General features: G+C 39.3%; 50 protein-coding genes and 1 riboswitch (2 of these 51 cut by a window edge). Of the genes, 24 read left to right on the top strand and 26 right to left on the bottom strand.

Going from position 1 to position 57671, the window contains the following annotated elements; genetic code table 11:
* Positions 1 to 3292, top strand: the 3' portion of a protein-coding gene (locus INQ00_RS08815; protein WP_197546818.1) for an acyl-[ACP]--phospholipid O-acyltransferase. The gene continues 158 nt to the left of window position 1, outside the view; the window shows 3292 of its 3450 coding nt (coding positions 159-3450); its start codon lies off the left edge, out of view; it ends in the stop codon at positions 3290 to 3292.
* Positions 3293 to 3385: 93 nt separating this feature from the next.
* Here the strand turns inward: INQ00_RS08815 and INQ00_RS08810 are convergent, their stop codons facing one another.
* From INQ00_RS08810 to INQ00_RS08795, 4 genes are all read right to left on the bottom strand, one after another.
* Positions 3386 to 4690 carry a sodium ion-translocating decarboxylase subunit beta gene (locus INQ00_RS08810; RefSeq protein WP_197546817.1) on the bottom strand — a complete coding sequence of 435 codons (1305 nt, stop codon included), beginning with the start codon at positions 4688 to 4690 and terminating at the stop codon, positions 3386 to 3388.
* A gap of 10 nt (positions 4691 to 4700) precedes the next feature.
* Positions 4701 to 6491: a sodium-extruding oxaloacetate decarboxylase subunit alpha gene (gene oadA, locus INQ00_RS08805; RefSeq protein ID WP_197546816.1), complete on the bottom strand. Its 1791-nt coding sequence runs from the start codon at positions 6489 to 6491 to the stop codon at positions 4701 to 4703.
* Between the two features lie 15 nt (positions 6492 to 6506).
* Positions 6507 to 6773: an oxaloacetate decarboxylase subunit gamma gene (locus INQ00_RS08800; protein ID WP_054418730.1), complete on the bottom strand. Its 267-nt coding sequence runs from the start codon at positions 6771 to 6773 to the stop codon at positions 6507 to 6509.
* A gap of 267 nt (positions 6774 to 7040) precedes the next feature.
* The gene (locus INQ00_RS08795; protein ID WP_197546815.1) at positions 7041 to 8072 is read right to left on the bottom strand and encodes a branched-chain amino acid aminotransferase; all 1032 of its coding nucleotides are present in this window, start codon (positions 8070 to 8072) and stop codon (positions 7041 to 7043) included.
* A gap of 489 nt (positions 8073 to 8561) precedes the next feature.
* Between INQ00_RS08795 and INQ00_RS08790 the strand changes: the two genes are divergently transcribed.
* A complete protein-coding gene (locus INQ00_RS08790) occupies positions 8562 to 9455 on the top strand; it encodes a transcriptional regulator GcvA (protein ID WP_197546814.1) in 894 nt (297 codons plus the stop codon).
* Positions 9448 to 10536 (top strand): 23S rRNA (cytidine(2498)-2'-O)-methyltransferase RlmM, encoded by a 1089-nt coding sequence (gene rlmM / locus INQ00_RS08785; RefSeq protein ID WP_197546813.1) that lies wholly within the window; start codon positions 9448 to 9450, stop codon positions 10534 to 10536. The genes INQ00_RS08790 and rlmM overlap by 8 nt, the downstream gene beginning before the upstream one ends.
* Before the next feature lie 53 nt (positions 10537 to 10589).
* Here the strand turns inward: rlmM and INQ00_RS08780 are convergent, their stop codons facing one another.
* From INQ00_RS08780 to putP, 4 genes are all read right to left on the bottom strand, one after another.
* Entirely contained in the window at positions 10590 to 10985 is a 396-nt protein-coding gene (locus INQ00_RS08780) for an ankyrin repeat domain-containing protein (RefSeq protein WP_232086600.1), read from the bottom strand.
* A gap of 119 nt (positions 10986 to 11104) precedes the next feature.
* Positions 11105 to 11920 (bottom strand): hypothetical protein, encoded by an 816-nt coding sequence (locus INQ00_RS08775; protein WP_197546812.1) that lies wholly within the window; start codon positions 11918 to 11920, stop codon positions 11105 to 11107.
* 114 nt (positions 11921 to 12034) lie between these two features.
* Complete coding sequence (gene cmoB / locus INQ00_RS08770; protein ID WP_197546811.1) at positions 12035 to 13000, bottom strand: tRNA 5-methoxyuridine(34)/uridine 5-oxyacetic acid(34) synthase CmoB; 966 nt, start codon at positions 12998 to 13000, stop codon at positions 12035 to 12037.
* Positions 13000 to 14514, bottom strand: a complete 1515-nt coding sequence (gene putP / locus INQ00_RS08765; protein WP_197546810.1) for a sodium/proline symporter PutP — start codon at positions 14512 to 14514, stop codon at positions 13000 to 13002. Before putP ends, cmoB begins: the two co-directional genes overlap by 1 nt.
* A 117-nt stretch (positions 14515 to 14631) precedes the next feature.
* On the opposite strand from putP, the gene rng reads away from it, so the two are divergent.
* Positions 14632 to 16107, top strand: coding sequence for a ribonuclease G (rng, locus tag INQ00_RS08760; protein ID WP_197546809.1), 1476 nt, complete (start codon positions 14632 to 14634; stop codon positions 16105 to 16107).
* 43 nt (positions 16108 to 16150) lie between these two features.
* On the opposite strand, the gene INQ00_RS08755 is transcribed toward rng, so the two are convergent.
* Complete coding sequence (locus INQ00_RS08755) at positions 16151 to 17548, bottom strand: MATE family efflux transporter (RefSeq protein WP_197546808.1); 1398 nt, start codon at positions 17546 to 17548, stop codon at positions 16151 to 16153.
* A gap of 46 nt (positions 17549 to 17594) precedes the next feature.
* On the opposite strand from INQ00_RS08755, the gene INQ00_RS08750 reads away from it, so the two are divergent.
* Positions 17595 to 18206 carry a riboflavin synthase subunit alpha gene (locus tag INQ00_RS08750; protein ID WP_197546807.1) on the top strand — a complete coding sequence of 204 codons (612 nt, stop codon included), beginning with the start codon at positions 17595 to 17597 and terminating at the stop codon, positions 18204 to 18206.
* 71 nt (positions 18207 to 18277) lie between these two features.
* Here INQ00_RS08750 and INQ00_RS08745 read toward each other — a convergent pair whose 3' ends face one another.
* A complete protein-coding gene (locus INQ00_RS08745; protein WP_070775497.1) occupies positions 18278 to 18886 on the bottom strand; it encodes a DedA family protein in 609 nt (202 codons plus the stop codon).
* 226 nt (positions 18887 to 19112) lie between these two features.
* Here INQ00_RS08745 and rplY point away from each other — a divergent pair, with 226 nt between their 5' ends.
* From rplY to folC, 4 genes are all read left to right on the top strand, one after another.
* On the top strand, positions 19113 to 19400 hold the full coding sequence (gene rplY / locus INQ00_RS08740; RefSeq protein ID WP_005698823.1) for a 50S ribosomal protein L25: 288 nt from the start codon (positions 19113 to 19115) through the stop codon (positions 19398 to 19400).
* Positions 19401 to 19503: 103 nt separating this feature from the next.
* The gene (gene truA, locus INQ00_RS08735) at positions 19504 to 20298 is read left to right on the top strand and encodes a tRNA pseudouridine(38-40) synthase TruA (protein WP_049356504.1); all 795 of its coding nucleotides are present in this window, start codon (positions 19504 to 19506) and stop codon (positions 20296 to 20298) included.
* A 65-nt stretch (positions 20299 to 20363) separates the two neighbouring features.
* Positions 20364 to 21254, top strand: coding sequence for an acetyl-CoA carboxylase, carboxyltransferase subunit beta (gene accD / locus INQ00_RS08730; protein ID WP_197546806.1), 891 nt, complete (start codon positions 20364 to 20366; stop codon positions 21252 to 21254).
* 4 nt (positions 21255 to 21258) lie between these two features.
* The gene (gene folC, locus INQ00_RS08725; protein WP_197547525.1) at positions 21259 to 22563 is read left to right on the top strand and encodes a bifunctional tetrahydrofolate synthase/dihydrofolate synthase; all 1305 of its coding nucleotides are present in this window, start codon (positions 21259 to 21261) and stop codon (positions 22561 to 22563) included.
* 56 nt (positions 22564 to 22619) lie between these two features.
* Here folC and gltS read toward each other — a convergent pair whose 3' ends face one another.
* The 5 genes from gltS to queC form a co-directional block, all read right to left on the bottom strand.
* Entirely contained in the window at positions 22620 to 23834 is a 1215-nt protein-coding gene (gene gltS / locus INQ00_RS08720) for a sodium/glutamate symporter (protein ID WP_197546805.1), read from the bottom strand.
* 36 nt (positions 23835 to 23870) lie between these two features.
* Positions 23871 to 26126: a DNA topoisomerase IV subunit A gene (gene parC / locus INQ00_RS08715; protein ID WP_197546804.1), complete on the bottom strand. Its 2256-nt coding sequence runs from the start codon at positions 26124 to 26126 to the stop codon at positions 23871 to 23873.
* Between the two features lie 10 nt (positions 26127 to 26136).
* A complete protein-coding gene (gene nirK / locus INQ00_RS08710; protein ID WP_197546803.1) occupies positions 26137 to 27330 on the bottom strand; it encodes a copper-containing nitrite reductase in 1194 nt (397 codons plus the stop codon).
* Between the two features lie 16 nt (positions 27331 to 27346).
* Positions 27347 to 29245 (bottom strand): DNA topoisomerase IV subunit B, encoded by a 1899-nt coding sequence (gene parE, locus INQ00_RS08705; RefSeq protein WP_197546802.1) that lies wholly within the window; start codon positions 29243 to 29245, stop codon positions 27347 to 27349.
* 196 nt (positions 29246 to 29441) lie between these two features.
* Positions 29442 to 30119, bottom strand: a complete 678-nt coding sequence (queC, locus tag INQ00_RS08700) for a 7-cyano-7-deazaguanine synthase QueC (RefSeq protein ID WP_177991377.1) — start codon at positions 30117 to 30119, stop codon at positions 29442 to 29444.
* 1 nt (position 30120) lies between these two features.
* Positions 30121 to 30165, bottom strand: a riboswitch (PreQ1 riboswitch).
* A 123-nt stretch (positions 30166 to 30288) separates the two neighbouring features.
* Between queC and INQ00_RS08695 the strand changes: the two genes are divergently transcribed.
* Positions 30289 to 30432: a hypothetical protein gene (locus INQ00_RS08695; protein WP_197546801.1), complete on the top strand. Its 144-nt coding sequence runs from the start codon at positions 30289 to 30291 to the stop codon at positions 30430 to 30432.
* A 47-nt stretch (positions 30433 to 30479) separates the two neighbouring features.
* On the opposite strand, the gene ribA is transcribed toward INQ00_RS08695, so the two are convergent.
* The gene (ribA, locus tag INQ00_RS08690; RefSeq protein ID WP_197546800.1) at positions 30480 to 31127 is read right to left on the bottom strand and encodes a GTP cyclohydrolase II; all 648 of its coding nucleotides are present in this window, start codon (positions 31125 to 31127) and stop codon (positions 30480 to 30482) included.
* Positions 31128 to 31193: 66 nt separating this feature from the next.
* Here ribA and INQ00_RS08685 point away from each other — a divergent pair, with 66 nt between their 5' ends.
* The 3 genes from INQ00_RS08685 to INQ00_RS08675 all read left to right on the top strand — a co-directional run bounded on the left by INQ00_RS08685 (position 31194) and on the right by INQ00_RS08675 (position 34559).
* Positions 31194 to 31919 (top strand): phosphatase PAP2 family protein, encoded by a 726-nt coding sequence (locus INQ00_RS08685; protein WP_049381514.1) that lies wholly within the window; start codon positions 31194 to 31196, stop codon positions 31917 to 31919.
* Positions 31920 to 32064: 145 nt separating this feature from the next.
* Positions 32065 to 32982, top strand: coding sequence for an N-acetylglucosamine kinase (nagK, locus tag INQ00_RS08680; RefSeq protein ID WP_197546799.1), 918 nt, complete (start codon positions 32065 to 32067; stop codon positions 32980 to 32982).
* A 137-nt stretch (positions 32983 to 33119) separates the two neighbouring features.
* Positions 33120 to 34559 (top strand): alanine/glycine:cation symporter family protein, encoded by a 1440-nt coding sequence (locus INQ00_RS08675; RefSeq protein ID WP_197546798.1) that lies wholly within the window; start codon positions 33120 to 33122, stop codon positions 34557 to 34559.
* A 73-nt stretch (positions 34560 to 34632) separates the two neighbouring features.
* Here INQ00_RS08675 and INQ00_RS08670 read toward each other — a convergent pair whose 3' ends face one another.
* The 3 genes from INQ00_RS08670 to INQ00_RS08660 are packed head-to-tail and all read right to left on the bottom strand — an operon-like array spanning position 34633 to position 37162.
* Positions 34633 to 35823, bottom strand: a complete 1191-nt coding sequence (locus INQ00_RS08670) for a Bcr/CflA family multidrug efflux MFS transporter (RefSeq protein ID WP_197546797.1) — start codon at positions 35821 to 35823, stop codon at positions 34633 to 34635.
* Between the two features lies 1 nt (position 35824).
* On the bottom strand, positions 35825 to 36523 hold the full coding sequence (gene rsuA, locus INQ00_RS08665) for a 16S rRNA pseudouridine(516) synthase RsuA (protein ID WP_197546796.1): 699 nt from the start codon (positions 36521 to 36523) through the stop codon (positions 35825 to 35827).
* A 9-nt stretch (positions 36524 to 36532) separates the two neighbouring features.
* Complete coding sequence (locus INQ00_RS08660; protein ID WP_197546795.1) at positions 36533 to 37162, bottom strand: DUF1919 domain-containing protein; 630 nt, start codon at positions 37160 to 37162, stop codon at positions 36533 to 36535.
* A gap of 200 nt (positions 37163 to 37362) precedes the next feature.
* On the opposite strand from INQ00_RS08660, the gene INQ00_RS08655 reads away from it, so the two are divergent.
* Positions 37363 to 38637: a malic enzyme-like NAD(P)-binding protein gene (locus INQ00_RS08655; RefSeq protein ID WP_197546794.1), complete on the top strand. Its 1275-nt coding sequence runs from the start codon at positions 37363 to 37365 to the stop codon at positions 38635 to 38637.
* A gap of 145 nt (positions 38638 to 38782) precedes the next feature.
* Positions 38783 to 40708: an LTA synthase family protein gene (locus INQ00_RS08650; RefSeq protein WP_197546793.1), complete on the top strand. Its 1926-nt coding sequence runs from the start codon at positions 38783 to 38785 to the stop codon at positions 40706 to 40708.
* 70 nt (positions 40709 to 40778) lie between these two features.
* On the opposite strand, the gene ytfE is transcribed toward INQ00_RS08650, so the two are convergent.
* Positions 40779 to 41453, bottom strand: coding sequence for an iron-sulfur cluster repair protein YtfE (gene ytfE / locus INQ00_RS08645; protein ID WP_197542156.1), 675 nt, complete (start codon positions 41451 to 41453; stop codon positions 40779 to 40781).
* 214 nt (positions 41454 to 41667) lie between these two features.
* Between ytfE and INQ00_RS08640 the strand changes: the two genes are divergently transcribed.
* The gene (locus tag INQ00_RS08640) at positions 41668 to 42519 is read left to right on the top strand and encodes an endonuclease/exonuclease/phosphatase family protein (RefSeq protein ID WP_197546792.1); all 852 of its coding nucleotides are present in this window, start codon (positions 41668 to 41670) and stop codon (positions 42517 to 42519) included.
* Positions 42520 to 42578: 59 nt separating this feature from the next.
* On the opposite strand, the gene INQ00_RS08635 is transcribed toward INQ00_RS08640, so the two are convergent.
* Positions 42579 to 44054 carry a leucyl aminopeptidase gene (locus INQ00_RS08635; protein ID WP_197546791.1) on the bottom strand — a complete coding sequence of 492 codons (1476 nt, stop codon included), beginning with the start codon at positions 44052 to 44054 and terminating at the stop codon, positions 42579 to 42581.
* A gap of 107 nt (positions 44055 to 44161) precedes the next feature.
* Here INQ00_RS08635 and lptF point away from each other — a divergent pair, with 107 nt between their 5' ends.
* Positions 44162 to 45253 carry an LPS export ABC transporter permease LptF gene (gene lptF, locus INQ00_RS08630; protein WP_014065549.1) on the top strand — a complete coding sequence of 364 codons (1092 nt, stop codon included), beginning with the start codon at positions 44162 to 44164 and terminating at the stop codon, positions 45251 to 45253.
* An 11-nt stretch (positions 45254 to 45264) separates the two neighbouring features.
* Positions 45265 to 46338, top strand: coding sequence for an LPS export ABC transporter permease LptG (lptG, locus tag INQ00_RS08625; protein ID WP_197547524.1), 1074 nt, complete (start codon positions 45265 to 45267; stop codon positions 46336 to 46338).
* 92 nt (positions 46339 to 46430) lie between these two features.
* Here the strand turns inward: lptG and fbp are convergent, their stop codons facing one another.
* Positions 46431 to 47435, bottom strand: a complete 1005-nt coding sequence (gene fbp / locus INQ00_RS08620) for a class 1 fructose-bisphosphatase (protein ID WP_054418785.1) — start codon at positions 47433 to 47435, stop codon at positions 46431 to 46433.
* A gap of 212 nt (positions 47436 to 47647) precedes the next feature.
* Here fbp and pxpB point away from each other — a divergent pair, with 212 nt between their 5' ends.
* The 6 genes from pxpB to INQ00_RS08590 all read left to right on the top strand — a co-directional run bounded on the left by pxpB (position 47648) and on the right by INQ00_RS08590 (position 54019).
* Positions 47648 to 48289, top strand: coding sequence for a 5-oxoprolinase subunit PxpB (gene pxpB, locus INQ00_RS08615; protein WP_054418787.1), 642 nt, complete (start codon positions 47648 to 47650; stop codon positions 48287 to 48289).
* A complete protein-coding gene (locus INQ00_RS08610) occupies positions 48286 to 49215 on the top strand; it encodes a 5-oxoprolinase subunit C family protein (RefSeq protein ID WP_054418789.1) in 930 nt (309 codons plus the stop codon). The genes pxpB and INQ00_RS08610 overlap by 4 nt, the downstream gene beginning before the upstream one ends.
* Complete coding sequence (gene pxpA, locus INQ00_RS08605; RefSeq protein ID WP_054418791.1) at positions 49202 to 49939, top strand: 5-oxoprolinase subunit PxpA; 738 nt, start codon at positions 49202 to 49204, stop codon at positions 49937 to 49939. Before INQ00_RS08610 ends, pxpA begins: the two co-directional genes overlap by 14 nt.
* 48 nt (positions 49940 to 49987) lie before the next feature.
* Positions 49988 to 51181, top strand: a complete 1194-nt coding sequence (locus INQ00_RS08600) for an NRAMP family divalent metal transporter (RefSeq protein ID WP_197546790.1) — start codon at positions 49988 to 49990, stop codon at positions 51179 to 51181.
* A 135-nt stretch (positions 51182 to 51316) separates the two neighbouring features.
* Complete coding sequence (locus INQ00_RS08595; RefSeq protein WP_054418794.1) at positions 51317 to 52681, top strand: patatin-like phospholipase family protein; 1365 nt, start codon at positions 51317 to 51319, stop codon at positions 52679 to 52681.
* Between the two features lie 192 nt (positions 52682 to 52873).
* Positions 52874 to 54019: a 5-methyltetrahydropteroyltriglutamate--homocysteine S-methyltransferase gene (locus INQ00_RS08590; protein WP_054418796.1), complete on the top strand. Its 1146-nt coding sequence runs from the start codon at positions 52874 to 52876 to the stop codon at positions 54017 to 54019.
* 138 nt (positions 54020 to 54157) lie between these two features.
* Here INQ00_RS08590 and lysS read toward each other — a convergent pair whose 3' ends face one another.
* The 4 genes from lysS to nrdA form a co-directional block, all read right to left on the bottom strand.
* Positions 54158 to 55666: a lysine--tRNA ligase gene (gene lysS, locus INQ00_RS08585; protein ID WP_054418798.1), complete on the bottom strand. Its 1509-nt coding sequence runs from the start codon at positions 55664 to 55666 to the stop codon at positions 54158 to 54160.
* 283 nt (positions 55667 to 55949) lie between these two features.
* A complete protein-coding gene (nrdB, locus tag INQ00_RS08580) occupies positions 55950 to 57080 on the bottom strand; it encodes a class Ia ribonucleoside-diphosphate reductase subunit beta (protein WP_054418800.1) in 1131 nt (376 codons plus the stop codon).
* 75 nt (positions 57081 to 57155) lie between these two features.
* Complete coding sequence (locus INQ00_RS08575) at positions 57156 to 57344, bottom strand: hypothetical protein (protein ID WP_155512096.1); 189 nt, start codon at positions 57342 to 57344, stop codon at positions 57156 to 57158.
* Between the two features lie 18 nt (positions 57345 to 57362).
* Positions 57363 to 57671, bottom strand: the end of a protein-coding gene (gene nrdA / locus INQ00_RS08570; RefSeq protein WP_178162328.1) for a class 1a ribonucleoside-diphosphate reductase subunit alpha. Its footprint extends 1962 nt past the window's final position; the window shows 309 of its 2271 coding nt (coding positions 1963-2271); the start codon falls outside the window, past its right edge; the stop codon is at positions 57363 to 57365.

Here is a 57671-nt window from a genome sequence, read left to right as displayed (position 1 = left end):
GATTTTATTGCCATTTATTTTCTTATTTTCGCCTTCGGCATTTATTAACGATAAATTTTCTCGCACCAATGTGATTCGCTATAGCAGTTTGGCGGCTGTGGTGATCAGTGCTGGGATTTTATTGAGTTATATGACGGGTATGTTTGCCATTTCCTTTGTACTGACATTGATTTTGGCAGCGCAAAGTGCGGTCTATTCTCCTGCCAAATATAGCATTATTAAATCGATTGTGGGCACTGAAAATATCGGTATGGCAAACGGTGTGATTCAAGCGCTCACCATTGTGGCCATTCTATTTAGTTCTTTTGCATTTTCTTTCTTCTTTGAAGCGCATTATGTGGCATCAGATGATCCGAATGAAGTATTACAAAGTGTTTGGGTGATTGGTGTGGCGTTAGTATTACTGAGTGCACTAGAAGCCTATTTTGCTTTTAAAATCCCATTCTTTAAGCAAGAAGCTGAAAATACAGATGGTCAGTTTGATATGAGAAAATACCTTTCTTTAGGGTATTTAAAAGATAACGTTCGAACATTAAAAGCAGATCAAAATATTTGGTTGAGTGTCATTGGATTAAGCCTATTTTGGGGCGTGTCACAAATTATTGTGGCGGCATTCCCTGCGCATTATAAAGCGATGTTCAATGAAGATAATGCCATTGTTATTCAAGCGATTCTTGCGGTGAGTGGAATAGGGCTTGCGCTTGGTTCATATCTTGCTGGTCGTGCTTCTCGTTTGCATATTGAGTTAGGTATTGTTCCGCTTGGTGCATTGGGTATTTGTGTGTCGTTATTCTTCTTAACCCTAGCCCAAAGCGGGGTGGTATTAGCACTTTGTTCTTTTGTCTTTGGTTTCTCTGGCGGTTTATTGATCGTGCCATTGAATGCGACTATTCAGTATTTCGCACCTGAGAAAATCAGCGGCAAAATCATGGCAGGTAACAACTTTGTACAAAACGTGTTCATGGTGGTCTTTTTGCTATTAAGCATTGTTTTTGTGCAACTTAATGTTTCGACTCAAGGTTTATTCTTAGTGACTTCTGCTACATGTTTTGCGGCAAGTTTATATACCATGTCGAAAGTGCCTCATTTATTTACGCGTTTATTCTTGCTCTTTGCGTTAAAAGCGAATTACCGTTTTCATGTGGATGGCTTAAAAAATCTTCCACAAAGTGGTGGAGTTCTATTATTAGGTAACCATATTAGCTGGATTGACTGGTTGGTGTTACAAGCGGCTAGCCCTCGTGCGATTAAATTTGTGATGTATCGTCCGATTTACAACAAATGGTATCTCACTTGGTTCTTCCGTATTTTCAAAGTGATCCCAATTGGTGGCGGTTCAAGCCGAGAATCTATTGAAACCATTCGTGAATATTTAGCGCGTGGTGAAGTGGTGGCTTTATTCCCAGAGGGTCATATCAGCTATAACGGTCAAATCAATGAGTTCCAAAAAGGCTTTGAGCATGTATTAAAAGATTTAGAGAATGTGACGACTGTTCCTTTCTATTTACGTGGATTATGGGGCAGTAGCTTCTCTCGTGCGGACTCTTTCTATAAGAATTTAACTAAACGTCAAGGTAAACGTGAAATTTTAGTGGCATTTGGTAAACCCATTCATGGCTTTATTGATGCGACAGCGATGAAGCAAAAAGTACTCGAACTTTCTTTCTCTGTATGGGAAAAAGTCATGAGTAAACGTAAACCGCTGATGCATCATTGGTTGAGTTCAGCAAAATCGAATTTATTCAAAGAAGCAACCGTTGATGCACAAGGCGCTAAACTGAATAACCTGAAATTTATTGCTGCGGTGCTAATGTTTGTGAAAACCTTGAAAGTTGCTTTAGGGAATGAAAAAAATGTCGGTGTGTTATTACCAAGTTCATCAATCGGGGCAATTATTAATATGACCCTAATGGTGATGGGCAAAGTACCGGTAAATTTAAACTACACACTAAGCCCAGAAGTGATGGAAAAAGCGTTGAAAAAAGCCAACATTTCGCAAGTCATTACCTCTGAAAAATTCTTGGATAAGTTGAACGCAAAAGGTTTTGACTTTAGCCAAGTGGTGGCTGATAAAGCCCTCTTTATGGAAAATTTAGGGAAATCGATCACTAAAGCGAATAAAGTGCGGTCATTTTTAACTGCGTTTTTGGCGCCACAATGGTGGATTAAATTACGTTACTTTGCAGACGTAAGCTTGGAAGATAATGCAACCATCTTATTCAGTAGTGGTAGTGAAGGTGATCCAAAAGGCATTGAATTAAGCCATAAAAACTTACTGACAAATATTAAACAGATCGGTGAATTATTAAACTTCCACAAAGATGATGTGATTTTGAATTCCTTACCAATTTTCCACTCATTCGGCTTAACAGTGACAACTTTATTGCCATTGTGTGAAGGCATTAAAATGGTAAGTGTAGCGGATCCGACAGATGGGGCGACAGTAGGAAAAATGTGTGCTCGACATCGGGTGAGTATTTTATTTGGTACTTCAACTTTCTTTAGATTGTATGTACGCAATAAGAAATTCCATCCGTTAATGCTACAAAATGTACGTATGGTTATTGCGGGCGCCGAAAAATTGAAAGCGGATGTAAAAGAAGCCTTCAAACTTAAATTTGGCTTGGAAATTTACGAAGGTTATGGCGCAACTGAAACAGCACCGGTAGCTAGTGTCAATATGCCTAATTTACTTGATCCGGAAACCTTACAAGAATTTACCTTCAATCAAGCTGGTACGGTAGGTATGCCATTACCGGGCACCATTATTAAAATTGTGGATCCAGAAAGCTTGCAAGAATTACCAGTCGGCGAAGACGGTTTGATCTTGATTGGCGGTGGACAAGTTATGAAAGGTTATTTGAATGCACCAGAAAAAACAGCAGAAGTGATTGTTGAAATTGACGGTGTACGTTATTACAAAACTGGCGATAAAGGCCATATCGATCATAACGGCTTTATTACCATTGTGGATCGTTATTCTCGATTTGCTAAAGTCGGCGGTGAAATGATCAGTCTAGGTAGCGTGGAAGAGAAACTTTCACAAGTATTTGATGAGGAAAATCAATTTGTAGCCGTTGCCCTGAGCGATGATAAAAAAGGCGAGGGCATTGTACTTTTAATCAAGTCTGCACTTTCTTTAGACGAGATTAATGAACGCATTAAAGGATTAAATGTACCGCCGATTATGCTCCCAAGCCAAATCTTCTTAGTGGATGAAATCCCGATGCTCGGAAGTGGTAAAGTAGATTTCAAAGGTGCGAAGAACTTAGCGATGAGTTTAGTTAAGTAAAGAAAATCGTCATAAATAAAAGAGCGGTCAATTTGACCGCTCTTTTTGTTATTTTAATAAACCTCATTTAGGTGTTTTTCAGCATCTTTCACCTTACATCAATGTACCGACATATTTTAACATGACCCCAGCGGCAATAGCCGAGCCAATTACACCAGCAACGTTCGGCCCCATCGCGTGCATAAGGAGGAAGTTTTGGTTATCCGCTTCCAATCCGATTTTGTTAGAAACACGAGCTGCCATAGGAACGGCAGATACACCAGCAGAACCAATAAGCGGGTTAATTTTGTTTTTGCTGAATTTATTCATCAATTTTGCCATTAATACGCCGCTACCTGTACCGATTCCGAAAGCAATTACACCAAGAATTAAAATGCCTAACGTTTGCGGTTGTAAGAATTTATCGGCGATAAGTTTAGATCCCACAGACAAGCCAAGCACAATGGTTACAATGTTAATCAAGGCATTTTGTGTGGTGTCACTTAAACGTTCTACTACGCCGCTGACGCGCATGAGATTACCGAAACAGAACATCCCGAGTAATGGGGCTGCATCCGGTAGGAGTAAACCAACGAGCAACAGCAAAATCACCGGGAACAAGACTTTTTCACGATTACTCACATGTCGCATCTGTGTCATGCGAATTTTGCGTTCCTCTTCGGTAGTTAACGCTTTCATAATCGGTGGTTGAATCAACGGCACTAACGCCATATAAGAATAAGCCGCCACCGCAATAGCACCAAGCAATTCAGGCGCTAGCTTACTGGTTAGATAAATCGCAGTCGGACCATCCGCACCACCGATAATACCGATAGACGCGGCTTGAGGTAGCGTAAATTCGATAATACCGAAATAATTTAAGGCTAACGCACCGAGCACGGTAGCAAAAATACCGAATTGTGCAGCCGCACCAAGTAGCAATGTTTTTGGATTGGCTAATAACGGACCAAAGTCTGTCATAGCACCCACGCCCATAAAAATAACCAATGGAGCAATGCCGTATCCAATCGCAACTTTATAGAACAAAGCCAAAATACCGGCGCTATAACCCATATCCACAGATAACGCTTCTAATTGATTTATCATGGATATTGGCGCGGAAGTCATCGCTGTTTTAATCGCAGCAAGATCAGGGGAAACTCCCAGCTGTGTAGCGATTACCGCAATTTGCTCTGGTGAGCCGAGATGAAGCAAATTCTCTAATGCTGTCATGGCTAGCCCTGCTTCAGGGATATTTGACAATAATCCTCCGAAACCAATTGGTAGCAACAGCAAAGGTTCAAATTTGCGCGAAATGGCAAGCCACAGCAACAGCAGGCTCACAGCGATCATTACTGCTTGCCCCCATTGCAGATGGAATATGCCCATCCCTTTAATTAACGCAATAATACTCTCCATAAACCATTCCTTATGCTAAGGTCATCACGGTATCACCTACCGCGACAGCATCACCAGCTTTGACGCAAATGCCGCGTACGGTACCAGCCTGTGCAGCTTTCACTTCGGTTTCCATTTTCATGGCTTCGAGAATGAATAATACATCGCCAGCTGCTACGGTTTGACCTTCTGTTGCAACAACTTTCCAAATATTACCCGCCATCGGCGCTGTTACTGGTGTACCACCCGTTGCTGGAGCAGGAGTCGCTTGTGGCGCGGCTTGCTGAGCAGTAGTCGCGACATGAGAGATATCGCCACCTTCGCTTACTTTCACCACAAAAGCTTTACCTTCCAATTCCACGGTATAAACAGCAGAGCCAGAAGCAGTTGGTGCAGCTTTAGAAACTGGTTTATTTTCCACCGCACTTTCATTGCCGGTTGGGGCTGGTTCAAAGGCGGCAGGGTTGTTGCGGTTTTCTAAGAATTTCCATGCGATTTGAGGGAAGAGCGCTACGATTAAAGCATCATCTACGGCGTTGTCTGCCAATTTCACGCCTTTCGCTTTAGCTTGTTCAGCAACTTCAGCTTCAATTTTCGCCATTTCAGGTGCAATGTGATCGGCAGGACGGTCAGTTACTGGCGCAGCACCTTCTAGTACGCGAGCTTGCAACGCACTATCTACCGGTGCAGGCGTTTTACCGTATTCACCTTTTAAAATACCGGCAGTTTCTTTGGCGATAGTTTTGTAGCGTTCGCCAGTAAGTACGTTAATAACAGACTGTGTACCAACAATTTGAGAGGTTGGTGTAACGAGTGGAATATAACCCAAATCTTTGCGCACACGAGGAATTTCTTCTAACACCAAATCTAATTTATCGGACGCATTTTGTTGTTTTAATTGGTTTTCCAAGTTAGTGAGCATGCCGCCTGGCACTTGTGCCACTAAAATACGGCTATCGACACCGCGTAATTGACCTTCAAATTTAGCGTATTTTTTACGTACATTACGGAAATAGGCAGCAATTTTTTCCAAGCGAGGAATATCTAAACCTGTGTCATATTCAGTGCCTTGTAAGGTGGCGACCATGGATTCTGTCGCTGGGTGGCCATAAGTACCTGACATAGAAGAAATCGCCGTATCAATACCATCTACACCAGCTTCAACCGCTTTTAATAACGCCATTTCTGCCATACCAGTGGTAGAGTGGCAGTGTAAATGCAATTCTACGTCGAAACGTTTTTTGATTTCGCGTACTAAGTCTGCCGCTGCCATTGGATTTAAAATACCGGACATGTCTTTGATGACCAAACTGTCGATACCGATTTCAAGTAATTGTTCTGTGGTGTCGAGCCAGGTTTGCATGGTATGAACTGGGCTTGTGGTATAACTTAATGTCCCTTGAGCATGACCACCAAATTTACGTACTGCTTGCAACGCTGCTTTCATATTACGCGGATCATTGAGCGCATCGAATACGCGGAAAACATCCATACCATTCGCTACACAACGTTCTACGAAACGTTCTACCACGTCATCAGCATAGTGACGATAGCCTAATAGGTTCTGACCACGTAATAACATTTGTAATGGGGTTTTTGGACAGGCTTTTTTCAATTCACGCAAACGTACCCATGGATCTTCACCCAAGAAGCGAATACAGCTATCAAATGTTGCACCGCCCCAAGCTTCCAATGACCAATAACCAATATCGTCTAATTCATGGGCAATTGGCAACATATCATCAAGACGCAAGCGAGTTGCGAAAAGTGATTGGTGGGCATCACGAAGCACCAGTTCTGTCATTTTAATTTTTTTAGTCATAGTAAAATCCTTATGTTATTTGAACTGTTGGGTACGGCGATGGTGTGCGATAGCCGCTGCAATCACAGGACGTAAACGCTCAAAATCGTCAGTTGGTGCCGCAGAAAGTGCGGTTGAATTTGGGGAAGTTTTTGGTTCGGGTTGAGGTTCAGGAAAGAATCGATTGATAAGCTTAGACATCACTCCAATTGCCCAAATTAAAATGAGCAAAAAGACCAACACAAAACCCATCCCTGAAAACATCAGATTAATTCCTTCGCCTATAAGCTCTGAGGGAGTCATCATTTTCTTCCTTATTTGTTTGAAAAAATGGACAATTTTATTCTAATCGTTCTGTTTAAATAAAACTGTGATGAAGATCATAATTTGAACGATAGGCACACAAGAAAAGGGGAAAAGTGCGGTCAATTTTGAAGAGTTTTTTGTTGAGTCAAAATATTATTAATAAGGGATATCTCTACGCGTAAAACTAAAAGGACTAAGCTCTGTAGATGACAGAACTCAGTCCTTAAATTACGTGAGTCTCACTTTTTTATAGAAAGGAAGAGATTATTCTACTTTTACAATCCAGCCTTCAGGCGCTTCAACATCACCGAATTGAATACCGGTTAATTCATTGTAAAGTTTACGTGTAACAGGGCCCACTTCAGTTTCTGAATAGAACACGTGGAATTTACCTTTGTGTTGAATACCGCCTACTGGCGTAATCACAGCGGCAGTACCACAAGCTCCCGCTTCTGCAAATTGATCAAGTTGATCGATATACACATCACCTTCGATAGCTTCCATACCTAAACGCTCTTTTGCAATGTAAAGCAAAGAGTATTTGGTGATACTTGGTAAAATGGATTCAGATGCTGGGGTGATAAATTTATTATCTTTGGTGATACCAAAGAAGTTTGCCGCACCTACTTCTTCAATTTTAGTATGTGTTTTTGGATCGAGATAGATCGCATCTGCAAATTTACGCTCTGGTGTGCCAGCTTCTGCCGCTAATTCATGTGGAAGTAAGCTTGCAGCATAGTTACCACCCACTTTTACGCCACCCGTACCCATAGGGGCTGCACGGTCGTAATCAGTAGTAATGAAGTTAGATGGTGCTAAACCACCTTTGAAGTATGCACCCACTGGGCAGCAGAATACAGAGAAAATAAATTCAGGTGCAGTTTTCACACCGATATTTTCACCAGTACCAAATAGGAAAGGACGTAAATATAACGTTGCACCAGAACCGTAAGGGCCTAACCATTCTTGGTTGGCTTTTACCACTTCTTTACAAGCACGGATAAATAATTCGGTTGGTACTTGTGGCATTAATAAGCGATCAGATGTGTGTTGCATGCGTTTTGCATTTTGATCAGGACGGAATAAGTTAATTGAACCGTCTTTACAACGATAGGCTTTTAAGCCTTCAAAGCATTGTTGACCGTAGTGAATTGCAGTTGAGCCTTCGTGGATATGTAACATATTATCAGTGGTCAGTTTACCTTCATCCCATTTTCCATCTTTCCAATGTGCGATGAAACGGTAATCTGTTTTGATATAACTAAATCCAAGGTTGTTCCAGTCTAAGTCTTTCATTTTGCTTCCTTAATACGTTTTTGTATAAATAAATTATGAATGAAAATGCTGATTAATCTACACCATAATGGGGAGCATGAAAACATTTAAGCGTAAAAATATTGTGATTTTTCAAAAATTTTGTGTGGATTTTCAAATTTGTGAACTCGGTTAGGAAATAAAATTTTGCTTATGCTAGAATGACAGGAATAAAAAAACGCCGCTCGAAATGAGCAGCGCTTAACCAGAATGGTTTAATATATACAGGAAGTAAATGAGTAACTTAATTGTTACTCCAGTTCGGAGAACCGAACTATATGCAAACACAACATCATACTTAAGTCTGAAACTCATTAACTTGTAAGGAATTACCAATCATTAAGTATGGGTGTATTGTAGGTAGAAGGTCGTGAAAGGACAAATGATGTTTTTTTATTTGATGCATAAAAAAAACTAATCCGATATAAATCTTAACCATTATAAACTAAAAATTAGCCATTGGGAAGAATTATGTATAAACGTTTGCCTCCCCTTAATTCATTGAAGTCTTTCGAATCTGCTGCACGACATTTGAGCTTCACAAAAGCAGCGGATGAACTTTTTGTGACACAAGCTGCAGTGAGCCATCAAATAAAATTATTAGAAGATTTTTTAGGTGTCGAGCTTTTTATACGTAAAAATCGTTCGCTCGAATTGACGGAATTTGGGAAAGCCTACTTTGTTGATATTAATAAAGTTTTACGAAAATTGAATGAAGCGACTGAACGTTTATTAACGCTTAAAGCTGAACCACATTTGGCAATTAGCGTGCCACAAACCTTTGGTATTCAATGGCTTGTGCCACATTTGAGTGATTTTAATAAGCAACATCCTGAAATTGAAGTACGCTTGAAGGGCGTCGATCAAGATGAAGGTTTATTGAATAAAGAAATTGATATTGCCATTTATTATGGCAAAGGCGATTGGGAAAATTTACAGGTTGATCGTTTAGGTGAAGAAAACCTCGTGATTTTGGCTGCGCCTTCATTGCTTGAGAAAATACCAGTTCGTTGTCCTGATGATTTGAAAAAGCATACGCTGATTCATACGCATACTCGAGATAACTGGCAAGCGATGGCGGATTATCTCAAATTAGATGATTTGAATATTCAGCAAGGCCCGTTATTTAGCCATACCTTTATGGCATTGCAAGCTGCCGTTCATGGGCAGGGTATTGCGCTAGCGAATCGTATTTTGGCTCAGCAAGAAATTGAAAACGGTCATTTGCAAATTGTGTTACCAGCCGAATTGCGGGATCCAAAATCATTCTATGTGGTCAATCATTTAGATCGTTTAGATGATGAACAAATTCAAGCCTTTAGAACATGGATTAAAGATTCAATTAAATTAGGAAAACATGAATAAATTAGCCTTATATTGTCGAATTGGCTTTGAAAAAGAAGTCGCTGCAGAAATTACCGACCGAGCCTCTGAACGTGGTGTATTTGGTTTTGCTCGCGTAGTAGAAAACAGTGGCTATGTCATTTTTGAATGCTATCAACCAGGCGATGCGGATCGTCTAGCGCGAGAAATCCCTTTTAATCGTTTGATTTTTGCGCGTCAAATGATCGTTGTGTCAGATCTCTTAGAGAATCTCGATCCTCAAGATCGTATCTCACCAATTCTTGCTCAATATAAACGCATTGCAGAAGACATTAATCTTAAGCAAGCGGTAGAATTATTTGTTGAAACATCTGATACCAATGAAGCCAAAGAGCTTTCGACATTTTGCCGAAAATTTACCGTGCCGTTACGCCAAGCGTTAAAAAAACAAGGTTGGTTACAAGGTAAGCCGAATGCAAAGCGCGGTCAGATTTTACATTGTTTTTTCACTCAGCCGAATTGCTGCTATGTAGGGTATTCCTATCTTGGCAATAACTCAACCCATTTTATGGGGATACCACGTTTGAAATTCCCAGCGGATGCGCCAAGCCGTTCAACTTTAAAATTGGAAGAAGCGATTTTAACCTTTATTCCTCGAAATGAAGAAAGTAAACGCTTAAATGAAAATATGGTTGGCGTTGATCTCGGTGCATGCCCTGGCGGGTGGACCTATCAATTAGTGAAACGTGGTTTATTTGTATATGCAGTTGATCACGGCAAAATGGCGGCCAGTTTGCATGATACTGGCAGAATTGAGCATTGTCCTGAAGACGGATTTAAATTTCAACCGCCAAAACGTAAGCATATCGATTGGCTTGTGTGTGATATGGTGGAACAACCAAGCCGCATAGCCAATTTAATCGGAAAATGGCTGATTAACGGTTGGTGCCGAGAAACCATTTTCAACTTGAAATTGCCAATGAAAAAACGTTATCAAGAAGTGATGTTGTGCCTTGAAAATCTTGCAGTGATGTTGGCAGAAAAAGAACTGGAATTTGATATTCAGGCGAAGCATTTGTATCACGATCGCGAAGAGATTACGGTACATATTGCCTTAAAATAGAAGAGACAGTCCTAGGTATTTGGGACAGTCTCCGTTTAATATTGAGTTTAATGCTATCTATAATATTTATAACTTTTTAGTAAGCTCATTATTTCCTTAGATCTTTTTTTATCATGATGTTCTTCTGTTGCATAATGGTACGCATCATATCCGAATTCATTTTTTATGTTTGGCTTGGCGCCATTCTCTAAAAGAACTTCAATAATATCAAGATTTCCATAAAAACAGGCATTTTGAATCGGAGTAAAGTTCAGCTCACCTTGTTGATTCACGTTTGCGCCATTTTCTATTAATAAGATAACATCTTTTTTATTTTGAGAGTTAACTGCTAAGTTTAATAATGTTTCCCCCATGCATCCTAAATCATGTACAGAAGTAATAGGCGAGTAACTGAAAAAAGTTGGGTGATCTTGATATTTTAAAAAAAGTTTTGTTAAATCGTCATTCATAATTGTTCTCTAAATTATCTAATCAGGTCAAAGTAGGATAAATCCTGCTTTACTCATCGTTTTAATGTAAATGCTATTCGTAATTTTGATAGTTTGTTGAGGTCACAACTAATTAATGATTATTCAAATTTTTCTAGCATCATTTTTCTTAATTTTGTAAGATTTTTTGATGAATTATTTTTAAGTGCTAGATAAATTTCATTGTCAACTCTATTTTGAGTTAATAGCATGTTTTCAATATAAGGTATAACTTTCACAGAGTTAATTGAAATCAAGAATGCAATTATCTCATTATATATGTAAGAATTTATATTGGTTTGATTTAGTCTGTTAATTAATAATAGCTCAATTGATTTTGATTTATAGTGTTTTTTTTCTCTTAATGAATATAAAATCCATGAAATAACTTTTGATTTTTTGCTATTTAAGTTTTTTATTAGGTGTTTTTTTATATAGTTTCTGTGGGGGAAGTATGCAGAACTAAATGCAACAGCTAAAATGATAGAATATCTGTTTATATCCCAAATTAAGTTAATATCCTTTTCTATTTCGTAAAACGCTTTTTCTCCTAAATTATAATGTCGAAATAGATGCCCCAAGGAAAATATTGCTGATGACTTTACACTTATACTTTTATCATGACAAATAGAATAAACTAATATAGATAAAATCTCATTTAGTTCAACATCATTAAGCTGTACCTGTATTTGCCCCAAGATAAAAACTGCAATTTCTCTGTGTCGGCTATATCGACTGGCTAAAAGAATATCCTTAATTATATCTCTAATTTCATTATACTGAAAAAATTGTAGTTTTCGGGCGGCTTCATATTGAAAAACCGAATTAGAATTTAGTACTTTGTTCAATAACTCTGTCTTTGATAAATTTTTACATGCTAAAAAAGCATCAAAATTTGAAAAATTTTCGCTTACCATGTCATTTCCTAGTACATTTATCTTTATCATTGCTTAGAGTAACAGCCTTAAATAGAAAAGCAAAGAGCGGTCAAAAAAACATAGGATTTTTTGACCGCTCTTTTATTTAAGCAATTATTTATTGGCTAAAATCACTGCGCGAGTTGGGGCTTGATAGCCTTCGATGGTTTTACTGTGATCATTTGGATCTAAGAAATCAATCAAACTTTCATTTTCTAACCAATCAGTTTTACGTTGTTCTTCTAATGTTGTGGTGGCGACATCCACACAACGCACATTAGTAAAGCCGACTTTTTCCAACCAATTGATGAGTGCAGCAACGGAAGGAATAAAATACACATTTTTCATTTTTGCATAGCGATCTGAAGGCACTAATACCGTATTGACATCGCCATCAACCACTAAGGTTTCTAAGACGAGCTCGCCACCTTTTACTAATTGATTTTTTAGTTGAGTGAGATGATCGAGCGGTGATTTACGGTGATAGAGTACGCCCATTGAGAATACGGTATCAAATGCCGCAAGTGGTTGCATTTCTTCAATACCTAACGGGATTAAGTTTGCTCGACGATCGTTATTTAGTAATTTTCGAACCGCTTCAAATTGGCAAAGGAAAAGTTCGGTTGGATCAATACCCACCACCATTTTTGCACCTTCACCAACCATTCGCCACATATGGTAACCGCTACCGCAGCCTACATCTAAAATGGTACGATCCTTTAATGGCGCAAGATGAGGCAAAACACGATCCCATTTGAAATCAGAACGCCATTCGCAATCCACGTGAATATCAAATAAATGATAAGGTCCTTTTCGCCACGGCATCAATTGCTTCAAATGATGGATAATGCGTTGTTTTTCACCCTCTGAAAGTGGGGAAGTGCGGTCAGATTTCACCGTATTTTTTAAATCAATAGTATCTGCCTGCAAATCAGGGAGAAAATCTACGATTTTTGACCATTTTGCATAATCACCATGGGTTTGTTTTTCCCATTCTTTTAACTGCAAAGGCAACGTTTCTAGCCAAGCAGATAAATTGGTAGTGGCAATTTGTTGATAAAAAGGACGAAAATCAATCATTATTTTGCTTCCTTATAGGCTTTTTCGGCTTTCTCAAAGGTTTCTTTAACTTCATTTTCTGGTTCGGCAGAAAGGAGAGAAACCACAATAATTGCAAGGCTAGCAAGCGTAAAACCTGGGAGCATTTCATAGACGTTAAACCACTCACTGGTTTTAGGAATCACATATTTCCAAGAAAATACGACGGTAGCCCCCACAATCATTCCAATTAAAGCTGCAGAAGAAGTCATACGTTTCCAGAATAAGGAGAAAAGCACCACAGGACCAAATGCTGAACCAAATCCTGCCCACGCAAATTCAACGAGTTTTAATACTTTGCTTTTTTCATCTTGAGCAATCCAAATGGCGATAGCGGCAATAACTAAAACCATCGCACGGCCTAACCATACTAATTCTTTTTCTGACGCTTTTGGACGAATAAACCCTTTATAAAAATCTTCAGTGATAGAGCTTGAAGAAATTAATAATTGTGCAGAAAGTGTACTCATCACAGCCGCTAAAATTGCAGACAGTAGAATACCGGCAATCCATGGATTAAAGAGCAATTTAGCCAGTTCAATAAATACTTGTTCTGGTTCATTATTTACTACGCTCGCAACCCCAGGATTCGCAAAGAAATAAGGGATACCGAAGAAGCCAATACCAATCGCACCTGCGAGGCAAATCACCATCCATGTCATACTAATACGGCGTGCTTTGATTAATGATTTTACCGAATAAGCCGCCATAAAGCGAGCAAGAATATGTGGCTGACCGAAATAACCTAAGCCCCAAGCGGCTAAACTTAATAAACCTAATGGTGTGGTCGCCGTGAATAAATCGGTGAAATCTTTATTCGCTGCGATTTCAGCTTGATGGAGTACTTCAGTAAATTGTGATGTATCGCCCAAACTTAAAAAGATGAAGAGTGGCGTTAAAATTAAGGCAAAAATCATCAAAGTAGCTTGAATGGTATCAGTCCAACTCACCGCTAAAAATCCACCGATAAAGGTATAAATAATGGTTGCTAATGCACCGTACCAAATTGCCGTAGAGTATTCGACAGAAAATAGGTTTTGGAATAATTTAGCACCCGCAACCACACCTGAAGCACAATAAATAGTGAAGAATGCCAAGATGATTGTCGCAGACACAATTTTTAAGAGATTGTGTGATGTACCAAAACGATGATGGAAATATTCCGGTAATGTGAGTGCATTGTTGTTAAATTCGGTATAAATCCGTAAACGGCCAGCCACGAGTAACCAGTTAAAATAAGCGCCGAGAATTAAACCAATGGCGATCCAACCTTCTACTAAACCAGATACATATACCGCACCTGGCAAGCCCATTAATAACCAGCCAGACATATCAGATGCACCCGCAGACATGGCGGTTACAAAACTACCGAGTTTACGGCCGCCTAAAATATAATCGGATAGGTTGTTCGTATAATAATAGGCAAGGACACCGATTAAAATCATGCCGAAAATATAAATACTAAAAGTAATAAGTGTTGGGTCTAAACCAAACATTAACTACCCCAAAAAAAGTCATGAAAATTTGAGAAAGGTCACATTTTACCTTATTTGGGTCTATTATTCTATTTTCCTTTTCGATAGACTTATACCATTAAAACTAAGGTCGAAAAAATGAATTCTGTTGAATTATTAATGAATGTTACGCCCAATGAAACCCGCGTTGCGTTGGTGGAAACGGGCGTTTTAAAAGAAGTTCATATTGAACGCCAAGCCAAACGTGGCATCGTGGGGAATATCTATAAAGGGCGAGTAACCCGTGTTTTACCGGGGATGCAGTCCGCATTTGTGGATATCGGTTTAGAAAAAGCTGCATTTTTACATGCTTCCGATATTGTTTCACATACCGAATGTGTGGATGTGAACGAGCAAAAGCAATTCCGAGCAAAAAGCATTTCTGAACTCGTACGCGAAGGGCAAGATATCGTAGTCCAAGTGGTAAAAGATCCTTTGGGCACCAAAGGTGCAAGATTAACCACAGATATTACATTGCCTTCTCGTTATCTCGTCTTTATGCCAGAAAATAGCCATGTTGGTGTATCGCAACGTATTGAAAGCGAAGAAGAACGCGCAAGATTAAAAGCGTTAGTTGAACCTTTTTGTGATGAGTTAGGTGGCTTTATTATTCGAACCGCTACTGAAGGTGCAACGGAAGAAGAGTTACGCCAAGATGCTGAATTTTTAAAACGTTTATGGCGTAAAGTGCTTGAGCGTAAAGGCAAATATCCAACGCGTTCTAAAATTTATGGTGAACCCGCATTGCCACAACGTATTCTGCGTGATTTTATCGGCTCCAATTTAGAGAAAATTCATATCGATTCCAAACTTTGTTTTAACGAAGTGAAAGAATTTACCGATGAATTTATGCCTGAGTTAAGTGAAAAATTAATGCTTTATACGGGCAATCAGCCGATTTTTGATATTTATGGTGTAGAACGAGGCATTCAAAATGCGCTTGAGAAACGCGTGAATTTAAAATCAGGCGGCTATCTCATTATTGAGCAAACCGAAGCCATGACGACCATTGATATTAATACTGGCGCTTTCGTTGGACATCGAAATTTAGATGAAACCATTTTTAACACCAATATTGAAGCAACTAAAGCCATTGCACAGCAGCTACAACTGCGTAATTTAGGCGGTATTATCATTATTGATTTTATTGATATGCAAACCGATGAGCATCGCAATCGCGTGATTGAATCCTTGGAAGAGGCCCTATCGAAAGATCGCGTAAAAACCAATGTAAATGGTTTCACTCAACTTGGTTTAGTGGAAATGACACGTAAGCGCACACGAGAAAGTTTAGAACACGTATTGTGTGATGAATGTCCAACCTGCCAAGGTCGTGGACGCGTGAAAACGGTCGAAACGGTATGTTATGAAATTATGCGTGAGATCATTCGCGTTAACCACTTATTCTCGAGCGAACAATTTGTGGTTTATGCCTCTCCAGCTGTGGCGGATTACTTAATCAAAGAAGAATCGCACGGTTTATTGCCAGAGATCGAAATGTTCATCAGCAAACAGGTTCAAGTCAAAACAGAGCAGTACTACAACCAAGAACAGTTTGATGTGGTGGTGATGTAAAAGATAAAAGTGCGGTCAAATTCGACCGCACTTTTTACCTTAACTATTTCAATCTTTCTAACTGTTGAATAATGGCTTCATCTGGTTGTGATTGGATTTTTCGCATACGCATAAAGAGTAAAGCAGCAGCAATGGTTAAGGCAATGATAAACGCTACCCAGAAACCTTTTGCGCCGATGCTTGGAACAATCCAATCTGTGCGGGAAAGAATATACCCAACGGGGATACCTACGCCCCAATAAGCAAGTAACGTAATATAAAGGATAATTTTAGTGTCTTTATAGCCACGTAAAATACCGCTCACAACGACTTGTACTGAATCTGAAAATTGATAAATCGCTGCCATCGCTAATAAGCTGCCTGAAAGAGCAATAACGGTGGCATTATCACCAACAATTAATGCGGCAATCTCTGCACTAAATACCCAAATCACCAATGCCAATACACTTGCCGCAATCAAGCCAAGAATAATAGCCGCGTGAGCCATGATTTTGGCTTTTTGTGGCGCGTGATTACCAAGCTCTTGCGCTACTAAAATGGTTGCAGACATCGCAATAGACATGGGGAACATAAAGGCTACAGCACTGGTATTTAAGGCAATTTGGTGGCTGGCGACCACATCCGCACCTAATGGGGAAAGTAATAAACTACTTAATGCAAACAGTGACACTTCACTGCACAGCGCAATGGCAATAGGTAAACCAAGTGCGGTCAATTTTTTCAGTGTTTTGATGTTAGGCTTTTCAATAATCTTTTCAAAGACTTTCAAACTACGTTCGTTATAGTTTTTGGCAGAATAGGTAATCATCAAGATTGCCATCGCCCAGTTGACAATAGCTGTTGCTACACCACAACCGACACCGCCCAGTGCAGGTGCACCAAATTTGCCGTAAATAAACATATAATTCAGCGGAATATTCAGCATTAACCCCATGAAGGTAATCACCATGGCCGGTTTGGTCTTAGCAATGCCATCATTCAAACAGCGGAAATTAATCAGCAATAAATAGGCAGGCAAGCCCCACACCATCGCACGCAAATAATTCATCGTCACATCTGCCATGTGGGCATCCATATTCATAAACTGCAATATGAAATCATTATGATAGATGATGAGTGCAAGGGGTATCATCACTAAAAATGAAATCCAAAGGCCTTGTCTCACTTGGTGAGCAATGCGATGGCGTTGTCCTGAACCATTTAAATAGGAAATTGTTGGTGGCAAGGCGAGTAATAATCCTTGCCCGAAAAGTACCAAAGGTAGCCAAATGGAGGCTCCAATACCGACACCGCCTACATCAGCCGAGCTCACACGCCCAGCCATAATCACATCCACGGTGCCCATGCCAGTTTGAGCTAACTGGGCAAGCCCAATTGGTGTCGCAATTCGGATAAGTTTTTGAATATCAATACGGTATTGAGAAAAAAGACGAGAATTCATAAATTATTGCTATAATATTGGAAAAATTTTTAATGAAGGAATAATAATGTTTACAGGTATTGTACAGGGCATCGCCCAAATTCATGCAATTAAAGATAGCGATAATTTTAGAACACAGATCGTAAAATTACCAGCTGAAATGCGAAAAGGTCTAGAAATCGGTGCATCAGTGGCAAATAATGGCGTGTGCTTGACGGTGACTGAAATTCATGACGATCTTGTGAGCTTTGACTTAATGCAAGAAACCTTGCGTATCACCAATCTTGGCAACTTAAACGCAGGGGATTTTGTCAATATCGAACGCGCAATGCAAATGGGCGCAGAAATTGGTGGGCATATTTTATCTGGCCATGTTTATTGTACCGCAAGCGTTTCACAAATTATTGAAAGCGACAATAATCGTCAGGTTTGGTTTAAATTACCTACTAAAGACGTGATGAAATATATTCTTACCAAAGGATTTATCGCGATTGATGGCATCAGCCTTACTATTGGTGAAGTGAAAGACGATGAATTCTGCGTGAATTTAATCCCTGAAACTTTACATAGAACCTTGATCGGCAAACGCCAAATTGGTGATTTAGTGAATATCGAAATCGATCCACAAACTCAAGCGATTGTGGATACAGTGGAACGATATTTAGCAGCTAAAGCTTAGTTGGAATGAAAAAAAAGTGCGGTAGAAAATGATGTTGTTTTTTACCGCACTTTTTATTGGATTGTATGAGATTAGTTAACTTTAGATTTCTTCGCTTTTTTCCATTTCCAGAATAAGAAAACCGCTAATGCACCAACAAGGATGTAAATTACAAGCTGACCTTTTTGAATTTGTTCGTGTAACCAATCTAAGTTTTTAGCGCCTAATTCGCCAAGATAAACCCAAATTGGTACGGAAATAATAGCCGCACAGAAATCAATTAATACAAAGCGTGTGTAACTGACGCGGCGGGTAATACCAGAAACCATATAAATTGGCGCGCGTAATCCTGGAAGGAAACGAGCCACAAATAAAACACGGTTGCCGTATTGGGCAAATTTTTCACGCACCATTTTTAAGCGTTGTAAGGTGAGTACTTTGCGCATTGGGCGGAAACGAAGAATTCGGGTGCCGTAAATGCGACCAAGCCAATACATACAAGAGTCACCAGCAAGCACACCAATCATACTGACTAATAACATTAAATGGGAATTGACACTTTCAGGATAAAGACCAGCAATTACGCCACCGGATACGAGCGTGATATCTTCTGGAATGGGTACACCAAAGCCACAAATAATAAGAACAAATAGCACCGCCCAATAACCGTAATCGGTAAAAAAGCTGATAAGAAATTCCATTTGAAACCCACTTACAATCAGTTAGTTAAAATTAATTAAAAATTGGGGCTTATTTTAATCGCTTTGCCTTGAAAAGCCTAGAAAAAATTTGCTGAGTAAATTTGCATTGTGGGGCTGAATATTTTATAATCCGTCGCTCTCAAAGTTTGTCTTTGAGCAAATTTAGGAAAATTGCTGGGTCGCCTGCAATTTTTTATTTTAAACTTTTAATCAAGAGAACATTAAAATGGCATTTAAATTTAACGCTGAAGTTCGTCAAGCGCAAGGTAAGGGTGCGAGCCGCCGCCTGCGTCACAACGGTCAAATCCCTGCAATCATTTATGGTGGCAGCGAAGCACCTGTTTCAATCATCTTAAATCACGATGAATTAAACAACGCACAAGCTCACGATTCTTTCTATAGCGATGTAATCACTTTAGTGGTTGAAGGTAAAGAAGTTGCAGTGAAAGTTCAAGCAATGCAACGTCACCCATTCAAACCAAAATTGGTTCACATTGACTTCAAACGTGCTTAATTTTTAGCTTGTGATAAGAACACCAATAATGATGAGTTATTGGTGTTTTTTCTTTTCGGGCAAAGTGCGGTCAAATTTGAAATCGTTTTAGGAGTATTTTCCAATGAAGATAGCCTTAGGCATTGAATATAACGGAAAACAGTATTGTGGCTGGCAGCGACAAGAGAAAGTACGCAGTGTGCAAGAAGAATTAGAAAAAGCGTTATCTTTTGTGGCAAATGAAAAAATTGAAGTGTTTTGTGCGGGCAGAACAGACTCTGGAGTACATGGCACAGGACAAGTCGTGCATTTTGAAACCACAGCAGTTCGTCCTGAAAAAGCTTGGGCATTTGGTACCAATGCGAATTTGCCTGATGATATTTCAGTGAGTTGGGCAAAAGTGGTGGATGATGAATTTCATGCTCGTTTCTCGGCAACCGCGCGTCGTTATCGTTATATTTTATATTGTAATAAATTACGTTCAGCCATTTTGCCAGAAGGAATTACCCATTGCCATTTAGATTTGGACGAAAAGAAAATGCACCAAGCGGGGCAGTTTTTATTGGGCGAAAATGATTTTTCCTCTTTCCGCGCAGCACAATGCCAATCGAATACCCCTTGGCGAAATGTGCATCATTTAAATGTGGTGCGAAAAGGGCAGTACATTATTGTGGATATTCAAGCCAATGCTTTTGTGCATCATATGGTACGCAATATTGTGGGAAGCTTGATAGAAGTCGGCGCAGGCAATCAACCTGTTGAGTGGATGAAATGGTTGTTAGAGCAAAAAGATCGTAAATTAGCTGCTCCAACAGCGAAACCTGAAGGCTTATATTTAGTGAATGTCATTTACCCTGAAAAATTTGCGATTCCACAGAAAAATTTAGGGCCGTTGTTTTTAGAAGATAATCTCATCTGACTAGCAAATTTCGCTAAATTATGATTAAATACGCAAACTTTTCTAGTTAATAAAAAAGGTAAAAAATGAGCTGGATTGATAAAATTTTTAGCAAAGGAACCTCTTCCGCTACATCACGTAAAGCAAACGTGCCAGAAGGGGTTTGGACAAAATGTACCTCTTGCGAACAAGTCCTTTACGGCGAAGAAGTAAAACGTAATTTACATGTTTGCCCAAAATGCGGCCATCATATGCGCATTGATGCTCGTGAGCGCCTTTTAGCTTTATTAGATGAGGGTTCAAGCCAAGAATTGTCGGCTGATTTAGAACCAAAAGATATTCTTAAATTTAAAGATTTAAAAAAATATAAAGATCGTATTACTGCTGCACAAAAAGAAACCGGTGAAAAAGATGCGTTAATCACAATGACGGGTACACTTTACAACATGCCTGTAGTTGTTGCCGCATCTAACTTTAGTTTCATGGGCGGTTCAATGGGCTCTGTTGTGGGTTCAAAATTTGTAAAAGCGGCAGAAAAAGCAATGGAGTTAAATTGTCCGTTTGTTTGTTTCTCTGCAAGTGGTGGTGCACGTATGCAAGAAGCACTTTTCTCCTTAATGCAAATGGCAAAAACCAGTGCAGTATTAGCAAAAATGCGTGAAAAAGGCGTACCGTTTATTTCTGTATTAACTGACCCAACATTAGGTGGGGTATCTGCAAGTTTTGCGATGTTAGGTGATGTAAACATTGCTGAGCCAAAAGCATTAATCGGTTTTGCGGGCCCACGTGTTATCGAACAAACCGTACGTGAAAAATTACCAGAAGGCTTCCAACGTAGTGAATTCTTACTCGAGAAAGGGGCGATTGATATGATCGTGAAGCGTTCAGAAATGCGTTCAACCCTTGGAAACCTTTTAAGCAAACTCACCAATCAACCTTCACCTTTTGTTGAAGTAGAAGTTGTTGAACATGAGTAATACAATAAATTTAAAAGCCACTTCGCCACTCGCTGAGTGGCTTTCTTATTTGGAAAACAGTCACTTTAAAGCTATTGATTTAGGGCTAGAACGCATTAAATCCGTGGCAGAAGAATTGGACCTTTTGAATCCCGCACCTTATGTGATCACGGTGGGGGGGACAAATGGCAAAGGCACGACTTGTCGTTTGCTTGAAACTATTTTGTTAAATCACGGTTTGCGTGTGGGTGTGTATTCCTCACCTCATTTATTGCGTTATAACGAACGTGTTCGTATTCAAAATCAAGACTTACCAGATGAAATGCATACCGCTTCTTTTGATTTCATCGAAAAGTATAAAACGCAGTCCCTCACTTATTTTGAATTTAGCACCTTATCAGCTTTGCATTTATTCAAACAAGCGAAGCTTGATGTCGTGATTTTAGAAGTAGGGCTTGGTGGACGCTTAGATGCAACCAATATTGTCGATAATGATCTGGCGGTTATCACCAGTATTGATATTGATCATATAGATTTTCTAGGTTCAACTCGCGAAGAAATTGGCTTTGAAAAAGCGGGGATTTTCCGCGCGAATAAACCGGTTGTAATTGGCGAACCCAATGTTCCGCAACCAATGCTAGAACAAGCGGAGAAATTACATTGCCACGTTTCACGCCGAGATGTCACTTGGTCGTTTAAAGCCAATGAGCAAACTTGGATGTGGCAGAGCAATAAAGTGCGGTTAGAAAATCTGCCGTTTTGCCAAATTCCATTAGCTAATGCGGCAACAGCTTTGGCTGCTGTTGAACAGATGCCTTTTGATATTTCTGTCGATACCATTAAACGTTCATTAATTGAAGTGGAATTAGTGGGTCGTTTCCAACAATTGAAAGGTAATCAATTAGAAAAATTGGCAGAACGCTTGGATGTATCCTATTCACAGTTGCCAAAAGTGATCATCGATGTTGGGCATAATCCTCATGCAGCAAAATATTTAGCCGAGAAATTGGCCGCACTTAAAGCACAAATATCAGGTCGCATTATTGCCGTTTGCGGAATGTTAAAAGATAAAGATGCCGAGTCGGTGTTTACCCAACTTATTTCCGTTATTGACCAATGGCATTGTGTAACATTAGGCGGTTGCCGTGGTCAATCGGGTGATGACTTAAATGCAAAATTAACATCAGTTTACCCATCAGCAAGAAGTGTTTCTGAAGATTCTGTAGTTGAAGGTGTGCAAAGTGCGGTTAAAAATGCAGATAAAAATGACATTGTGCTGGTATTTGGATCTTTCCACACCGTAGGGGAATTTTTAGAATATTTAGCATAATGGGTTTGCAAAGTAAAAAGGCTGACAAAATGTCAGCCTTTCTTTTTCACGTTTTATTAGTGAAGCGCTTCAACAACGTTTAAGAACATTTTTAAGATACCGGCATTTAATAAGTCGATAAAGAATGCCCCTACCATTGGTACGATTAAGAATGCTTTGTGAGATGGTCCGAAACGACTGGTAATCGCTTGCATGTTAGCAACGGCAGTTGGTGTTGCGCCGAGACCGAAACCACAGTGACCCGCACTTAATACAATCGCATCATAATCTTTGCCCATCATGCGGTATGTGACGTAGATAGCGAAGAAAGCCATGAAGACCACTTGAACCGCTAAGATAACTAATACATCTGTTGCAAGACCCGCTAATTCCCAAAGTTTGAGAGACATTAAAGCAATCGCTAAGAAGATAGATAAACCTACGCTACCTAATACATCAATCGCTGAATCAGCCACTTGGAATTTGAATAAGTGAGTTAAGCTGTTACGAATGATTACACCTGTAAACAAACACCATACGAATGTTGGTAATTGAATGTGTGTACCTTTTGTTAAGCCATCTAAATATTGACCGATGAGTAAACATAAAGAAAGCATCGCGATGGTTTCAATGATTGAGCGCGCATTCACTTTACGTTTATAAGTTGGGTGCTCAAATGCTTCTTGTACGTCATCTACTTCATCATTCTCTGGATTCTCACCTTGTTTTTGATGATTTAATAAATAACGAGATACTGGACCACCTAAGATACCACCAAAGACTAAACCGAATGTAGCACACGCCATGGCGATTTCTGTCGCAGCCGGTAGATTAAATTCTTTAGTGAATGTTTCTGCCCATGCCGCACCTGTACCATGACCACCGGTTAGGGTAACTGAACCAGCAAGTAAGCCGTAAGCAGGATCAATGCCTAATAATTGAGTACCTAAAATACCGATGATATTTTGGCAAACAATGAGTATTGCTGCCGCCAATAGGAAGATAACTAATGGTTTTCCGCCTTTAATTAAGCGAGCAAAGTTTGCACTTAAACCGATAGAGGAGAAGAATACCAACATCATAGATGTTTGTAAGCTTTTCTCAAAAGTGAATGAAGTGCCATTTACTTTGTATAAAATGGTTAATGCAATAGCCACAATAAAGCCGCCAACAACAGGTTCAGGGATATTGAATGTTTGTAAAACGCGAATACGTTTTACTAGAAAATAACCAAGTAATAATACAAAGCTTGCTAAAGCAAGAGTTTGATAGGTATCAAAAACAATATTCACGAAATATCCTCCTATTTAGTTTGGTTTCGAGAATTCTTATGAGTTGTGTTCGGGTTCAACTACCACAATATCAACATTGCTATGTAATCCACGTGGTAATTGAGAGCCTTTTCTGCCGCGTTCCGCACGGAATTTTTGCAGATCTTCCGGTTTTAATGTGATTTTTCGTTTGCCGGAATGGAACTCAAGGCTGGCTTGTTCTGAAATTAAGAACAATTTCACCAATAATTCTGACCGCGCTTTTGCATTCGTTGCTGGAATACTGATGATTTTGTTGCCTTTCCCTTTTGATAATACCGGTAAATCCCGTACCGGAAAAATCAGCATTCGACCCGCTGAAGTGAGGGACACAAGAAGTGAGGTCGACTCGGAAAGTGTCTCAGGTTTCAAGACTTTCGCATTTTCTGGCAAAGAAATCAAGGCTTTTCCTGCTTTATTACGTGCAATTAAATCTTCAAATTTGCAAATAAAACCATATCCTGCATCTGATGCCATCAATAATTCTTGTTTTTCAGTTTCCATAATAACCTGTTCAATGGTCGCACCAGCCGGTAATGTAAGTTTACCGGTGAGCGGTTCACCTTGGGAACGCGCAGAAGGCAAGCTTAATGGATCTAAAGCATAGCTACGACCAGTACTATCAATAAAGATCACTGGTTGATTGCTTTTACCGCAAGCGTGAGAGAGATATTTATCGCCTGCTTTGTAGCTTAATCCTTCCGGATCAATGTCATGACCTTTTGCACATCGTACCCAGCCCATTTCAGATAAGATGACCGTAACTGGTTCAGCTGGAGTCATTTCACTTTCAGAAATAGCTTTCGCTTCTTCACGCTCAACTAATTGAGACATTCTAGGGCTGGCGTATTTTTTCGCATCTTCTTGAATTTCTTTTTTAATCAGGGTATTTAAGCGACGTTCAGATCCTAAAATTAACTCTAAATTTGACCGCTCTTCTTCAAGTTTATCTTTTTCAGCTTGTAATTGATGTTCTTCTAATTTAGCTAAATGGCGTAAACGTAAGTTTAAAATGGCTTCTGTCTGTTCATCACTTAAGTTAAAGCGAGCCATTAAAACTTGTTTTGGTTCATCTTCAGTACGAATAATCTCAATCACTTCGTCAATATTGAGGAAGGCAATCATCAAACCATCTAAAATATGTAAACGAGCGAGTACCTTATCTAAACGATGTTGTAAACGACGTGTTACTGTTGTGCGACGGAATGTCAGCCACTCAGTGAGAACTTGAAGTAAGCCTTTTACGGCTGGTTTATGATCAAGCCCGATCATATTCATATTCACACGATAGCTTTTTTCAAGATCAGTCGTCGCAAATAAATGCGCCATCAAGGCATCTGTGTCAACGCGATTTGAACGTGGTACAAGCACGATACGCACAGGATTTTCGTAATCTGCTTCATCACGAATATCTTCCACCATTGGCAATTTTTTCGCGGTCATTTGCTCAGCAATTTGTGCAATGATTTTTGATGGTGAAGATTGATGAGGAAGTGCGCTAATGATGATTTCACCATCTTCTTTATGCCATGTTGCGCGCATCTTAATAGAGCCACGACCGGTTTCATACATTTTGCGAATATCATCTTTAGGGGAAATAATTTCCGCTTCAGTTGGGAAATCAGGGCCTTGAATGATATTGAGCACATCATCTAATCCTGCTTTTGGATTATCTAATAGCATCACAGCTGCATCTGCTACTTCATTAATATTGTGTGGAGGAATATCTGTTGCCATTCCGACGGCAATCCCGGTAGTACCGTTTAACAGAATATGAGGTAAACGCGCAGGTAAATATTGTGGTTCTTCTAAAGTGCCATCAAAGTTTGGTTGGAAATCAACAGTGCCTTGACCTAATTCAGTTAATAGAATTTCAGAAATTTTGGACAGGCGAGATTCTGTATAACGCATTGCCGCGAATGATTTAGGATCATCTGGCGCCCCCCAGTTTCCTTGACCATCTACCAAAGGATAGCGATAAGAAAAGGGTTGTGCCATTAATACCATGGCTTCATAACAAGCGGAGTCACCATGTGGATGGAATTTACCTAACACATCACCGACGGTACGTGCGGATTTTTTAAATTTTGCCGCGGCATTTAAACCCAGTTCAGACATCGCATAGACAATACGACGTTGAACGGGCTTTAAGCCATCGCCAATAAAAGGCAATGCACGATCCATAATGACGTACATTGAATAATTAAGGTAAGCCTTTTCTGTAAAGGTGCGAAGTGGCATCTGCTCGATGCCTTCGTAGTTAATATTGCTCATATTCTTCTATCTATTTTCTTGTTGCACCGGAATTCCCATCGGAATGTTCGTGAGGAGAATGTCCCATATCCATTCCTTTGTGACTGTCAATTTCGTAAGGAACAGGTTGTGGTTTTTGTGGATTGGCTTCTTTAAAGGCTTCGTCTTTTAATTTACCGGAATAAATATTAGGATTTTTTTCGCCTTCTACCACTATTTGTCCCATTGTACCTTTATTTACAGCACGGAAAATGGAGTGATCCATAAAGACATAAGTACCCGGCACATCAATTCGAGTTTCTACCATGGTGGCACTGCCAGATGGAATCAAGGTCGTTTGAACATTGTGATTAACAAGTGTGCCGCCTTCTACATACACATTGTCAAATACCGCACCGATTAAGTGGAAAGAAGAACATAAATTAGGCCCTGCATTTCCTACGAATAGACGAATGGTTTCACCGGTTTTCGCTTTTAAGGCATTTCCATCCATAGTTGCACCGACTTTACCGTTGAAGAGGACGTATTCAGGACGTTCATCAATGGCTTTTTGCATACTGAATGGTTGCAAGCCAGGATCGCCAAATTCACCTTTTGTATAGAATTCACTTTGCATAATGTAAAATTCACGATCCACTTTTGGTAAGCCTTCTTTTGGCTCAACTAAAACTAAACCATACATCCCTTTAGCAAGGTGAATATCAACAGGCTGACTGCCACAATGGTATAAATAAATGCCAGAGCGTAATGCCCTAAATTGGAAGGTTGATGTACGTGTTGGTGGGGTTTCACTTGCGATAGCGCCGCCCATTGGCACAGCGGCAGCATGGAAATCGATACTATGCGGCATCATTGAACTCGCTGAGTTGGAAAGTTGCACTTCCACCATATCGCCTTCACGTACACGAATAAACGGAGCTGGCACGCTGCCGTTTAATGTCCAGAATTTAAATTGCACACCATCCATTAAATCCATAATTTGCTCAAGTGCGGTCAGTTTTACCACAACTTTTGCAGGGTAATTACGTTCAATCGGTTTTGGTACATTTGGCGCAAGCGTCAGTTCAGCTTCAATTTCAGGTAATTTTTCAACCGCAGTAGTTGCCGTATTAGAGGGCTTTTCCTCTGCTTGAGCAGAAGGAACAAGGCTTAAACCTGCACCCAATGTAATTGTTGCTAGGCTTAGTGCACTATTCTTAAAAAAATCTCGACGTTGTTCGTTCATGATTAACCTCAAATAATTAAACAGCTAAATCCACTTGATCGCCATTGGTTTGCAACCAATTTTTGCGATCTTCCGCTCGTTTTTTGGCGAGTAACATATCCATTAATTCTAATGTTTCTGCCCCTTGATCTTCACCTAGCTCATAGGTTAATTGAACTAAACGGCGTGTATTAGGATCCATGGTGGTTTCACGTAATTGTGACGGATCCATTTCACCCAAACCTTTGAAGCGTTGTACGTTTAAGGTACCTTTTTTACCTTTTAAGCGTTCTAAAATCGCTTCTTTTTCGTTTTCATCGAGGGCATAAAACACTTCTTTGCCTAAATCGATACGATAGAGTGGAGGCATTGCTACATAAACATGCCCATCTTGTACCAATTTCGGAAAATGACGTAAAAAGAGGGCACAGAGTAGAGTGGCAATATGCAAACCATCAGAGTCCGCATCGGCTAAAATACAGACTTTACCATAACGAAGTTGAGATAAATCTTCATTATCAGGATCGATACCAAGCGCCACTGCAATATCATGAATTTCCGTTGAGCCAAGTACTTGATCACTAGCCACTTCCCAAGTATTTAAGATTTTTCCACGTAACGGCAGAATTGCTTGATATTCACGGTCACGAGCCTGTTTGGCTGAGCCGCCCGCAGAGTCACCTTCTACTAAGAATAATTCGGTTTTTTCTAAATTTTGTGATGCGCAATCGGCTAATTTACCCGGTAGAGCAGGACCGCTGACTAATTTTTTACGTACGACTTTTTTAGCGGCATTTAAACGACGTTGTGCAGAGCTAATAGCCATTTCAGCTAAGCGATCCGCATCTTGCACGTTTTGATTCAACCATAAACTGAAGGCATCTTTTAAAACACCTGCAACAAAGACCGCACTTTGACGGGAAGATAAGCGTTCTTTCGTTTGGCCGGCAAATTGAGCATCTTGCATTTTCAGTGAAAGAATATAAGCACAGCGATCCCAAATGTCATCTGCTGTTAATTTCACCCCTCGTGGTAATTTATTGCGGAATTCGCAATATTCGGTCATGGCATTGAGCAAGCCTTGGCGAAGACCATTTACGTGTGTTCCGCCTTGAACTGTCGGAATCAAGTTTACATAGCTTTCAGCAATAAGCTCGCCACCTTCAGGTAACCATAATAATGCCCAGCTTACCGCTTCTGTGGAGCCTTTAAATTCACCAACAAAAGGTTTTTCAGGCAAAGTTTCAAAACCATTCACCGCTTCGGTTAAGTAATCGGATAGACCATCTTGATAGCACCACACATCTTCGGTGTTATTCACTTTATCGACAAATTTAATTTCTAAGCCTGAACAAAGTACGGCTTTCGCACGTAATAAGTGGCGTAAACGGCTGACAGAAAAATTCTTGCTATCAAAATATTTTGGATTAGGTTTGAAGCGAACGGTGGTGCCGGTCGTACGTCTGCCACAAGTTCCGATGACTTCTAATTCTTCTACTTTTACGCCATTTTCAAAAGCAATTTTATATACTTCACCGTTACGTTTAACTTGAATATCAACGCGTTCAGAAAGGGCATTCACGACAGAAATCCCCACCCCGTGTAAACCACCAGCAAATTCATAGTTTTTATTTGAGAACTTACCGCCAGCATGAAGTTTGGTTAAGATCACTTCGACACCAGAAACGCCTTCAGTTGGGTGAATATCCACTGGCATTCCGCGACCATTATCAATGACTTCAAGTGATTGATCAGCGTGTAAAATCACTTCAACTTTGGTGGCAAAACCCGCAAGGGCTTCATCCACACTGTTATCAATAACTTCTTGTGCAAGGTGATTCGGACGGGTTGTGTCCGTGTACATACCGGGGCGAATTTGCACCGGTTCGAGATCTTTTAGAACCGTAATTTCTTGAGCAGAATAATTTGTAGTCATTTTTAAAATTAGTTACTTATTTATAAAAAAATTAGCGTGATTTTATCAAAAAATGACGCGTTTATAAAATCAAAGATAAGAAAAGATAAGGATACTATATCAAGTAAAAGTGCGGTCAAAATTTGACGTGAATTTTGACCGCACTTGGGGTTCATTTGAATCTATTTAATCTGTTATGGAGTGAGTTATCGAGATACTAAGCTTTTGCTTTTGTTGCTAAATATTCCTGCAAGCCTTTATCTCTCAATTTGCAGCTCGGGCATTCTCCACAGCCTCCTTCTACACCTTCATAGCAAGTGTGGGTATGCTGACGAACATAATCTAACGCACCTAATTCATCAGCTAATGCCCAAGTTTGTGCTTTGGTGAGATACATTAGCGGTGTTTTTAAATTGAACGGATAATCCATGGCTAAATTAAGGGTGACATTCATGGATTTGATAAACACATCGCGACAATCGGGATAGCCACTGAAATCTGTTTCACATACGCCTGTGATAATGTCATTAATACCTTGGCCTTTTGCATAAATCGCCGCATACAATAAGAATAGCGCATTTCGTCCATCCACAAAGGTATTAGGTAATTCACCGTCTTTTTGCTCAATGTCAGCGTTTGCATCCATTAAGGCATTGTGGGTGATAGATTTGATGACGGACGTATCAATCAACGTTTGTTTTACGCCGAGATCTTTGGCGATCCAACGGGCTTTTTCTAATTCTATAGCGTGACGTTGGCCGTATTGAAAGGTGACGGTTTCGACATTTTCTACGCCATATTCGGCAATAGCTTGAATTAAACAGGTTGTGGAATCTTGTCCACCAGAGAAGATTACGAGGGCTTTACGATTGTGATTAGGATTTGAAATATTCATAGGATACCTAGTTTTTTTATGTAGGAGGTTTGCGAACTACAAGTTAAAAATAAGGCGGTATTGTAGAAGTCAAAGATAAATTTTGCAAGAAAAGGACTAATTTAAGCAGGTAAGGCCAACAAAAGTTATGATACAATTTGGACAAGTTAGTTTTAAAAAGGTAAACACAATGAAAAAATTAATTCTTATTGTTATCAGTGCATTAGTGATTTCAGCTTGCGCAAATAAAGACGTTTATTTTAATGGTTCGGAAGGATCCCATTCAGGCATGAAATTTGATAAAGACACTAGTCATTGGGGCGTTAATCAATAATTGTTTTGGCAAAAGAAAAGCCATACAACAGTTGTATGGCTTTTTTATTAAATCACTTCTTCTTGGCAATGTGGGCAAGTCATTAAATGCTCTTCATTATTATGCACAATATAATGGCCCATTTTTTTTGCTTTGGTATCAAGATATTTCGTATTGTAACGGTTTTCACCTACATTCAATGGCACACGCTCTACGATATTAATGCCCGCTTTTTTTATGGTTTCTACTTTTTGCGGGTTGTTTGTCATTAAGCGAACTTGTTTCACACCTAATAATTCAAACATATCGGCACACACATTAAAGTTACGTTCATCAGCTTTAAAGCCTAATGCAAGGTTGGCCTCAATGGTATCCATGCCTTGATCTTGTAACGAATAAGCTCGAATTTTATTAATTAAACCAATGCCACGACCTTCTTCACGATGATAGATCAACACACCACGACCCGCTTCGCTAATTTGACGTAGCGCAGCCGCCAGTTGGAAACCACAATCACATTTCAAACTGTGTAATGCATCACCTGTTAAGCATTCCGAATGAATACGGGCGAGCACAGGCTCATCTTGGTTTGAAATATCACCCATTACTAATGCGACATGTTCTTTTTTTGTATCGGGAAATTCAAATCCGACCATTTTAAATATGCCATATTCGGTAGGCAAATTGGCTTGAGCAACCAGTTGGATTTTTGACATAACTTATCCTTTTTCAACTTTATTCTGCTAAAATATGAACTTTATTTTTATTATCAAGAGGCAACAATGTTTAAAAGGCTGTCATTATATACGTTATTCCTTTGTCTTGTACCATTTTTTGTTTGGGGTTTTGCTTATCATTGGCATGGAAACAACCAATTAATGGAATGGGATTATTGGCTTTATCTTTTAACCGAAACAGGTAGTGTGCCTTACGCTTTAATTACCTGTGGTGTGTTTGCTTTACTTTTCCGTTTTCTTTTTGAAAATCGTAAACAGTGGATTATGGGAGTGATTGTAATGGGCCTGTCGGTATTATCCACACAAGTGATTAAAACAGGTTTAAAAACGGTTTTTGCCGAGCCACGTCCTTTCACCGTCTATTTAGCAGAAAAAACAGAAAGCACTACGGATGCTTTTTATCATCAAGATCGTTCAGAGCGTGCAAAATTAGTGGATAAATTTTATTCTACACAAGCAGATACCCCAGCTTGGTTAAAAGCGCATTATGAAGATGAAACAGGTTATTCTTTCCCATCAGGACATTCTATTTTTGCAGCCACTTGGCTAATGTTAGCCGTTGGATTTAGCCAATTATTAGGTAATCGTTCTTTTAAGGCGGAATTACTGATTGGTGCCATGACCATTTGGGGCGTATTAATGTTGATTAGCCGCGTACGCCTTGGGATGCATTATCCAATCGATTTATTTGTGGCGATAATTTCAGCATGGATTGTTCATTTAATTATTTTTGGTTTCTTACAGAAGAAAGGCTTGTTTAACAATAAATAGCATCAAAGACCGGTTTTAGTGATAAAGCCGGTCTTTTTTATTGCTTGTAGAAAATATGATTTTTGTCATGGATTTTCATTTTGATTTCAAGGAAAATACAACCTATAAATTTCAATAATTTTGACCGCTCTTTTAAGGAGACAATATGTATTACGGTATTGATATTGGTGGCACAAAGATTGAATTGGCTGCCTTTAATGAAAAATTAGAAAAGCTTTATACCGAGCGTGTGCCAACGCCACAAACGGATTATCAAGATTGGTTGCAAGCGATCAAAACTTTAGTCGAACGTGCAGATGCTCACTTTGGTGAAAAAGGCACGGTAGGCCTTGGGTTGCCAGGTTTTGTTAATTTGACAACAGGGCTTGCTGAAGTGACGAATATTCGTGTCGCAGATAATAAACCCATTTTAACTGATCTTGAGAAAATACTCGGGCGTGAAGTACGAGCTGAAAATGATGCAAATTGTTTCGCGCTTTCTGAAGCTTGGGACGAAGAGAATACCCAATATCCTTCCGTATTAGGGCTGATTTTAGGCACTGGTTTTGGTGGTGGCTTTGTGATTAACGGCAAAATTCACTCAGGACAAGTGGGGATGGCAGGGGAGTTAGGGCATCTTCAATTAAATTATCATGCCTTAAAATTATTGGGTTGGGATAAAGCCCCTATTTATCAATGTGGTTGTGGTAATCACGCTTGTTTGGATACGTATATTTCAGGTCGTGGCTTTGAAATGTTGTACCGTGATTTAAAAGGCGAGGAATTATCAGCGAAAGAAATTATCGATCGTTTTTATGCGAAAGAGGAAAGTGCGGTTGATTTTGTTCGCATTTTTGTAGAGTTAGCGGCTATTTCTATCGGTAACATTATCACTGCATTTGATCCACATATGATTGTTCTTGGTGGTGGTTTATCGAATTTTGATTATCTCTATGAAGCGTTACCAAAAGCATTGCCACCTCATTTAATGCGTAGTGCAAAAGTGCCACCAATCAAAAAAGCAAAACATGGTGATTCTGGTGGAGTGCGTGGTGCTGCAGCATTATTTTTAAAACGTGAATAGATTTAATCTAAAAATACAGCAAAAATCTGAATAAATTTTGTGTTATAGGATAAAAATCCAGTTTCTTTTTAAGAAAACTGGATTTTTTCTTTTATCTCTCTACAATCAAAATATTGATTTTTTTAAGCGAGGTTTTTATGTTGACAGAATTTGGGAACTGGATTGAGCAAGGTTTAACATGGGTTGTTGAACATTTAGATGAGCCATTATGGAATATCACGATTGTTATTTTATTAGGTGTAGGCTTATTTTTTACGATTACAACAGGCTTAGTACAATTGCGTCTTTTCCCTGCAAGTATACGTGAAATGTGGTTTGGACGTGCTACTGAGGGGAATTCTTTAACACCATTCCAGGCATTTGCAACAGGGTTAGCCAGCCGAGTTGGTGTCGGTAATATCAGTGGTGTGGCAACAGCTATTGCGCTTGGTGGTGAAGGTGCCGTATTTTGGATGTGGGTAACGGCATTTATTGGCATGTCGAGTGCTTTTGCAGAATCTACCTTAGCACAAGTATTTAAAATTCAAGATAAAGATGGCTCTTTCCGTGGTGGCCCTGCTTACTACATTACACAAGGTTTAAAATCACGTTGCTTAGCAGTAGCGTTTGCTGTATCACTTATTTTTACCTTTGGTTTTGCATTTAATTCAGTACAAGCAAACTCAATCGTAGAAGCAACTAAAAATGCTTGGAATTGGCAAGGTGAATATGTTGGTCTTGTTTTAGTTATTTTAACTGCCGCGATTATTTTCGGTGGCGTGAAACGTATTGCGACCATTTCTAGTAGCGTAGTACCGATGATGGCACTCTTTTATCTAATTATGGCGGTAATTATCTTAGGCATGCATATTGATATGATCCCAACGGTAATCGCCAATATTTATAAAAGTGCCTTTACTTTCCAATCTGCAGCAGGTGGAATGTTTGGTGCTTTAGTCTCTAAAGCCATGATGATGGGGATAAAACGGGGATTATTCTCTAATGAAGCAGGGATGGGGTCTGCACCAAATGCGGCCGCTGCAGCACATGTAAAACATCCAGTAAGCCAAGGTTTAGTGCAAATGCTTGGTGTGTTTGTGGATACCATGATCGTCTGTACTTGTACGGCAGTGATTATCCTGCTTTCAGATAATTACGGCAGTGAAACACTGAAAAGTATTTCCTTAACGCAAAATGCATTGCGTTATCATGTAGGAGAGTTCGGAGTACACTTCTTAGCTTTCATCTTATTGCTTTTCGCTTATTCCTCTATCATTGGTAACTATGCTTATGCGGAAAGTAACATTCGCTTTATTAAAAATAAACCTTGGTTTGTATGGTTGTTCCGCTTATCGGTATTGTTCTTTGTTTATTTCGGTTCAGTAAAATCAGGCAATGTCGTGTGGAATTTTGCGGATACGGTGATGGCTGTGATGGCAATCATTAACTTAGTCGCGATCGTTTTACTTTCCCCGATTGTGTGGAAGTTAATGAAAGACTATCAACGTCAATTAAAAGAAGGAAAAGAGCCTGAATTTAAAATTGGCCTCTATCCTGAAATTAAAAAACGAGTATTAGATCATCGAATTTGGAAATAAATTTTGATAGGCACAATAAAGGCGGGATATCCCGCCTTTATTGTTTTAAATTGATCTGAAAATTGACCGCACTTTATCGTTCATTTCGATAAGTAAGGAAGTAATAAGAAAGAGCTGAAATAACCACGCAAGCTGTCATTGTATAGAGCATTGGTGCAGCGGTTTCCATTTTAAAGCTCGCTACCAAGGAGCCCATCACTGCGCCGACACCAAAACGTACACTTCCCATTAATGAATTTGCGGTACCCGCCATAGTTGGGAATTTTTCTAGAATAGAGGCGGTAGCATTGGATGAGATTAATGGGTTTTGACCTACAAAAAAGGCCACACCAATTGCCATTGACCAAAAACCAAAATCAAAAAGTGCGGTTAAAAATAGCCAGATTCCTGAAATAAATTGTACGGCAATACCAATTTGTAACATGGTTTCAGCACCTAGCTTCAATACAAATTTCCCATTTAGATAAGAAGCAGCGGTCATAATCGCGATATTGATCATAAAGAAATAGCCAAATTGATCGACTGGAATGCCATAAATACCGATATAAACAATCGAACCAGCTGTGACGAAAGCAAATAAGCCACCAAAACCAAAAGAAGCCGCCGCCATATAACCTAACACTTCTTTTTGTTTAGAAAGTGTCATGAAGTTACGGGCAATGATATTCAGGCGCAGGGGAATACGATTTTCTTTTTTATGGGTCTCGGGAATAATGAAAAAGACAAGCAATGCTGCAAGAAATCCCATGATGCCAATCACATAAAAAATCATATGCCAGTGGAAATATTTCACAATATACCCACCAATTATGGGCGCAACAAGTGGTGCGATCATAAAGACAAGCGTGATGGTGGACATGATTCGAGACAGTTGATCTTTGCTAAATAAATCTCGTAATAAAGCCCCAGAAAGCACAACAGGCGCAGCTCCAAAGAAACCTTGAACGAAACGCAGCGCAGTGAAACTGCCAATAGAATGAATACCCGTTAAAATAATGGCAGTGATGGCACCAATAATCACACCTAATAAAATAATTGGTTTGCGACCAAAACTATCGCCAAAGGGCCCCCAGAATAATTGCCCCGCGGCCATACCATAAGCGAAGAATGTTAGCGTATGCTGTACTTGCTCGGAGTTGATATTTAAGTCTTCGGCAATATTTAAAAAGGACGGAATATACATATCTACGCCCAAAGGAGGTAGCATTGAGAGGATGCCGAGCGTGGCGATAAAAATAAAGGTAGGTTTAATATTTTGGCTCATATTATTTCACTAAATTGTCGATTTCTTCCTGAGTAAGTGGACGAAATTCGCCTTCTTCTAAGCTTTCATCTAATTCAACGTTACCGATTCTCCAACGATGGAGTGCTACGACTTTATTACCCAGCGCGGCAAACATTCGTTTCACCTGGTGATAGCGGCCTTCTGAGATAGTCAGATTCACGTTGTAATCATCTAACACATCAAGTTTTGCTGGCTTAGTTGGTTCTTTTTCGCCACGTAATAGAATGCCTTCTTCACAGGCTGAGGCATAATGGTTCTCAACCGGGTCAGCTAAAGTGACTAAATAGGTTTTCTCACATTGATGCTTTGGTGAGGTAATACGATGTGACCATTGCCCATCATCCGTTAATAGCACGAGCCCTGTTGTATCCACATCTAATCGTCCTGCGCTGTGTAATTTGCCAGAAAGAGGCTGTTCAAAGAATTGATAAATAGTTGGATAGTCACCGTCATCATGAGAGCAAACGTAGCCCTGAGGCTTATGCAACATAAAATATTGACCTTCTTCCACCCAAGTCAATAATTCATCTTCAAAATAAATTTCATCTTCTTGACTGACTTTGGTCGCACCATTTTTCACAATTTCACCGTTAATTTTGACCGCACTTTGGCGAATGACCTTGGTGGCTTGTGAACGGGTTAAACCGGTATTCTCGGCAATAAATTTATCTAGTCGCATCGTAAACTCTTATTTTTGATTGAACCAGCTGACATAATCAAACTGGTCGTAATATTTTTCGCCATTCCAACCGGAAAAGGTAAATAAATCACCCACTTCGTTTTCGTTTTCAAAGCCTTTAATGTAGAAAGCGGATTTTAACTCTGGATAAGGCTTGTGGGTAAAGACCACTTTGTTTGGGTAAGGCAAGTTATCAAAGGCTTGTAAAGCCTCATATTTTGCGCCTTTTCCGCCATCTTTATCCGTCATCATAATAAATAAATTATCGAAATCTAAACGCTGTGAGCGCGCTTCCCATTTCTCTTTGGCTTCTTGTTCAGAATGGTAATGCATAAAGTGCACTTTAAGATCATCTAATAAGCCAACGGGATATGGTTTTTCTGTTTGTATAAATTGAAGAGGTTGTGCTTGATAGAATTCGATATTCTGTAGATAGCGAACAAAATCGCTCGGATCTAAATAGAGATTAACAAATGGGGAGTTAAAAGGCTGATTTAGATCGTGCAAAATAAACGCGCCGACACAGTTGGCAGAAATCACCGACATGCCTTGATTGGTTAAACGTTTTTGATAGGTTTGATTAATCGCTTTCCGTTGTAATTTATTGATGGCGCTTCTAAATTTAGAAAACAAACTCATTATTTATATCCTGTATATTTTTTGCGATATAGTAACGTTTTTGCTTCTGAATGTGAAGAAAAGACAAAGGTGCGGTCGATTTCACTCATATTTTTGTAATAATTTTGTAAAATTTTTGCGATATGTCACAAAATTCTATTTAAAAGAGAGTATAATGGCGCAAATTTTATTTAGCCTAAGTGAAAATGGAGTATTTTTATATGAGCGAACAATTGCGCCAAGCTGCATTAGATTTTCATGAATTCCCAATTCCTGGAAAAATTGCGGTCACCCCAACCAAATCATTAGAAACCCAACATGATTTAGCCCTTGCTTATTCCCCTGGTGTTGCAGAGCCTTGTTTAGAAATTGAAAAAGATCCTTCAGCAGCAAGCCGTTATACCGCTCGTGCTAACTTAGTTGCCGTGATTTCAAATGGTACAGCTGTATTAGGTTTAGGAAATATTGGTGCACTTGCCTCAAAACCTGTTATGGAAGGGAAAGGGGTATTGTTCAAAAAATTTGCCGGTATCAATGTATTCGATATTGAAATCAATGAGCATGATCCCGATAAATTAATCGATATTATTGCTTCATTAGAACCAACGTTTGGTGGCATTAACCTTGAAGATATCAAAGCACCGGAATGTTTCCACATTGAAAAAGCGTTGCGTGAACGTATGGGAATTCCAGTATTCCATGATGACCAACACGGTACAGCCATTATCGTCGGTGCGGCAGCATTAAACGGTTTAGAAATTATTGGTAAAAATATCGCAGATGTACGTTTAGTGGTAAATGGAGCCGGTGCTTCAGCCATTGCGTGTACTAATTTACTTCGTGCATTAGGCTTCAAAAAAGAAAACATCACCATGTGTGACTCTAAAGGCGTGATTTTTAAAGGTCGTGGCGATAACATGGATGAAACCAAAGAATTCTACGCGATTGAAGATAACGGCTGGCGTACATTAGCCGATGCGGTTAACGGTGCAGATGTTTTCTTAGGTTGTTCTAAAGCAGGTGCGTTAAAACCTGAAATGGTGAAAACCATGGCGGAGAATCCATTAATCTTGGCATTGGCAAACCCAACACCTGAAATCACGCCTGATGAAGCCAAGGCTGTTCGTCCAGATGCGATTGTTTGTACAGGTCGTTCAGATTTTCCAAACCAAGTAAATAATGTACTTTGTTTCCCATTCTTATTCCGTGGAGCATTAGACGTAGGTGCAACAGAGATTAATGAAGAAATGAAATTAGCGGCTTCTCATGCGATTGCAGGTTTGGCGAAAGAACCGGTGCCGTTAGAAATTATTGCAAGTTATGGTGCGTTATCCTTTGGTCCTGATTATGTGATTCCAACTCCGTTTGATCCTCGCTTATTGTTTACTGTCTCTTCTGCAGTAGCGAAAAAAGCGATGGAAACAGGCGTTGCAACGCGTCCAATTACAGACTGGGCAGCTTATGAAAAACAATTAAAAGCATTAGTTGCAGCATAATTTTACTTTCTCAAAGTGCGGTCAAAAATGATGATGTTTTAACCGCACTTTGTGTTTTTTTATCTGTCTATGAAAGGAATGGCACGTTAACGTGCTTTAAATTAATCAAAGGGTAGTGATTCCCTTAGGACTTATGAGTGTCAAAATGAAACAAACACGTTCTCCTTTATATCCGATTTTCCTCTTCGTCATCATTAATCTGATTATTTTCACTTTATCTCGTCTTGGGCTTGCGATTTGGCAGGCAGACCGTGTTTCTGCGGTAGAGGGATGGGGGCAATTATTTTTGCAAGGCTTGCGTATGGATATCGTAGCCTTATGCTATTTATTTGGTGTGCCTGCATTATTTACGGTGCTATTTCATCATAGCCGAATTTGGAAAATGATTTTACGTATTTGGCTGACCTTAGGTAGTGTGTTTATTCTATTTATGGAATTGGCTACGCCTGCATTTATCGAAACCTATGACTTCCGTCCAAACCGACTCTTTATTGAATATTTAATTTATCCGAAAGAAGTCTTTTCAATGTTGATGGAAGGCCATTTAACTGCGGTCATTTTTAGCCTTATTTTCACCGTTACGGCTTTCTTCTGTTATTGGAAACTCTCTGGTTATGCGGTCAAAAATTTACGCCCAATGAGCTGGAAATTACGCCCTGTTATAGCATTGCTTGTGATTGCCGTTGCTTTTTTAGGTGCGCGTTCGAGTTTTCAACACCGAGGTGTTAACCCTGCAATGGTGGCTTTTTCTTCCGATGGTTTAGTGAATTCGCTTGTGTTGAACTCTGGCTATTCTGTCCTTTATGCGGCACAGCAATTTAAAGATGAAGGTTCTTCTTCCGCAGTGTACGGCAAAATGGATACTGATGAAATGTTGCGTATTGTCAAAGCCAGCCGTGGCCGTCCTGAAAGTGATTATATTTCAGAGAAGATTCCAACATTAACGAAAAACCAAGCCACTTACCAAGGTAAACCGAAAAATATCGTCATTATTTTGGAAGAAAGTTTTGGGGCGCAATTTGTGGGTACGTTAGGCGGAAAACCACTTTCACCTGAATTTGATAAGTTAGCCAAAGAAGGCTGGTTATTTGAAAATCTCTATGCTACAGGAACGCGTTCTGTTCGTGGTATTGAAGCCACCACAGCGGGCTTTACACCCACTCCAGCACGGGCAGTGGTGAAATTGAATAACAGTCAAAGTGGTTTCTTTACCATAGCCGATTTACTTGCCAAACAAGGTTACAACACTTCCTTTATTTATGGAGGTGAAAAACACTTTGATAATATGGCCAGCTTCTTCTATGGCAATGGTTTCCAAACCATTATCGATCAAAAAGATTACCAAAATCCTAAATTTACTGCGACTTGGGGCGTGAGTGATGAGGATTTATTTGATAAAGCGAACGAAACCTTTACCCAATTACAGAATGAAGGAAAACCATTCTTTAGCTTAGTGTTTAGTTCGAGCAATCACGATCCTTTCGAGTTCCCAGATGGTAAAATTGAGCTTTACGAACAACCAAAAGCAACCCGTAATAACAGCGCAAAATATGCGGATTATGCGATTGGTTATTTCTTCGAATTAGCGAAACAATCTAATTATTGGAAAGATACCGTGTTCTTGGTGATTGCCGACCATGATTCTCGTGCAGCAGGGGCAAGCTTAGTGCCAATTAAGCATTTCCATATTCCTGCGTTAATTTTAGGTGATCATGTTGAGCCACGTCGAGACAGTCGTTTAGTGAGTCAAATTGATATGCCAACGACCTTACTTTCTATTGCGGGTGTAAGTGGTAATTATCCGATGATTGGCTTCGATTTAACGCAAGATGTGAATCCGAATCGTGCCTTTATGCAGTTTGATCAAACTCAAGCCTTAATGAAAGGCAATCATGATGTTGTTATTCAAACACCAAATAGCAAAGCAAAAGGCTATATGTATGATAAAGAAAAAGATACATTGACTGAAAAAGAGGTGCCGGAAGAAATGAAAAAAGAAGCATTGGCACATGCTTTACTTGGCAGCTATTTGTATAAAAACCGTTTATATAAAGGCAGCGAAGAGAAGTAAAGTGCGGTCAATTTTAGGTTAATTTTAAAGGGCGAATGATTTCGCCCTTTTTCTTTATTATGATTTGCTCTTAGTGATTTTCAGCAATAACACGTGGGAATAAAATATTGTTTTCACGGTGAATATGCATCATTAAATCATCTGCAAATTCTTGGATGCCGCTGTAAAGCGCACGCCATGTATTGCAAGCATCAGCAGGAGGCGTCATATTGTTTGTTAATGATTTCAATACATCTAAATGTTCGCCATGTTCTGCGTGTTCCATTTCCATCATACGAATTGGCATTTGTGCCATCATATAATTTCCCGCTTTGATCATAGGGAAAAGCACGTGCTCTTCTTTCATCATATGGTTGCTTAAATCATCATAGACATTGCGTAATTCTGCCGCTACGCCGATAGGGCAATCATCGCGATCACCATGAACGCTTTCTACGCGATCCGCTAACACGATTAATTCTTGAAGTTGTTCGCGGTGGCGTTGATGGTAGCGAACTAAGATATGATCGATAATTTCAGGATAAGTTGCATTAACCCAATATTCTTCCGGGTTTTCTGCTTTGCTGTTTTGAAGCTCGGTTAAGCGCGTTTCAATTTCTGCTAAATTTAATCCTTTTTCTGCCGCTGCGTTTGCAAGTGTATCGGAACCACCACAGCAGAAATCCAAATCATATTCACGAAGTAGAGAAGTTGAGCCGGGTACGCTGACTGCGATTTCACTTAATTTTTTATCTCCAAAAGACATAATGAATCTCCTTATTGATGAGGTAGAGTTAAAAGTTGAGTGAAATACTATGACAATAGCAAAAAAATGCAAAGCCTTTTTTAGAAAAGTATGATTCAAATCAAAGCGACGGCTCAAATTTACCTTGTTATAGTTAGGAGTTGATGTGTTTAAAAAGAGAAAGTTGCATTGTTTGAATAGGCTGTTATTATTCGAGCATTGAAAGGGGATTTAGATGAAACGAATTTATCGATTTTTAGCTGTTGGATTACTATTGCTGATTTTAGGTGGCGGCTATTTTTTTGCGAATTTAACAATTTTTGAACGTACATTTATCCAATTAAATACATCACAAAAAGTGAGTTATATTCCTTTTGAAAACAAGCTAAATATGCAATGTGACAAGGTTAATGGTTTAATGCCTAAATTAACGTCTTCACATTTTCGTTTAGTCAATTGGAATGTGCATAAAGGGCAAGATAAGGGTTGGCAAGAAGATTTAGCGAGATTGTCTAAACAAGCTGATTTTGTGTTATTGCAAGAGGCAACGCAGCATCAAAATTTAAACACATTTTCGACCGCACTTTTTGTGTCCTCTTTTTCTTTTAAAGATCTCTTATCAGGTGTCAAGACATTTACTCAAACACAACCAGAATGGTATTGCGGTGGTGGCGTAGCAGAACCATTAATACAAATTCCCAAAGTGGCAAGTGTGATGAGTTTTCCATTAGAAAAAGGCAATAGTTTGCTACTTATTAATGTACATTTGATTAATTTTGAATGGGGAATTTCGGCTTATCAAACTCAGTTAGAGCAGCTCTTTTCTTTTGTGGAAAATCATCAAGGCCCCATCATTATATCTGGCGATTTTAATGCATGGAATGAGCGTCGTCTGAATTTAGTCAATAATTTGATGCAAAAATATGGACTAGATGCAGTGACGCTATCTCAAGATGAACGATTGAGATTTTTAGGTTATCCACTTGATTATATTTTTACGCGAGGCGTAAAAGTGGTGAGTGCAACATCAGAAGTGGTTAATTCGTCAGATCATAATCCATTACTGGTTGAATTCGAATTGGAATAAAGTGCGGTCAGATTTTGAGAAAATTTTAGGGCTAACGTTATGTTAGCCCTATGTGTTAATTACTTGGTTTGATTAATTAAAAATTGTGTTAATAGAGACACTGGACGACCTGTTGCGCCTTTATTTGCACCTTGAAGCCAAGCTGTCCCGGCGATATCTAAATGTGCCCAAGTGTACTTTTTCGTAAAGTTGGAGAGGAATGCGCCTGCAGTAATTGCGCCGCCCCAACGACCGCCAATATTAGCCAAATCGGCAAAAGGTGATTTTAATTGCTCTTGATATTCTTCACTTAATGGTAAACGCCAAGCTTTGTCAGTAGTTTGCTGTGCGGCTTGTAATAACTGTTCAGCTAAGGCATCATCAGTTGAAACTAAGCCACTGTTATGTTGGCCTAACGCAACCACACAAGCACCTGTTAGGGTGGCGACATCAATCACATATTGCGGTTCAAAGCGTTCTACATAAGTTAACGTATCACAAAGTACTAAACGTCCTTCCGCATCAGTATTTAATACTTCTACGGTTAAACCGTTCATTGTGGTGAGAATATCGCCTGGGCGATAGGCATTGCCATCAGGCAAGTTTTCACAACCCGCTAATACACCGATAACATTTAATGGCAGATTTAATTCTGCAATGGCTTTCATTGTGCCGAAAACAGAGGCGGCACCACACATATCGTATTTCATCTCATCCATTTCTGCGGCTGGTTTCAAAGAAATACCGCCTGCATCAAAGGTTAATCCTTTGCCCACTAATACGATAGGTTTCGCATTTTTATCTGGGGCGTTGTTGAAATGCAAAATAGATAGGTGAGCGGGGTGTTGAGAACCACCAGATACCGCTAAATACGCATTCATACCAAGTTTTGTCATTTCTTCTTCATCAATCACATCTAAGGAAAGTGCGGTTGATGTTTCGGCTAAATTTTTAGCTTGTTCAGCTAAATAAGCCGGTGTACAAATATTAGGTGGCATATTCGCGATATTACGCGCGGCTTTTACACCATTTGCAATGGCTTGCGCTTCTGCGATAGCTCGTTGAGCTTGTGAATCATCGGTATTAAAAACGATTTCTTGAAGTGAGATAGCATCCGCTTTTTTACTTTTAAATTCATCGAATTGATAGAGACTATGTTCGATGGTTTCAACAGTAAAACGTACATTCCAAAATAGATCGCGATCTTTAATTTCCACATCCGTTAAATTATTCACCGCTTGTTGAATATTTAATTCTTTTAATGTTTGGGTTACGCGTTGGATGACTTGTTTAAATTGGCGTTCAGTCGTTTCGCCTTTTTTACCACAACCTGCGACTAACACGCGTTTAGTCGCAAGATTAGGTAATGAATGAAGCAGAGTCGCTTGGCCAATTTTGCCTGAAAGATCTTGGCTTTGAGCTAACTGGCTGAGGTAACCTTGTGTGATTTGATCGATTTCATTGAAACTTTTTGTCAATTCATTGTTCTCATAAATGCCGATAATAAGGCAATCGGTTGATTGAGAAAGTGCGGTTGAGTTTGCTTGATATTTCATGCTATTTCCTTATGTTGCTAATTTGCTATTTAAATCAGTCAAAATAAGGTATCATACGCCATCTAAATTAGCCAGTTTCCCGTGTTTTTTAGTTAGAAAAAAAAAGAATGATATTAACCCGATATTTAACAAAAGAAGTCTTTAAAAGCCAGATTGCGATTTTGTTTATTTTGCTTTTAATTTTCTTCAGCCAACAACTTGTGCGCGTACTTGGTTCAGCGGCAAATGGTAAGGTTCCCGCCGATCTGGTGTTCTCTTTACTTGGTTTAGGGATGCCGACCATGGCGCAATTAATGTTGCCATTATGTTTGTTTATCGCTATTTTGCTGACTTTCGGTCGTCTCTACGCAGAAAGTGAGATTACGGTAATGCGGGCTTGTGGTGTGGGACAACGTATCCTTGTTCGTGTGGCGTTAATTCTTTCTTTGTTCACAGCTGGTTTGGCTGCTTACAATGCATTGTGGCTTTCTCCATGGGCCATTCAAAAGCAAGCGGCGATTGTCGAAGATGCTAAAGCGAACCCAACCATGGGGGCATTGGCTTCTGGTCAATTCATGTCCACAAGCAACAATAATTTCGTCTTATTCATTGATAAGATTAACGGTAATCAAATCAGTGATGTTTATCTTTTCCAAATGAAAGCCAAAGGCCAAACGAAACCATCAGTGGTTACGGCTGAAAAAGGTGAATTAAAAGCGTTACCAAATGGCGACCAAGTGCTGAATTTACAAAATACCTTGCGTGTAGAAGGTACATCTGTGCTTCCTGATTTCCGTATTACACATTTTGATGATTACCAAGCGTATTTAGGCCATCAAGAGACAAACTCGGAAAGTGATGAAGCGGCTGAATTATCTTTTGAGCAATTATTAAAAGATAAAAGTGCAGCAGCAAAAGCAGAGCTGCATTGGCGAATTACCTTAATTTTAGCGGTGCCTTTAATGGCGCTTATTGCTGTACCAATGAGTAAAGTGAATCCTCGTCAAGGTCGTTTCGCGAAAATCTTACCAGCATTATTGCTTTATTTAATTTACTTCTTGTTACAAAGCTCATTTAAATCTGCGGGGGGGGCTGATAAGCTTGATGCAGGTTTGTTGATGCCGTTGGTAAATATCGCCTTTTTAATTTTAGGGATTGTGCTGAATAGTTGGGATAGCACCGCTATGCATAAATTCCGTCGTGTATTCAGAAAAGGGTAATAACAATGTTAATGAATACTCTTGATCGTTATATCGGTAAAAGCATCTTAGAGGCAATTTTTGCCACGTTATTTACGTTGGTTGGTCTTTCGGCAATTATCAAATTTGTAGAGCAATTCCGTAGCGTAGGGAAAGGTTCTTATGATATTTTGCAAGCGGTGGCTTATACAGGATTAACCATTCCTAAAGATGTGGAAACCTTTTTCCCAATGGCGGCCTTGTTAGGTGCCTTAATTGCTTTAGGTAATTTAGCCAGCCGCAGTGAATTAGTGGTAATGCAATCTGCCGGCTTTTCTCGTTTTAAAATTGGCTTAGCCGTCATGAAAACGGCACTTCCACTGGTGCTTTTTACCATGATTATTGGTGAGTGGGGGATTCCACAAACTGAACAGTTTGCCCGAGATATGCGTACTCGTGCACTTTCCGGTGGTTCAATGCTTTCGGTAAAAAATGGTGTATGGGCAAAAGATGGTAATAATTTCGTGTATGTTCGTCGTATTACCGATGATGCACAATTAGAAGATATTTACATCTATACCTTTGATGATCAGCGTAACCTCACGCATTTAAAACATGCGAATCAAGCACAATATTCAGCTGAAAATAATCAATGGCAGTTACGCCAAGTCAATAATTCAGCAGTATCAAAAGAGCAAATTACCACGACAAACCGTTTAACAGAAGATTGGGCGACAAGCTTAACACCAGATAAATTAGGCGCGGTTTCATTACGTCCAACGTCATTATCCATTTCAGGTTTGTATGAATATATTGCATTCTTAAAACAAACAGGACAGGATTCTCGCCGTTTTGAATTAACCTATTGGCGTAAGATTTTTCAGCCCCTTTCTGTAGGTGTGATGATGATGCTTGCGTTATCTTTCATCTTTGGTTCATTACGTAGTGTCACTGCAGGGGCGAGAATCGTAACGGGGATTTGCTTTGGTTTCTTGTTCTATGTCGTCAATGAAATTTTTGGACAAATGAGTGTGGTATTTAATGCGCCAGCTTTTTTAGGTGCACTGATGCCAAGCCTCTTGTTTATGGCGATTATTTGGTGGCTACTGGCGAGAAAACGAGATTAATTAACAAACCATTAATGAAAAAGGCAAACAGATAAGGTTCGCCTTTTTATTTACTAAAAAAGTGCGGTCAAAACTGACCGCACTTTAGGAATTTAATCTTCTTTAAATTCTCTCATCATTTCTTCGGCTTTTTTCACCATTTCTGCGGAACCGATGAAAAGTGGTACACGTTGGTGAAGTTCAGTTGGTTGAATATCTAAAATTCGATTGTAACCATCAGAGGCAATACCCCCCGCTTGTTCTGCTAAGAATGCCATTGGATTGCCTTCATAAAGCAAACGAAGCTTACCATTTGGATAGTTAGTTGCACTTGGGTAAATATAGATACCACCTTTTAATAAGTTACGATGGAAGTCAGCTACTAATGAACCAATATAACGTGATGCATAAGGGCGGTTAGTTGCTTTATCTTCTTCTTGGCAGTATTTAATGTATTTTTTTACCCCTTGTGGGAATTTGAGATATTGTCCTTCATTGATGGAATAGATTTTGCCCTCTTTTGGCATCTTCATATTTTCATGAGAAAGACAGAATGTACCGATAGATGGATCATAAGTGAAACCATTTACACCATGACCAGTGGTATAAACCAACATGGTAGACGAACCATATACGATATAACCCGCAGCCACTTGTTTATTACCTGGTTGCATAAAGTCTTCTAAGGTAACAGGTGAGCCAATAGGGGATACACGACGGTAAATAGAGAAAATCGTACCAACAGAAACGTTCACATCGATATTGGATGAACCATCAAGTGGGTCGGTCAAAATAATATATTTTGCATTACGAGCGCGTTCAGTATCAAAAGCGATAAAACTTTCTTCTTCCTCTGAAGCAAAACCTGCCACTTCTTCACGTGACATAAGGGCTGCATTCATGGTGTTATGGGCGAACAAGTCCAATTTCATTTGGCTTTCACCCTGCACGTTTTCGACACCAGACTGACCAAGAATATTGGTTAAACCTGCTTTGTTGATATCACGATGAATGATTTTTGCTAATAAACGAATAGAAGACAAAATACCACTAAGTTCCCCTTTTGCATTTGGGTACTCCGCTTGGCGTTCAACAATAAATTCACTCAATGTTTTCATGTTTATTCCTTTTTTATAATTGTTAAATAAATAATAGACCCTTTTATTATATGTTATTTGGCACTTTTGATTGAGATCAAAATGTGAAGAATGAGATCTTTGTCACATTTTATTTTTGATACAAAACCTTGACAAAACCTATAAATATCCTTTAAAAGAGAGGTGTAACAAAAAAATAACAAATAACACAACATCAGAATAAAGGGTACCTTATGAATATAACCCCGATCAGCGAGTCGGCGGTGGTTTGCTCTTTACCGCCACCAGCTTCACTTCAACAACAACGCCAACTCTGGGCGTTTGCCAACCAACTACAGTCTGAGAAAGATATTGTAGAAGTTGTCGTGGGAATGAATAATCTCACGGTCTTCACTGATTTTTACGTAGATTTTGAGCCGCTTGTTCAGCGCTTGGAACAACGTTGGGGAGAATTGAAAGTATCCACTTTTCAAGGTCGTCATATCGAAATTCCGGTAATTTATGGCGGCGAATTAGGTCAAGATTTATCTGAAGTGGCCAAATTACATGACACCACACCAGAACGAATTGTTCAAATGCATAGTGAACCGATTTATACGGTATATATGATTGGTTTCCAACCTGGTTTTCCCTATTTAGGTGGTTTACCTGAAAGCCTGCACACGCCACGTCGTGCTGTCCCAAGAACACTTGTTCCTGCCGGTTCTGTTGGTATTGGTGGGGCTCAAACGGGCATTTATCCCTTTTCCTCTCCTGGCGGATGGCAATTAATCGGTCATACTAAGCATGCGCTCTTTGACAAAAATCAAGCACAACCTACTTTATTACAAGCAGGCGATACAGTGAAATTTGTGGTGGAGGGGATTGAATTATGATTCATGTTATTGATGTGCAATCCCGTGCCACAATTCAGGATTTGGGCCGTTTTGGTTTACGTCGATTTGGAATCAGTCATTGTGGGGCAATGGACAAATTAGCATTACGAGCAGGCAATATTCTGCTGGGAAATGCAGAGGGAGCCCCGGCAATCGAAGTCCCTTTAGGTGGTATTACATTGCAATTCCAGCAGGATATGAATTTTTGTGTCACCGGGGCATTTTATGAAATGACCTTAGATGATAAACCGGTTTTTGCCTATTGGCGTTATCAGGCGAGAGCGGGGCAAGTTCTGAAAATGATACGTGCAAAAATTGGTATGTATGGCTATTTATGTGTTCAAGGTGGTTTTATCTTACCCCAAGAATTGAACTCTTGTAGTACAGATCTCCGAGCTCAAATAGGAGGAATAGAAGGACGTGGTTTACAAGTGGGCGATCAACTGCAAACGGTAAATGATCCTATTTTGCGTAGTGAAATTGGGATTGCACCTATTCCACTTAAACATACTATTCATGCGTTACCGTCCTCTGAATATCAGGCATTTAAACGAAAATCCCAATATTATTGGTGGCGAAGTAAATGGACGTTGCAAAGCAACAGTGATCGCATGGGTTATCGTTTTCAAGGGCAAAAATTAGAATTAAAGCAACCGCTGGAAATGCTCTCTCATGCTATTCAATTTGGTAGCGTACAAGTGCCACCAAGTGGTCAACCAATTATTTTAATGGCTGATGCACAAACTACGGGCGGTTATCCCAAAATTGCCAATGTGATCGATGCGGATCTTGGTGCGTTGGCACAGGTACGTTTAGGCTCAACCATTCAATTCGAGGCAGTTAGTTTCGAACAAGCCGCAAAATTGCGTCGTAAAAATGAGATATACCTCGATCAAATTAGGAGAATTGTCGATGAAAAAAATTGATTTAAATGCCGATATTGCTGAAGGTTTTCCTTTTGATGAGTCCTTATTAAAATTGCTTTCTTCTGCCAATATTGCTTGCGGTTTACATGCCGGTGGAGCAAAAGAAATGCAAAGTGCGGTCAGATTTGCGAAAGAAAACCAGGTGCGTATAGGGGCTCATCCAGGCTTCCCTGATCGAGAAAATTTTGGGCGAACTCAGATGGATTTACCTGAACAGGAATTAATTGCGCATTTGCGCTATCAGCTTGGTGCCTTAAAAGCAATTTGTGATGGGGAAGGCACGGAAATTAGTTATGTTAAACCTCACGGTGCTTTATACAATCAAGCTGCTAAAGATGAAAAGTTAGCCCGTTTAGTTGCACAAACTATTTATCAATTTGATCCGAGTTTAAAATTAATGGGATTAGCAGGCAGCTTAATGTTACGCGTAGCTGAGGAAGAAGGTTTACAAACAATTTCTGAAGTTTTTGCGGATCGCCACTATATGCCTGATGGGAGTTTGGTACCTCGTTCGCAACCGAATGCAATGGTGGAGTCTGATGAGGAAGCCATTCAACAAGTGTTACAAATGGTAACAGAAGGTCAAGTCAAAGCCATTGATGGAAGCCTTGTGCCAGTAAAAGCAGAAAGTATCTGTTTACATGGCGATAATCAACATTCTCTACAATTTGCAGCACGCATTGTGGAAGAATTAGAAAAAAATCATATAACAATAACGGCATAAGCCGAATAAACATAACACACAACATCAACTTAACAAGGGAGGTGCTTTATGGCATCAATCAATCACCGCCGAAATGCAGTGCTGGGTGCGGCATTTTTAATGGCGACTTCAGCAATTGGTCCTGGCTTTTTAACTCAAACTGCAACCTTTACAAACACCTTATTAGCCAGTTTTGGCTTTGTGATTTTATTATCGATTTTGTTAGATATTGGTGCTCAGCTTAATATTTGGCGAATTGTGGTGGTATCAGGAAAGCGAGCACAGGATATTTCTAATGCTGTTTTTCCAGGTGCGGGCTATTTTCTTGCGTCACTTATCGTGATGGGAGGGTTGGCTTTTAATATTGGTAATGTAGGGGGGGCAGGCCTAGGGCTTAATTCAATCTTTGGTATCGCCCCAGAAACAGGAGCTGTTATCAGTGGCATCATTGCAATTTTAATTTTTTTACGTAAAGAAGCAGGATTGTTAATGGATCGCTTTGCCCAATTAATGGGTTTTATTATGATTGCACTGACTTTGTATGTTATGTTTAAAACAGAACCGCCAGTGGTAGAAGCAGCATACCGTACCTTTATTCCAGAGCAAGTTGATCCTATCGCAATTGTGACATTAGTTGGAGGAACCGTAGGAGGGTATATTACCTTTGCTGGCGCTCACCGCTTACTAGATGCGGGGATCCAAGGTGAAAAAGCGATGGCTGAAGTGAGTCGTAGCTCTGTATCGGCTATTTTAATCGCCTCTACTATGCGTGTTGTATTATTTCTTGCCGTGCTTGGTGTTGTCGCCAAAGGGATTCCTCTGAATCCTAAAAATCCAGCAGAAACGCCTTTCGAATACGTGGCAGGCCATTTTGGCCAAATCTTATTTGGCGTAGTGATTTGGGCAGCTTCTATCACATCAGTTATTGGTGCCGCTTATACATCGGTATCATTCCTCACGAGCCTTTGTCCGACAATTGAACGAAATAGAAACTGTTGGATTATTGGGTTTATAGTGGTTTCTACAGCAGTTCTTGTCACTGTAGGGAAACCGGCTGCTGTACTGGTTTTTGTGGGAACCCTAAATGGTTTAATTTTACCAATAGCACTAGCCTTGATTTTATTAGCCGCTTATCGAAGCAATATTGTTGGTAGCTATAAACACCCAATTTATTTAGCTTTTGCGGGCTGGTTCGTTGTGATTATCATGGCGATATTAAGTGGAAAAACCATAATTTCTTATGTATCTAGTTTTGTAAGTTAGTTTTTATTTCAAACTAAAGTGCGGTTAGAATTTACTGAGAGTTTTCAGTGTAATATTAAAAAATCAACCGCACTTTTTTTATCCCTAAATCTGTGTAAAATTAAAAGTATTTAATCACAGTAAAGGAATACTGTTATGAAACTTACTCATTTTCCTTTCAAATCAAGTTTACTTGCTTGCAGTATCGCTTTGCTTACTGCTTGCAATTCAATTACTTATCATCCAACTAAAACGATTGAGCAAATAGATCCACAAAAGGGATATCGCTTGGAAAATGCGATGCAGCAGGCATTACAAAAAGAAAATTTGGTGATTATGACTTTTTCAGGTGGTGGCTCTCGCGCGGCATCTTTAGGTTATGGCGTGTTAGAGCAATTCCAAAATGTCTCAGTGCGTCCAACAGAGAAAGGTAGCACCTTATTGCAAAATATTGATATTGTGTATGGGGTGTCTGGCGGCTCAGTATTAGCCGCCTATTTTGCTTTGGAGGGACAGGACATTATCCCTAAATTTAATAATTCTTTTTTGAAAAAGAATTTCCAGAAAAAAGTCATCAATGAAGTATTTTCAGTGAGTAATGTGCCTCGGCTTACTTCTCCACAGTTTGGTCGTAGCGATTTGTTGCAGGAACAGCTCAATCTTGCTTTATATCGTGGGAAAAAATTTGCAGATCTTGAACAACGTAAAGGACCTTTTGCTGTAATTAATGCCACCGACATGGTCGCTGGACAGGAGGTCTCTTTCACTCAAGATTTCTTTGATTGGCTTTGTGTAGATTTAAATGATGTCGAAATTGCAAGAGCTGTGGCAGCATCCAGTGCTGTTCCATTAATTTTTTCACCCATTACACAAAATAATCATGGTGGTGCTTGCCAAGCCGAAAGTAAAAAAGAATTATTGACACAGATGAAAGTAGGGAATCGTTTGTGGCTAAACAATTTTGAAACCATGAAAAAACGTACGGCTTCTTATCAAAATAATGAGGAAAAACCTTATTTACATTTGGTTGACGGTGGTTTAACGGATAATTTGGGCTTGGCAAGCTTGTTGGATATGTCTAATTTACTCACTGTCAAAAAATTGTATGCAGAGCTGAAAAATTACAATTTACGCAATATTGTCGTGGTAAACGTCAATGCGCAAAGTGAGCTATCGAGCCATATTGATAAGTCTGCTGATGTGCCAGGAATCAAAGAAGTGGTGAACACGGTGATAAATGTACCGATTGATAAAACAACGGAATCTACCGTGAAATATTCACAAAAATTTGCTGATCAATGGAATGCTTACGCTAAACATAAAAAAGGTGCAAAAATTAAAGCTTATTTTGTGAATTTAAGTTTGAAAGATTTGCCTGATGGGCAGTTAAAAAATGATGTGCTGAATATCGGAACATCTTTCTATTTACCCCAATCAGATGTGGACAAATTGCGTGAAGCGGCCAAGATTTTATTGGAACAATCGAAAGAATATCATAAGGCACTGAAAGCATTACAATAGCCCAATGATTAAAGTGCGGTTAAAAATTATCAGGAATATTAACCGCACTTTTTCTTTTAAATTTTATATCAATTCCATTCATATAAAATCACAATAAAATTCACATCCATCTAGACGTCTAAATATTTAATGAGGACGTTAATTTTGTTACACTCAGTATATCTTAGAATTAATTAAATATAGGAAAGCAAAATGAGTAAACTTTTTCCAAATGCCACTATTCGTACTTCTGCGCCATATCGTTTTGATATTGTAGGCAGTTTTTTACGCCCAGAGGCTTTAAAACAGGCTCGTCATCAATGTAGTTGTGGCGATATTTCTTGTACGGATCTAACGCAAGTTGAAGATGCAGAAATTGCAAAATTGGTAGAGCATCAAAAAAATGTTGGATTGCATGCCGTGACTGATGGTGAATTTCGTCGTACTTTTTGGCATTTAGATTTCTTAGCCGCATTAGATGGTGTGAAAGAAGTGGATGCTGAAAAATTCTCAGTGCAATTTAAACACGATAATGTACGCCCGAAAACATTAAAAATTGTGGATAAGATTGGTTTTTCAGAGAGCCATCCTTTCGTTGAACATTACCGCTCATTACAAAAAATAGCAGGGGAGACTGAAGTTAAATTAACGATTCCTTCTCCGTCAATGCTGCATTTAATTTGTACAGTACGTGCTACAGATTATCAGCCGATTGAACGTTATAAAGATAACAATCAGTTGTTGTTAGATGATATTGCCGATGCTTATATTGACGCAATGAATATCTTCTATAAATTAGGCTGTCGTAACTTACAGTTGGATGATACAAGTTGGGGCGAATTCTGTGCGGAAGATAAGCGTAAAAGCTATACAGATCGTGGTTTAGATTTAGATCAAATTGCCAAAGATTATGTATATATGTTAAATAAAATCGTGGCAGCGAAACCAGCTGATTTAGCGATTACAATGCATATTTGTCGTGGTAATTTCCGTTCAACTTGGTTCTCAGCAGGTGGTTATGAGCCTATTGCTGAAACCTTATTTGGTCATTGTAATGTAGATGGTTTCTTCTTAGAGTACGACAGTGATCGAGCAGGTGATTTCAAACCGTTACGCTTTATTAAAAATCAACAAGTAGTGTTAGGATTAATCACCTCTAAATCGGGCGAGTTAGAAAACCGTGATGAAATTATTGCTCGTATTAAAGAAGCGGCACAATATGTTGATATCAATCAACTTTGCTTAAGCCCACAATGTGGTTTCGCTTCAACGGAAGAGGGTAATATCCTGACTGAAGAACAACAATGGAAGAAACTCGAATTTATCCGTAGTATCGTGGAAGAAGTTTGGGGTAAATAATTTCAAATTGGAATGTAAAAGAGATAATCGTTAAGATGGTTATCTCTTTTTTTCATGAAAGTGCGGGTAAAAATGACCTCACTTTTACACAATAAAAAAGGAAGTCGATAGACTTCCTTTTATGTTATTTCAATTTAATTATTTTTGGCGCATTGCAGGGAATAGGATTACATCACGGATAGATGGTGCGTTAGCATAAAGCATTGCTAAACGGTCGATACCTAAACCTTCACCTGCTGTTGGTGGTAAACCGTGTTCAAGTGCAACTACAAAGTCATCATCTTTAAACATCGCTTCATCATCACCCGCTTCTTTCGCTGCAACTTGCGCATCAAAACGTTCATTTTGGTCTTCGGCATCGTTTAATTCTGAGAAGCCGTTACCAATTTCACGACCACCGATGAACAATTCAAAGCGGTCAGTTACTTCTGGATTTTCATCGTTACGACGAGCAAGTGGTGAAATCTCTGCTGGATGTGCCATTAAGAAGGTTGGTTGAATTAAGTGATGTTCAGCCACTTCTTCAAAGATCGCATTTACGATAGAGCCGAGACCCCAAGATTTTTGTACTTCGATACCTAAGCGTTCAGCAGTTGCTTTTGCACGATCGAAGTCATAAAGATCTTCTTTTACGATACCTTTATCAGCACCATATTTAATGGTTGCATCATGTAATGTAATACGCTCAAATGGTTTGCCGAAGTCAAATTCTAAATCACCGTATTTCACAATGGTTGTACCAAGAATATCCATCGCGAGTTTGCGTAATAATTCTTCGGTGTTATCCATTAAATCATGATAATCCGCATAAGCTTGGTAGTATTCAAGCATGGTGAATTCTGGGTTATGACGAACAGAAACCCCTTCATTACGGAAGTTACGGTTTAATTCGAAGACACGTTCAAAACCACCAACTACTAAACGTTTTAAGTAAAGCTCTGGTGCGATACGAAGATACATATCAACATCCAATGCATTGTGGTGAGTGATAAATGGACGAGCAGATGCACCGCCTGGAATCACTTGTAGCATAGGGGTTTCCACTTCCATGAAACCTTTAGAAATAAAGAATTCGCGAATACCCGCAATCACTTTTGAACGAATAATAAATGTGCGGCGAGATTCTTCATTAGAAATTAAATCTAAGTAACGTTGGCGGTAACGCGCTTCCATGTCTGTTAAACCATGGAATTTGTTTGGTAATGGACGAAGCGCTTTGGTTAAAAGTTGAACTTCCGTCGTTTTGATGGTTAATTCATTGGTTTTGGTTTTGAAAAGTGTCCCTTTCACCCCAATGATATCACCTAAATCCCAATTACCTACATCTTCGGCATAAACGCCTTCAGGAAGGTTATCACGAGCAACATATAATTGGATTTTGCCACTCATATCTTGCAAGGTAATAAAGGTGGCTTTACCCATTGCACGACGAGTCATAATACGACCAGCAACGGCTACTTCAATCGCTTTATCTTTTAATACTTCGCCATCTTCGGCTTCATACTTATCATGTAAATCTTGAGCAAGGGCGTCACGACGGAATTGATTCGGGAACGCATTACCTTTTGCACGTAATGCGGCTAATTTTTCACGGCGAACGAGCATTTCGCCATTGAGATCTAATTCTTTCACTTCTTGTTCTGACATATCCTTACCTCGCTAGTTTGTAATTAGAATGTGATTTATTGAAAATAAAAAGGTTTCTTCTATTCTACCCATAGCATTGTTTTTTGTTAAGCCTTTTTTAATGAAGTCATCTGTTTTATAGGGAAAGAGTTGGTGATAAATGCAGGAAAGCAAAATTGTGCTATTTTTTTAATCAACGCGTTTATCATCATGTCTTGATATTCATACAAACAAAAAGAGCGGTCAATTTTTCAAAGGTTTTAAACGTTGAAAATACTGACCGCTCTTTGCGTAGAATGATTAATTAAAGATCGAAATCACCGAAATCATTGGTATCGACTTTAGAGTCAATTTGACCAACAAGGTAAGAACTCACTTCGACTTCTTGTGGTGCTACTTGTACGTTGTCAGAAACAAGCCATGCGTTAATCCATGGAATTGGGTTAGAACGCGCACCAAATGGTAATGGAAGGCCAACGGCTTGCATACGGATATTGGTAATGTATTCCACGTATTGTACCAAAATGTCTCTGTTCAAACCAATCATTGAACCGTCTTTAAACAAGTAATCTGCCCATTCTTTTTCTTGTTCCGCCGCGGCTAAGAAGAGATCATAGGCTTCTTGTTTACATTCTTCCGCAATTTCTGCCATTTCAGGATCGTCTTGACCTGCAGCCATAATGTTTAAAATGTGCTGTGTACCGGTTAAGTGTAAGGCTTCATCACGAGCGATAAATTTAATAATTTTCGCATTACCTTCCATTAATTGACGTTCTGCAAAGGCAAAGGAACAAGCGAAAGATACATAGAAACGAATCGCCTCAAGTGCGTTCACACTCATCAAGCAAAGGTAAAGTTGTTTTTTCAAATTACGTAATGTCACAACACATTCTTTACCATCTACCGTGTAAGTACCTTCACCATATAGGCTGTAAAGTTGGCTATCACGGATTAAATCATCGTAATAAGAAGAAATATCACGTGCACGTTTGATGATTTCTTCGTTGGTCACGATATCATCAAACACGATAGATGGATCGTTCACAATGTTACGAATAATATGTGTGTAAGAACGAGAGTGGATGGTTTCAGAGAAGGTCCAAGTCTCGATCCAAGTTTCTAATTCTGGAATAGATACCAACGGTAATAATGCAACGTTCGGGCTACGGCCTTGAATAGAATCTAATAAGGTTTGATATTTTAAGTTACTGATGAAAATGTGTTTTTCATGCTCAGGTAACGCAGCATAGTCGATACGGTCTTGTGAAACATCCACTTCTTCTGGACGCCAGAAGAAAGAAAGTTGTTTTTCAATGAGCTTTTCAAACGTCTCATATTTTTGTTGATCGTAACGCGCAACGTTAACGTTTTGACCAAAGAACATTGGTTCCTTTAACTGGTCGTTTTTGTTTTGTGAGAAAGTGGTGTATGCCATTTTTATCTCCTTTGTGTGCAACGATGTTGCCTTTATCCTTTATATAGAGGCGTATCAAATACGCCCTTTGCGATATTAATTTTTAAAGTGACACTCAAAAAAGTGACAACTATTTGTTTTATAGATAGGAAAACCTTTTTCATCTGACCCACATTGTTCTGTCCATTGACAAAAAAAACGACCATCTTTTTCTTTATGAAGAATTTTGGCTGTATATCCATTGGATAGCTGGATTATATCTCCTACTTTCTTAACTTTAGTCATAATGATTGCCTCAATAAATTAAATCTTACACGCCCCACCGGCACAGCCATCATCTAAATCTTCTTGGCTGTCTTCAGCACCATCACGGGTGTTTTGATAGTAGAGGGTTTTTAAACCATATTTGTAAGCGGTTAAAAGATCTTTTAACAACACTTTCATTGGCACTTTACCGTCTTCAAAACGTTTTGGATCGTAGTTGGTATTTGCAGAGATCGCTTGATCCACGAATTTTTGCATAATGCCGACTAAGTGTAAGTAACCATCATTGCTTGGAATATCCCAAAGTAATTCGTAGTTGTCGCTTAAGTTCTCATAATCTGGTACGAC

Origin of the sequence: Haemophilus parainfluenzae (assembly GCF_014931275.1) — a bacterium.
Lineage (GTDB): Bacteria > Pseudomonadota > Gammaproteobacteria > Enterobacterales > Pasteurellaceae > Haemophilus_D.
This window is presented reverse-complemented; position numbering and strand designations above follow the sequence as displayed.

Coding starts and splice junctions, on each gene's coding strand:
- INQ00_RS08655 (WP_197546794.1), top strand. CDS start 37,363: ATGAGCGAACAATTGCGCCAAGCTGCATTAGATTTTCATGAATTCCCA.
- INQ00_RS08775 (WP_197546812.1), bottom strand. CDS start 11,920: ATGGTAAGCGAAAATTTTTCAAATTTTGATGCTTTTTTAGCATGTAAA.
- nirK (WP_197546803.1), bottom strand. CDS start 27,330: ATGAACGAACAACGTCGAGATTTTTTTAAGAATAGTGCACTAAGCCTA.
- nrdB (WP_054418800.1), bottom strand. CDS start 57,080: ATGGCATACACCACTTTCTCACAAAACAAAAACGACCAGTTAAAGGAA.
- INQ00_RS08670 (WP_197546797.1), bottom strand. CDS start 35,823: ATGAGCCAAAATATTAAACCTACCTTTATTTTTATCGCCACGCTCGGC.
- INQ00_RS08790 (WP_197546814.1), top strand. CDS start 8,562: ATGTATAAACGTTTGCCTCCCCTTAATTCATTGAAGTCTTTCGAATCT.
- lysS (WP_054418798.1), bottom strand. CDS start 55,666: ATGTCAGAACAAGAAGTGAAAGAATTAGATCTCAATGGCGAAATGCTC.
- rng (WP_197546809.1), top strand. CDS start 14,632: ATGAATTCTGTTGAATTATTAATGAATGTTACGCCCAATGAAACCCGC.
- accD (WP_197546806.1), top strand. CDS start 20,364: ATGAGCTGGATTGATAAAATTTTTAGCAAAGGAACCTCTTCCGCTACA.
- INQ00_RS08610 (WP_054418789.1), top strand. CDS start 48,286: ATGATTCATGTTATTGATGTGCAATCCCGTGCCACAATTCAGGATTTG.
- INQ00_RS08800 (WP_054418730.1), bottom strand. CDS start 6,773: ATGACTCCCTCAGAGCTTATAGGCGAAGGAATTAATCTGATGTTTTCA.
- INQ00_RS08750 (WP_197546807.1), top strand. CDS start 17,595: ATGTTTACAGGTATTGTACAGGGCATCGCCCAAATTCATGCAATTAAA.
- INQ00_RS08685 (WP_049381514.1), top strand. CDS start 31,194: ATGTTTAAAAGGCTGTCATTATATACGTTATTCCTTTGTCTTGTACCA.
- INQ00_RS08780 (WP_232086600.1), bottom strand. CDS start 10,985: ATGAATGACGATTTAACAAAACTTTTTTTAAAATATCAAGATCACCCA.
- rsuA (WP_197546796.1), bottom strand. CDS start 36,523: ATGCGACTAGATAAATTTATTGCCGAGAATACCGGTTTAACCCGTTCA.
- INQ00_RS08675 (WP_197546798.1), top strand. CDS start 33,120: ATGTTGACAGAATTTGGGAACTGGATTGAGCAAGGTTTAACATGGGTT.
- cmoB (WP_197546811.1), bottom strand. CDS start 13,000: ATGATTGATTTTCGTCCTTTTTATCAACAAATTGCCACTACCAATTTA.
- INQ00_RS08810 (WP_197546817.1), bottom strand. CDS start 4,690: ATGGAGAGTATTATTGCGTTAATTAAAGGGATGGGCATATTCCATCTG.
- INQ00_RS08640 (WP_197546792.1), top strand. CDS start 41,668: ATGAAACGAATTTATCGATTTTTAGCTGTTGGATTACTATTGCTGATT.
- INQ00_RS08650 (WP_197546793.1), top strand. CDS start 38,783: ATGAAACAAACACGTTCTCCTTTATATCCGATTTTCCTCTTCGTCATC.
- lptF (WP_014065549.1), top strand. CDS start 44,162: ATGATATTAACCCGATATTTAACAAAAGAAGTCTTTAAAAGCCAGATT.
- ribA (WP_197546800.1), bottom strand. CDS start 31,127: ATGTCAAAAATCCAACTGGTTGCTCAAGCCAATTTGCCTACCGAATAT.
- INQ00_RS08755 (WP_197546808.1), bottom strand. CDS start 17,548: ATGAATTCTCGTCTTTTTTCTCAATACCGTATTGATATTCAAAAACTT.
- INQ00_RS08600 (WP_197546790.1), top strand. CDS start 49,988: ATGGCATCAATCAATCACCGCCGAAATGCAGTGCTGGGTGCGGCATTT.
- INQ00_RS08695 (WP_197546801.1), top strand. CDS start 30,289: ATGAAAAAATTAATTCTTATTGTTATCAGTGCATTAGTGATTTCAGCT.
- rlmM (WP_197546813.1), top strand. CDS start 9,448: ATGAATAAATTAGCCTTATATTGTCGAATTGGCTTTGAAAAAGAAGTC.
- rplY (WP_005698823.1), top strand. CDS start 19,113: ATGGCATTTAAATTTAACGCTGAAGTTCGTCAAGCGCAAGGTAAGGGT.
- INQ00_RS08595 (WP_054418794.1), top strand. CDS start 51,317: ATGAAACTTACTCATTTTCCTTTCAAATCAAGTTTACTTGCTTGCAGT.
- INQ00_RS08660 (WP_197546795.1), bottom strand. CDS start 37,162: ATGAGTTTGTTTTCTAAATTTAGAAGCGCCATCAATAAATTACAACGG.
- pxpB (WP_054418787.1), top strand. CDS start 47,648: ATGAATATAACCCCGATCAGCGAGTCGGCGGTGGTTTGCTCTTTACCG.
- INQ00_RS08745 (WP_070775497.1), bottom strand. CDS start 18,886: ATGGAATTTCTTATCAGCTTTTTTACCGATTACGGTTATTGGGCGGTG.
- INQ00_RS08795 (WP_197546815.1), bottom strand. CDS start 8,072: ATGAAAGACTTAGACTGGAACAACCTTGGATTTAGTTATATCAAAACA.
- INQ00_RS08575 (WP_155512096.1), bottom strand. CDS start 57,344: ATGACTAAAGTTAAGAAAGTAGGAGATATAATCCAGCTATCCAATGGA.
- INQ00_RS08590 (WP_054418796.1), top strand. CDS start 52,874: ATGAGTAAACTTTTTCCAAATGCCACTATTCGTACTTCTGCGCCATAT.
- lptG (WP_197547524.1), top strand. CDS start 45,265: ATGAATACTCTTGATCGTTATATCGGTAAAAGCATCTTAGAGGCAATT.
- pxpA (WP_054418791.1), top strand. CDS start 49,202: ATGAAAAAAATTGATTTAAATGCCGATATTGCTGAAGGTTTTCCTTTT.
- parE (WP_197546802.1), bottom strand. CDS start 29,245: ATGACTACAAATTATTCTGCTCAAGAAATTACGGTTCTAAAAGATCTC.
- fbp (WP_054418785.1), bottom strand. CDS start 47,435: ATGAAAACATTGAGTGAATTTATTGTTGAACGCCAAGCGGAGTACCCA.
- putP (WP_197546810.1), bottom strand. CDS start 14,514: ATGTTTGGTTTAGACCCAACACTTATTACTTTTAGTATTTATATTTTC.
- INQ00_RS08635 (WP_197546791.1), bottom strand. CDS start 44,054: ATGAAATATCAAGCAAACTCAACCGCACTTTCTCAATCAACCGATTGC.
- oadA (WP_197546816.1), bottom strand. CDS start 6,491: ATGACTAAAAAAATTAAAATGACAGAACTGGTGCTTCGTGATGCCCAC.
- parC (WP_197546804.1), bottom strand. CDS start 26,126: ATGAGCAATATTAACTACGAAGGCATCGAGCAGATGCCACTTCGCACC.
- truA (WP_049356504.1), top strand. CDS start 19,504: ATGAAGATAGCCTTAGGCATTGAATATAACGGAAAACAGTATTGTGGC.
- queC (WP_177991377.1), bottom strand. CDS start 30,119: ATGAATATTTCAAATCCTAATCACAATCGTAAAGCCCTCGTAATCTTC.
- ytfE (WP_197542156.1), bottom strand. CDS start 41,453: ATGTCTTTTGGAGATAAAAAATTAAGTGAAATCGCAGTCAGCGTACCC.
- nagK (WP_197546799.1), top strand. CDS start 32,065: ATGTATTACGGTATTGATATTGGTGGCACAAAGATTGAATTGGCTGCC.